44 protein-coding genes and 1 pseudogene are annotated in these 49627 nt (G+C 67.2%); 19 read left to right on the forward strand and 26 right to left on the reverse strand.

The features are described 5' to 3' along the window. The first annotated feature begins 167 nt into the window (after positions 1 to 167). Positions 168 to 1151: a tripartite tricarboxylate transporter substrate binding protein gene (locus AC1Q5S_RS18825; RefSeq protein WP_303838299.1), complete on the forward strand. Its 984-nt coding sequence runs from the start codon at positions 168 to 170 to the stop codon at positions 1149 to 1151. A 125-nt stretch (positions 1152 to 1276) separates the two neighbouring features. Here AC1Q5S_RS18825 and AC1Q5S_RS18830 read toward each other — a convergent pair whose 3' ends face one another. Continuing rightward, the gene (locus AC1Q5S_RS18830; protein WP_303838303.1) at positions 1277 to 2122 is read right to left on the reverse strand and encodes a MurR/RpiR family transcriptional regulator; all 846 of its coding nucleotides are present in this window, start codon (positions 2120 to 2122) and stop codon (positions 1277 to 1279) included. 164 nt (positions 2123 to 2286) lie between these two features. On the opposite strand from AC1Q5S_RS18830, the gene tal reads away from it, so the two are divergent. After that, the gene (tal, locus tag AC1Q5S_RS18835) at positions 2287 to 3234 is read left to right on the forward strand and encodes a transaldolase (protein ID WP_303838301.1); all 948 of its coding nucleotides are present in this window, start codon (positions 2287 to 2289) and stop codon (positions 3232 to 3234) included. Between the two features lie 99 nt (positions 3235 to 3333). Continuing rightward, a pseudogene (locus AC1Q5S_RS18840) lies at positions 3334 to 4307 on the forward strand (ketoacyl-ACP synthase III). Between the two features lie 57 nt (positions 4308 to 4364). Here the strand turns inward: AC1Q5S_RS18840 and zwf are convergent. Beyond that, positions 4365 to 5819, reverse strand: coding sequence for a glucose-6-phosphate dehydrogenase (gene zwf, locus AC1Q5S_RS18845; protein WP_422203256.1), 1455 nt, complete (start codon positions 5817 to 5819; stop codon positions 4365 to 4367). A 161-nt stretch (positions 5820 to 5980) separates the two neighbouring features. On the opposite strand from zwf, the gene pgi reads away from it, so the two are divergent. Next, entirely contained in the window at positions 5981 to 7543 is a 1563-nt protein-coding gene (gene pgi / locus AC1Q5S_RS18850; RefSeq protein ID WP_422203254.1) for a glucose-6-phosphate isomerase, read from the forward strand. Between the two features lie 12 nt (positions 7544 to 7555). On the opposite strand, the gene AC1Q5S_RS18855 is transcribed toward pgi, so the two are convergent. Next, positions 7556 to 8464, reverse strand: coding sequence for an SMP-30/gluconolactonase/LRE family protein (locus tag AC1Q5S_RS18855; RefSeq protein ID WP_422203252.1), 909 nt, complete (start codon positions 8462 to 8464; stop codon positions 7556 to 7558). A gap of 60 nt (positions 8465 to 8524) precedes the next feature. On the opposite strand from AC1Q5S_RS18855, the gene edd reads away from it, so the two are divergent. Both edd and eda read left to right on the forward strand, forming a co-directional pair. Continuing rightward, the gene (gene edd, locus AC1Q5S_RS18860; protein ID WP_422203250.1) at positions 8525 to 10294 is read left to right on the forward strand and encodes a phosphogluconate dehydratase; all 1770 of its coding nucleotides are present in this window, start codon (positions 8525 to 8527) and stop codon (positions 10292 to 10294) included. A gap of 148 nt (positions 10295 to 10442) precedes the next feature. Continuing rightward, positions 10443 to 11072 (forward strand): bifunctional 4-hydroxy-2-oxoglutarate aldolase/2-dehydro-3-deoxy-phosphogluconate aldolase, encoded by a 630-nt coding sequence (gene eda, locus AC1Q5S_RS18865; RefSeq protein ID WP_303836894.1) that lies wholly within the window; start codon positions 10443 to 10445, stop codon positions 11070 to 11072. A 44-nt stretch (positions 11073 to 11116) separates the two neighbouring features. On the opposite strand, the gene AC1Q5S_RS18870 is transcribed toward eda, so the two are convergent. From AC1Q5S_RS18870 to AC1Q5S_RS18890, 5 genes are read right to left on the reverse strand one after another with little or no spacing between them, the layout of a single operon-like run. Then, positions 11117 to 12469 carry an ATP-binding protein gene (locus AC1Q5S_RS18870; protein ID WP_422203248.1) on the reverse strand — a complete coding sequence of 451 codons (1353 nt, stop codon included), beginning with the start codon at positions 12467 to 12469 and terminating at the stop codon, positions 11117 to 11119. Then, entirely contained in the window at positions 12466 to 13131 is a 666-nt protein-coding gene (locus tag AC1Q5S_RS18875; RefSeq protein WP_092700262.1) for a response regulator, read from the reverse strand. The genes AC1Q5S_RS18870 and AC1Q5S_RS18875 overlap by 4 nt, the downstream gene beginning before the upstream one ends. A gap of 15 nt (positions 13132 to 13146) precedes the next feature. Beyond that, positions 13147 to 13914, reverse strand: a complete 768-nt coding sequence (locus AC1Q5S_RS18880; protein WP_303836890.1) for a cytochrome b/b6 domain-containing protein — start codon at positions 13912 to 13914, stop codon at positions 13147 to 13149. After that, positions 13911 to 14432 (reverse strand): diheme cytochrome c, encoded by a 522-nt coding sequence (locus tag AC1Q5S_RS18885; RefSeq protein WP_303836889.1) that lies wholly within the window; start codon positions 14430 to 14432, stop codon positions 13911 to 13913. The genes AC1Q5S_RS18880 and AC1Q5S_RS18885 overlap by 4 nt, the downstream gene beginning before the upstream one ends. Continuing rightward, positions 14429 to 14902 carry a DUF1924 domain-containing protein gene (locus AC1Q5S_RS18890; protein WP_303836887.1) on the reverse strand — a complete coding sequence of 158 codons (474 nt, stop codon included), beginning with the start codon at positions 14900 to 14902 and terminating at the stop codon, positions 14429 to 14431. The genes AC1Q5S_RS18885 and AC1Q5S_RS18890 overlap by 4 nt, the downstream gene beginning before the upstream one ends. A gap of 259 nt (positions 14903 to 15161) precedes the next feature. On the opposite strand from AC1Q5S_RS18890, the gene AC1Q5S_RS18895 reads away from it, so the two are divergent. Beyond that, the gene (locus AC1Q5S_RS18895; RefSeq protein ID WP_303836885.1) at positions 15162 to 15494 is read left to right on the forward strand and encodes a DUF805 domain-containing protein; all 333 of its coding nucleotides are present in this window, start codon (positions 15162 to 15164) and stop codon (positions 15492 to 15494) included. A gap of 83 nt (positions 15495 to 15577) precedes the next feature. On the opposite strand, the gene groL is transcribed toward AC1Q5S_RS18895, so the two are convergent. The 3 genes from groL to AC1Q5S_RS18910 form a co-directional block, all read right to left on the reverse strand. Then, positions 15578 to 17230, reverse strand: a complete 1653-nt coding sequence (gene groL / locus AC1Q5S_RS18900) for a chaperonin GroEL (RefSeq protein ID WP_303836883.1) — start codon at positions 17228 to 17230, stop codon at positions 15578 to 15580. A gap of 175 nt (positions 17231 to 17405) precedes the next feature. After that, positions 17406 to 17696, reverse strand: a complete 291-nt coding sequence (locus tag AC1Q5S_RS18905) for a co-chaperone GroES (protein ID WP_005799501.1) — start codon at positions 17694 to 17696, stop codon at positions 17406 to 17408. A 900-nt stretch (positions 17697 to 18596) separates the two neighbouring features. Beyond that, entirely contained in the window at positions 18597 to 19571 is a 975-nt protein-coding gene (locus AC1Q5S_RS18910; RefSeq protein WP_303836877.1) for a YcjF family protein, read from the reverse strand. Between the two features lie 270 nt (positions 19572 to 19841). Between AC1Q5S_RS18910 and AC1Q5S_RS18915 the strand changes: the two genes are divergently transcribed. Continuing rightward, a complete protein-coding gene (locus tag AC1Q5S_RS18915; RefSeq protein ID WP_303836875.1) occupies positions 19842 to 21350 on the forward strand; it encodes an AMP-binding protein in 1509 nt (502 codons plus the stop codon). Positions 21351 to 21417: 67 nt separating this feature from the next. Then, entirely contained in the window at positions 21418 to 22065 is a 648-nt protein-coding gene (locus AC1Q5S_RS18920; RefSeq protein WP_303836873.1) for a DsbA family oxidoreductase, read from the forward strand. 144 nt (positions 22066 to 22209) lie between these two features. On the opposite strand, the gene AC1Q5S_RS18925 is transcribed toward AC1Q5S_RS18920, so the two are convergent. From AC1Q5S_RS18925 to AC1Q5S_RS18935, 3 genes are all read right to left on the reverse strand, one after another. Then, positions 22210 to 22710, reverse strand: coding sequence for a CreA family protein (locus tag AC1Q5S_RS18925; RefSeq protein ID WP_303836871.1), 501 nt, complete (start codon positions 22708 to 22710; stop codon positions 22210 to 22212). Then, on the reverse strand, positions 22707 to 25286 hold the full coding sequence (cphA, locus tag AC1Q5S_RS18930; RefSeq protein WP_303836869.1) for a cyanophycin synthetase: 2580 nt from the start codon (positions 25284 to 25286) through the stop codon (positions 22707 to 22709). Before cphA ends, AC1Q5S_RS18925 begins: the two co-directional genes overlap by 4 nt. Before the next feature lie 79 nt (positions 25287 to 25365). Next, positions 25366 to 27576 (reverse strand): cyanophycin synthetase, encoded by a 2211-nt coding sequence (locus AC1Q5S_RS18935; protein WP_303836867.1) that lies wholly within the window; start codon positions 27574 to 27576, stop codon positions 25366 to 25368. A 190-nt stretch (positions 27577 to 27766) separates the two neighbouring features. Here AC1Q5S_RS18935 and AC1Q5S_RS18940 point away from each other — a divergent pair, with 190 nt between their 5' ends. Together AC1Q5S_RS18940 and AC1Q5S_RS18945 are read left to right on the forward strand one after the other, a co-directional pair. Beyond that, positions 27767 to 30079 carry a cyanophycin metabolism-associated ABC transporter gene (locus AC1Q5S_RS18940; RefSeq protein WP_422203239.1) on the forward strand — a complete coding sequence of 771 codons (2313 nt, stop codon included), beginning with the start codon at positions 27767 to 27769 and terminating at the stop codon, positions 30077 to 30079. A gap of 18 nt (positions 30080 to 30097) precedes the next feature. Then, positions 30098 to 30577, forward strand: coding sequence for a cyanophycin metabolism-associated DUF1854 family protein (locus tag AC1Q5S_RS18945; RefSeq protein WP_422203237.1), 480 nt, complete (start codon positions 30098 to 30100; stop codon positions 30575 to 30577). 417 nt (positions 30578 to 30994) lie between these two features. On the opposite strand, the gene AC1Q5S_RS18950 is transcribed toward AC1Q5S_RS18945, so the two are convergent. The 4 genes from AC1Q5S_RS18950 to AC1Q5S_RS18965 form a co-directional block, all read right to left on the reverse strand. Then, entirely contained in the window at positions 30995 to 31363 is a 369-nt protein-coding gene (locus tag AC1Q5S_RS18950; protein WP_422203235.1) for an EF-hand domain-containing protein, read from the reverse strand. 152 nt (positions 31364 to 31515) lie between these two features. Further along, entirely contained in the window at positions 31516 to 32433 is a 918-nt protein-coding gene (locus tag AC1Q5S_RS18955) for a 5'-nucleotidase (RefSeq protein ID WP_422203233.1), read from the reverse strand. A gap of 183 nt (positions 32434 to 32616) precedes the next feature. Further along, positions 32617 to 33849, reverse strand: a complete 1233-nt coding sequence (gene gspF, locus AC1Q5S_RS18960) for a type II secretion system inner membrane protein GspF (RefSeq protein ID WP_422203231.1) — start codon at positions 33847 to 33849, stop codon at positions 32617 to 32619. 103 nt (positions 33850 to 33952) lie between these two features. Continuing rightward, complete coding sequence (locus AC1Q5S_RS18965) at positions 33953 to 34960, reverse strand: LLM class flavin-dependent oxidoreductase (RefSeq protein ID WP_303837195.1); 1008 nt, start codon at positions 34958 to 34960, stop codon at positions 33953 to 33955. Between the two features lie 200 nt (positions 34961 to 35160). Here AC1Q5S_RS18965 and AC1Q5S_RS18970 point away from each other — a divergent pair, with 200 nt between their 5' ends. Further along, positions 35161 to 35646: a CZB domain-containing protein gene (locus AC1Q5S_RS18970; RefSeq protein WP_303837196.1), complete on the forward strand. Its 486-nt coding sequence runs from the start codon at positions 35161 to 35163 to the stop codon at positions 35644 to 35646. 77 nt (positions 35647 to 35723) lie between these two features. Here the strand turns inward: AC1Q5S_RS18970 and AC1Q5S_RS18975 are convergent, their stop codons facing one another. Together AC1Q5S_RS18975 and ruvC are read right to left on the reverse strand one after the other, a co-directional pair. Continuing rightward, positions 35724 to 36158, reverse strand: a complete 435-nt coding sequence (locus tag AC1Q5S_RS18975) for a hypothetical protein (protein WP_492239234.1) — start codon at positions 36156 to 36158, stop codon at positions 35724 to 35726. A 231-nt stretch (positions 36159 to 36389) separates the two neighbouring features. Continuing rightward, positions 36390 to 36938 carry a crossover junction endodeoxyribonuclease RuvC gene (gene ruvC / locus AC1Q5S_RS18980; RefSeq protein ID WP_092696969.1) on the reverse strand — a complete coding sequence of 183 codons (549 nt, stop codon included), beginning with the start codon at positions 36936 to 36938 and terminating at the stop codon, positions 36390 to 36392. Between the two features lie 193 nt (positions 36939 to 37131). Between ruvC and AC1Q5S_RS18985 the strand changes: the two genes are divergently transcribed. Beyond that, entirely contained in the window at positions 37132 to 37380 is a 249-nt protein-coding gene (locus AC1Q5S_RS18985; protein WP_094097305.1) for a DUF3297 family protein, read from the forward strand. A 55-nt stretch (positions 37381 to 37435) separates the two neighbouring features. Next, positions 37436 to 37906 carry a reverse transcriptase-like protein gene (locus tag AC1Q5S_RS18990; protein WP_492239235.1) on the forward strand — a complete coding sequence of 157 codons (471 nt, stop codon included), beginning with the start codon at positions 37436 to 37438 and terminating at the stop codon, positions 37904 to 37906. Positions 37907 to 37925: 19 nt separating this feature from the next. Here AC1Q5S_RS18990 and mtgA read toward each other — a convergent pair whose 3' ends face one another. From mtgA to AC1Q5S_RS19015, 5 genes are all read right to left on the reverse strand, one after another. After that, positions 37926 to 38660, reverse strand: coding sequence for a monofunctional biosynthetic peptidoglycan transglycosylase (gene mtgA, locus AC1Q5S_RS18995; protein ID WP_303837199.1), 735 nt, complete (start codon positions 38658 to 38660; stop codon positions 37926 to 37928). Positions 38661 to 38673: 13 nt separating this feature from the next. Beyond that, a complete protein-coding gene (gene aroE / locus AC1Q5S_RS19000; RefSeq protein ID WP_492239236.1) occupies positions 38674 to 39510 on the reverse strand; it encodes a shikimate dehydrogenase in 837 nt (278 codons plus the stop codon). 67 nt (positions 39511 to 39577) lie between these two features. Continuing rightward, positions 39578 to 40462 carry an energy transducer TonB gene (locus AC1Q5S_RS19005; protein WP_303837201.1) on the reverse strand — a complete coding sequence of 295 codons (885 nt, stop codon included), beginning with the start codon at positions 40460 to 40462 and terminating at the stop codon, positions 39578 to 39580. A gap of 328 nt (positions 40463 to 40790) precedes the next feature. Then, positions 40791 to 42881, reverse strand: a complete 2091-nt coding sequence (locus tag AC1Q5S_RS19010; RefSeq protein ID WP_492239237.1) for a ribonuclease catalytic domain-containing protein — start codon at positions 42879 to 42881, stop codon at positions 40791 to 40793. Between the two features lie 36 nt (positions 42882 to 42917). Further along, the gene (locus AC1Q5S_RS19015) at positions 42918 to 43679 is read right to left on the reverse strand and encodes a metallophosphoesterase (RefSeq protein ID WP_492239238.1); all 762 of its coding nucleotides are present in this window, start codon (positions 43677 to 43679) and stop codon (positions 42918 to 42920) included. A 178-nt stretch (positions 43680 to 43857) separates the two neighbouring features. Between AC1Q5S_RS19015 and AC1Q5S_RS19020 the strand changes: the two genes are divergently transcribed. From AC1Q5S_RS19020 to AC1Q5S_RS19040, 5 genes are all read left to right on the forward strand, one after another. After that, positions 43858 to 44589: an RNA polymerase sigma factor gene (locus AC1Q5S_RS19020; RefSeq protein WP_303837204.1), complete on the forward strand. Its 732-nt coding sequence runs from the start codon at positions 43858 to 43860 to the stop codon at positions 44587 to 44589. 40 nt (positions 44590 to 44629) lie between these two features. Beyond that, positions 44630 to 45223 (forward strand): ferritin-like domain-containing protein, encoded by a 594-nt coding sequence (locus tag AC1Q5S_RS19025; protein WP_303837205.1) that lies wholly within the window; start codon positions 44630 to 44632, stop codon positions 45221 to 45223. Next, positions 45220 to 45630, forward strand: coding sequence for a c-type cytochrome (locus AC1Q5S_RS19030; RefSeq protein ID WP_492239239.1), 411 nt, complete (start codon positions 45220 to 45222; stop codon positions 45628 to 45630). Before AC1Q5S_RS19025 ends, AC1Q5S_RS19030 begins: the two co-directional genes overlap by 4 nt. Before the next feature lie 102 nt (positions 45631 to 45732). Next, the gene (locus AC1Q5S_RS19035) at positions 45733 to 46992 is read left to right on the forward strand and encodes a c-type cytochrome (protein ID WP_422205700.1); all 1260 of its coding nucleotides are present in this window, start codon (positions 45733 to 45735) and stop codon (positions 46990 to 46992) included. A gap of 327 nt (positions 46993 to 47319) precedes the next feature. Continuing rightward, positions 47320 to 48915 (forward strand): Wzy polymerase domain-containing protein, encoded by a 1596-nt coding sequence (locus tag AC1Q5S_RS19040; protein WP_303837798.1) that lies wholly within the window; start codon positions 47320 to 47322, stop codon positions 48913 to 48915. 9 nt (positions 48916 to 48924) lie between these two features. Here the strand turns inward: AC1Q5S_RS19040 and AC1Q5S_RS19045 are convergent, their stop codons facing one another. Next, the gene (locus AC1Q5S_RS19045) at positions 48925 to 49509 is read right to left on the reverse strand and encodes a YqiA/YcfP family alpha/beta fold hydrolase (protein WP_303837800.1); all 585 of its coding nucleotides are present in this window, start codon (positions 49507 to 49509) and stop codon (positions 48925 to 48927) included. Positions 49510 to 49627: the final 118 nt, after the last annotated feature.

Here is a 49627-nt window from a genome sequence, read left to right on the forward strand (position 1 = left end):
GCCGATCTTCAGCGTGGCCGACTATGGGCTGGAGGCGGACCTGTTTGCGGCCGTGCCGGAACTGGTCAAGGCGCTTTGATGGGTATTTGAAGGCTATCCATGGGATGGCCGAAGTGCTTATTAAATAAGCGGCATCGCCATATTCCATGCAAAAGGAGACAACATCCATGGGCATCGACCTTTCCCGCCGCGCCCTCGTGCAGGCCGCCTCCGCCGCTTTGGCCAGCGCGGCTTTGCCATCGCTGGCGCAGTCGGCCTGGCCGAGCAAGCCGATCAGGATCATCGTGCCTTACACGGCCGGGGGCTTTACCGACCAGATGGCGCGCCTGCTGCAGGTGGGCCTGCAAAAGCAGCTGGGCCAGCCCGTGGTGATCGACAACAAGCCCGGTGCCAACAGCATCATCGGCGTCGACGCGGTGGCCAAATCGGCGCCCGACGGGCACACCTTCGGCGTGGTGATTCCGGCCTTTACGGCCAACACCACGCTTTACCCCAAGCTGCCCTACAACGCACGCAAGGATCTGGTGGGCGTATCGTTGATGGGCATTTCACCGCTGGTGGCGGCCGTGTCCCTCAATGCACCGTTCAAGAACACCAGGGAACTCATTGCCTATGCCAAGGCCAACCTCGGCAAGGTGAGCTTTGCCTCGTCGGGCAGCGGCTCGGCGGCGCACCTGACCAGCGAGCTGTTCAAGACGCTGACCAAGACCTTCATGGTGCATATCCCTTACCGTGGGGCCACGCCCGCGCTCACCGATCTGCTGGGCGGCCAGGTGCCGCTGTTCCTCGATCCCCCGCCCAACCTGATTCAGCCCGCCAAGGCCGGTCGCATCCGTCTCATTGGCGTAGCCAGTGAAAAACGCCTGCCCATCCTGCCCGATGTGCCCACCTTTGTGGAGCAGGGCATTCCAGGCATGCTGGGCAGTACCTGGGCCAGCATGATTGCACCCGCCGGCACGCCGCGCGACATCGTCAAGCGCATGTCGGAGGCGGTCAACCAGATCATCCACAGCGAAGAAACCCGCGCCAAGCTCGAAACCATGGGCACCTTTGCCGAAGGCACAACGCCCGAGGCTTGCGACGCTTTTCTGGCGTCCGAGACCACCAAATGGGGCAAGGTGATCCGCGACGCCGGCGTGACGCTGGATTAAGGGCCTGCATCAACAGCCGCCCTTGAACCCAGCGCGCCCCATACCAGTGCCACCGTGGAACCGGCTTTGCCGGGCCACGGGTGGCGTCCCCCTTTGGGGGATGACGCGAAGCGGCTCAGGGGGTTTCACGTATAGCGTTTGGCCCGCAGGTTCTCTTTCATCTGCTGCAGCACCGGTTGCAGCGAGGGGCCGATGCGCAGTGCCACGCAGGTGGCCAGCACGTCAATCACCAGCAGGTGCAGCAGCCGCGACACCATGGGGCTGTAGCGGTCATAGCCCTCGGGGTGGTCGGCGGCCAGGTGGATATTGCAGGCACTGGCCAGCGGCGAGCCGCTGGCGGTGATAGCGATGGTGGTGGCGCCGTTCTTGCGCGCAATGTCGGCGGCGTCCATCAGGTCGCGCGTGCGGCCCGAGTTGGAGATGATCACCGCGCAATCGCCCGGGCCGAGCAGGGTGGCGCTCATCACCTGGATATGGCCGTCGCTGGTGGCGATCGAGGTCACGCCCAGGCGAAAGAACTTGTGCTGCGCGTCCTGCGCCACAAAGCCGGAATTGCCCGCACCATAAAACTCGATGCGCTTGCCGGCCTTCCAGGTGCTGGTGATGGCCTCTGCGGCGCGCTCGATGGCCCCGGTGCTGGCGGCGTTGCGGTATTGCAAAAAGGCCGCCACCGCGTTGTCCACCACCTTCACCAGCACATCGCCGGTCTTGTCATCGGCGTCCACGCTGCGGTGGATGAAGGGTACGCCCTCGCTCACGCTGCCGGCGAGCTTGAGCTTGAAATCGGCCAGCCCGTCATAGCCCATGCTGCGGCAAAAGCGCACCACGGTGGGCTTGCTGACGTTGGCGCGCTCCGCCAGCTCGCGCACGGGCAGGCGGGCAAACGCGCGGGCATCGGCCAGCACCAGCCGGCCCACGCGTTGCTCGGCGGGGGCCAGGGAGGGCAGGGAGGCGGTGATGCGGTCCAGCATGTCAATTCCACGGAAAAACAGAAACGATGTCACGCCAATGTAACTTGGTTTCATGGCGACGGTGGTCTCGGAAACGGGCCGTCTACACTTGCGGATTGCCGTCGCCCTGGCAAAACATGCGTGGGCGCCGGCTTGTCCACTGCCCACTCCATGAGACTTTCGCCATGAATCAGCTTGACGCCCTCAAACAGTTCACCACCGTGGTTGCCGACACCGGCGACTTCAAGCAGCTGGCGCAGTTCCAGCCCCAGGATGCCACCACCAACCCCTCGCTGATCCTCAAGGCGGTGCAAAAGCCCGAATACGCGCCGTTGCTGCAGTCCACGGTGGCCCAGTGGAAAGATCGCCCCATGGACGAGGTGATCGACCGCTTGCTGGTGCGCTTTGGCTGCGAGATTCTGGCCACCATTCCGGGGCGCGTATCCACCGAGGTCGATGCACGCCTGAGCTTTGACACCAGCGCCACCGTGACGCGGGCCGAACGCATCATCGAGCTGTACCAGGCGCAGGGCATCCATATCGACCGGGTGCTCATCAAGGTGGCTGCCACCTGGGAGGGCATCAAGGCCGCGGAAAAGCTGGAGCAGCGCGGCATCCACACCAATCTCACGCTGCTGTTCTCGTTCTGCCAGGCCGTGGCCTGCGGGCAGGCCAAGGTGCAGCTGATCTCGCCGTTCGTGGGCCGCATCTACGACTGGTACAAGAAGCAGGCCGGCGCCAGCTGGGACGAGGCCGCGCGCAGCGGCGCCAACGACCCCGGCGTGCAGTCGGTCGCGCAGATCTACCACCATTACAAGCATTTCGGCATTGCCACCGAGGTGATGGGCGCGAGCTTTCGCAATGTCGGCCAGATCACCGCGCTGGCGGGTTGCGATCTGCTCACCATTGCCCCCGAGCTGCTGGCGCAGCTGGCGGCCTCCGATGCCCCCTTGCAACCGGCGCTCAATGCCGAAGCCGCACGCGCCATGCCGCTGCCCGCGGTCCAGTACGACGAGGCGGGTTTCCGCTTCGCGCTGAATGAAGACGCCATGGCCACTGAAAAGCTGGCCGAGGGCATCCGCAGCTTTGCGGCCGATGCCGTGAAGCTGGAGAAACTCATCCAGGCGGCCTGATCGCATGCGTTGGCTCCGGCCTCTGGCGCTCGCGCCGGCCTTGCCGGGGCTCGCACACTTGCGCACCCTGCCTGGAGTTCGGGCAACAGGAATGGATCCATGCACGCAGTTGTCATCAGCGGAACCGGCATTTACCAGCCCCCGCACACCATCACCAATGCCGAGCTGGTTGAGTCCTTCAACCGCCATGTGGACCAGAAAAACGCGCGCTTTGCCCACGATATTGCGGCCGGCGTGCGTGAGCCCTTGACCTATTCCAGCGTGGAGTTCATCGAAAAGGCCTCGGGTATCCAGCAGCGCTATGTTCTGGAAAAAACCGGCGTGCTGGACCCCGCGCGCATGTACCCGCGCTTTACCGAGCGGCCCGACGATCAGCTGTCATTGATGGCCGAGATTGCCGTGGAGGCCGCGCGCCAGGCGCTGAACGCGGCAGGAAAGACCGGCGACCAGATCGATGCCGTGCTGTGCTCGGCGGCCAACATGCAGCGCGCCTACCCCGCCATGGCCATCGAGATCCAACAGGCGCTGGGGGCTATGGTTTCGACATGAACGTGGCCTGCTCGTCGGCCACCTTTGCGATCGAGCGGGCCGACTGCGCCACCTCGGCCGACCAGTGGGAGGTGGTGGGCACCCGGCTGGCCACCCAGTTTTCCAACGCCATCCGCAACAACTTCGGTGTTCTCAACCGCAGCGAGGACAGCGATCCGAATGCGCGCGACAAGACCTTCCGCCAGGAAGGCCGCAAGGTGTTCAAGGAAGTGGTGCCGCTGGCCGCCGCCCACATCGAGGCCCATCTGGCGGCGCTGGACCAGGCGCCCACGGCGGTGCGCCGCTACTGGCTGCACCAGGCCAACCAGGGCATGAACCAGATGGTCATCAAGAAGCTGGTGGGTGCGGACGCGGGTGCCGATGTGGCGCCCCTGATCCTGGACGAGTTCGCCAACACCGCATCGGCCGGTTCCATCATCGCCTTCCACAAGCACCGGGCCGATCTGGTGGCCGGCGACCTGGGCGTGATCTGCTCCTTTGGCGCGGGCTACTCCATCGGCAGCGTGGTGGTGCGCAAGCGCTGAGCCTTTCCCTTTGCCTCCATTCCGCCGTGGCTGCGTGGGCCACCAGCGATGGGTATTTCAGACCTCCTCGCTCCAGCAAAAGCCATCGCGTGCAATCATGGCGCTGGCGGCGCTGGGTCCCCAGCTTCCTGCCGCGTAGAGGCGCGGGCCGTGCGGGTCGGTGCGCCAGTGCTCCAGAATGGGCTCGACCCAGCGCCAGGCTTCCTCTTGCTCGTCACTGCGCACAAACAGGTTCAGCCGGCCGGCGATCACGTCGAGCAGCAGGCGCTCGTAAGCGCCTACGCGTTCGGTGCCAAAGCGCTGGTCGAAGTCCAGGTTCAGGTGCACCGGCGCCAGGGCGGGTGCGTTCTGGTGCTGCGCGGCGCCCTGGGCCAGCAGGTGCAGCTCCAGGCCATCGCGGGGCTGCAGGTTGATCACCAGGCGGTTGGCTGCGCCCGCCGGCGTCTGGAAGATCGGGTGCGGCACGGGGCGGAAGTTGACCACGATGTGGGCGTTGCGGCCCGCCAGCCGTTTGCCGGTGCGGATATAAAACGGCACGCCCGCCCAGCGCCAGTTGGAGATCTCGGTGCGCAGGGCGACAAAGGTTTCTGTGGTGCTGTCCGGGGCGACGCCGTTTTCCTGCAAATACCCCGCAACCGCCTGGCCCTGGCTGGTGCCCGCCGCATATTGCCCGCGGATCACCTGCTGGCCCACGGTGTCGGGGCTCCAGGGCTTGAGCGATTGCAGCACCTTGAGTTTTTCGTCGCGGATGGCGTTGGCGCTGGCGTTGATGGGTGGCTCCATGCCAATGGCGCACAGCAGCTGCAGGGCGTGGTTTTGCACCATGTCGCGCAGGGCGCCCGTCTGGTCGTAGAAGGCGCCCCGGGTTTCCACGCCCAGTTCTTCGGCGATGGTGATCTGGATGTTGGCAATGGTTTCGCGCCGCCACAGGGGCTCGAACAGCGCATTGCCAAAGCGCATGGCAAAAAGGTTCTGTACCGACGGCTTGCCCAGGTAATGGTCGATGCGAAACACCTGGTCTTCCCGCAGCACGCGCCGCAGGGTGGCATTGATGGCGCGGTTCGATGGCAGGTCATGGCCCAGGGGTTTTTCCAGCACCACGCGGGTGGCCGGGCCGTTCAGGCCCACGGCGGCGAACTGTTCGCAGACGGTGGTGAAAAGGCTGGGCGCCGTGGCGATGTACATCACCAGCGAGTCCGCGTTGCGTGCCTGGAGCATGGCGGCCAGCCGCGCATAATCCTGCGGCTGCGACAGGTCCATGCGCAGGTGGTGCAGCAGCGCCGCGAAGCGCGCAAACTCGTCCGCCGTGGGGCGCTTGGCCAGTTCCACGCCGTCAAAGCGCGATCGGATGCGGCTGCGGTATTGTTCATCGGTCAGATCGTCACGCGCCACGCTGATAATGCGGCCACCCGCGGGCAGCGTGCCATGGCGAAAGGCCTGGAACAGCGCGGGCAGAAGCTTGCGCCAGGCGAGGTCACCCGTGCCGCCGAACAGGACGAGGTCAAAACTCATGGGATCTCCATGGATGGGGCGATGCTTGTCAGGGTTTGAATTGTAATCTGGTTACATTCATGCATGGTTTATGCTGTAACGCAGGCCTTATTTCAGTATTTCATTGCTGAATTTTCCAAAAAATTTGTAATCTAGTTACTTTTTATTCGCGCACCATCGACATGCCCATGTATCTTCGTTGCGATCAGACGCCCCAGTGGCCTGCCCTGAAGGCCCATTTTTCTGTGGAAGGTGAACGTTTGGATCTGCGGCAGGCTTTTGCCGGGGATGCGCAGCGGTTTGCATATTTCAGCCAGATGGCGCCGCACCTGTTCGCCGATCTTTCCAAAAACCGGTGGGACCCTGCCACCGAAGCGCTGCTGCTGGAGATGGCGCGCTCCTGCGGTCTGGAGCAGCACCGCGACGCCATGCTGCACGGCGAACCCATCAACACCACCGAAGGCCGCGCGGTGTTGCACACCTTGCTGCGCCGCCCCGCCGGGCAGGCATTGCCGGGGGACCTGCCTGGCGTGGCGCCTGCGCTGGCCGAGGTGCATTCCACGCTGGAGGCGATGCTGGCCTACGCCGACCGCATGCGCGCGGACGATGGCATCACCGATGTGGTGAACATCGGCATTGGCGGCTCCGACCTGGGACCGCACATGGCCGTGCTGGCGCTGGATGCCTTGCGCGCGCCGGGCAAGCGTTTTCACTTTGTGTCGAACGCCGACGGCCATGAGCTGGCGGGCGTGCTGCGGCAGCTGCGGCCGCAAAGCACCTTGTTCCTGGTGGCGTCCAAGACGTTCACCACGGCAGAGACGATGACCAATGCGCGCTCCTGCCTGGCCTGGTTTGCGCAGCAGGGCGGCACGGAGGTGGCGCGCCATTTCGTGGCGCTCACGGCCCAACCCGATGCCGCCAGGGCCCTGGGCATCACCACCACGTTCGGTTTCTGGGACTGGGTGGGCGGGCGCTATTCGCTGTGGTCTTCCATTGGCCTGCCGCTGGCCATCTCGATCGGTTCCACCGGTTTTCGGGGGCTGCTGGCGGGTGGCCATGCGATGGACGAGCACTTTCGCACGGCGCCGCTGGAGGCCAACCTGCCCGTGCGTCTGGGCATTCTGGATGTCTGGTACCGCAATTTCCATGGTTTCACCAGCCGCTGCGTCGCGCCCTACCACGCCGGGCTGCGGCGCTGGTCGGCCTATCTGCAGCAGCTGGAAATGGAAAGCAATGGCAAGCGCGTGGGCGCCAGCGGCGATACGCTCGCCTATGCCACGTCGCCCGTGCTGTGGGGCGAGCCGGGAACCAATGGGCAGCATGCGTTCTTTCAGATGCTGCACCAGGGTTCCGATGTGCTGCCGCTGGAAATCGTGGCCGTGCGCCAGCCCGCGCACCAGCTTGACGGCCACCATGGGCAGGTGCTGGCCAATGCCCTGGCGCAGGCGCAGGCGCTGATGGTGGGCAAGGCCGGCGATGATGGACACCGGCATTTCCCGGGCAACCGGCCCAGCACTTTTTTGCTGCTGGAATCGCTCACGCCCGAGTCGCTGGGGGCGCTGATTGCGTTGCAGGAGCACCGGGTGTTTGTGAGCGGAGCCCTGTGGGGCATCAACAGTTTCGACCAGTGGGGCGTGGAGCTGGGCAAGGTGCTGGCGCGCGACCTGCAGCAGCGTCTTGCCGATGGGGAGGTTGCCGGGCTGGATGCGTCCACCGCCGGCCTGCTGCAGCGCATGCGCGGCTGAGGTCGCGGGGTCTCAACCGGGGCGGAAAAAGTTGACCGGCAGGCCCGGAACGTCCACCCGCAGGCGCAGCAGGCTGCCGGCAGGAATGGCGGCTTCGCATTCGCTGGCCGGCCGGCCGGCCCGCGCCGAGGTGATGTAGAGCGTGCGCAGGTCGTCGTCGCCAAAGCACACCATGGTGGGGCATTGCACCGGCGTGGCGATGCGTTGCAGCACCTCGCCCGAAGGCGCCAGCTGCAAAATGCCGGCCCCCTCGTACATGGCCACCCAGTAGTTGCCATGCACGTCCACGCTGGCGCCGTCGGGGCGGCCGCCGTAGGGCTCGCCGGGAATCTTGCGGGGGAAGTGGACCCACGGTTGCCGATCGCCGATGCGGCCCGAGGCGGCGTCGAACGCAAAGCGGTCGATGCGGTGTTCGGGGGTGTTGCTCCAGTACATCCAGCGGTTGTCGGGGCTGAAGGCCAGGCCGTTGGCCGTGAAGTTGTCGCCGGCCATGCGATCGAGCACGCAGCGGCCCGAGGTACAGTCCAGGCGCCACAGCGCCGCACCTGCATGCGTGCGCGGGGTGATCATCGAGCCGGCCCAGAATCGCCCGGCGGTGTCGCATTGGCCATCGTTCAGGCGCAGCAGGCGGGGGTCGTGCGCGTCGGCCGGCAGGGATGCCAGACAGGCCAGCGCGCCGGTAGCGCAATCCAGATGGTAGAACCCGGTGCGTAACCCGATTACTATTTTTCCGTGCACCGACGGTGCGCAGCATCCCGGCTCGGACGGCATCTTCCATTGCCAGGTGTGGCCGCTACCGGGTTCCCAGGCATTCACTGCAAAGCCCGCGATATCGCACCAGTAAAGGCGCTTTTCCAGTGGGTGCCAGAAGGGTGATTCGCCCAGTTCCGAGGGCGGCAGCGGGAGTGCTTGCAGGGGCATTGCTTGATCTGAATTGGTTATCGAATTACATTCTAGATCGATCTTCTGAGGGAGCACCCCATGCATTCAGTGGTAGCGCGCGTGACGGACCGCATCATTCAGCGCAGCGCAGGCAGCCGCGCCGCCTACCTGGCCGTGGTGGACGCCATGATCCACCGCCAGCCCGCGCAAGACCGCATGGGCTGTGCCAACCTGGCCCATGCCTACGCGGCGCTGCCCGGTGCCGACAAGTTCCGGGTGACGGTCGAGAAGGCACCCCACATCGGCATTGTGACGGCCTACAACGACATGCTGTCGGCCCACCAGCCCTACCAGGCTTACCCCGCCATCGTGCGCGATGAAGCGGCACGCCACCAGGCCACGGTGCAGGTCGCGGGCGGCGTTCCGGCCATGTGCGACGGCATCACGCAGGGCACGCCCGGCATGGAGCTGTCGCTGTTCTCGCGCGATGCCATTGCCATGGCCACGGCGGTCGCGCTGTCCCACGATGTGTTCGACGGCGTGTTGCTGCTCGGTGTCTGCGACAAGATCGTGCCCGGCCTGCTGATCGGTGCGCTGCACTACGGCCATCTGCCCTGCGTGTTCGTGCCCGCCGGGCCCATGGGGTCGGGGCTGCCCAACAAGGACAAGGCCAAGGTGCGTGAGCAGTACGCACAGGGCCTGGTGGGGCGGGGCGAACTGCTCCAGGCCGAGTCGGCCGCCTACCACAGCCCCGGCACTTGCACCTTCTACGGCACGGCCAACAGCAACCAGATGCTGCTCGAAGCCATGGGCCTGCATGTGCCCGGCGCGGCGTTCGAGTCGCCCGGCACCGAGGTGCGCGAAGCCTTCACGCGCCAGGCCGTGCGCACCGTGCTCGACATCGGCCAGCGCGGCACGCGCTTCACGCCCATTGGCCAGCTGGTGGACGAACGCTGCATCGTCAATGCCATGGTGGCGCTGCTGGCCACGGGCGGCTCCACCAACCACCTGATCCACTGGGTGGCCATTGCGCGCAGCGCGGGCATCCTGATCGACTGGACCGATTTTGACGAGCTCTCGTCCGCCGTGCCGCTGCTGGCCCGCGTGTACCCCAACGGCGATGCCGATGTGAACCAGTTCCAGGCGGCCGGCGGCCCCCCGTGGATCCTGCGCGAGCTGCTGAGCGGCGGCTTCATGCACCCCGATGTGCTCAGCGTGAACGCCGGTGGCATTGCAGCAGGCGGCAAGAGCGCGCCCGCGGTGTCGGGCGATACGTCGGTGCTGCGGCCCGTGAGCGCGCCGTTTTCTGCGACCGGTGGCCTGCGCCTGCTGCAGGGGCGGCTGGGCCGCGCGGTGATCAAGGTCTCGGCCGTGCCTGAAGACCGCCACATCGTCGAAGCCCCGGCGCGCGTGTTCGATTCGCAAGAGGCTTTGCTGGCTGCCTTCAGCGCGGGCGCGTTGCAGCAGGACATGGTGGCCGTGGTGCGCTTCCAGGGCCCGCAGGCCAACGGCATGCCCGAGTTGCACAAGCTCACGCCGCCACTGGCCGTGCTGCAGAACCAGGGCTTCCAGGTGGCGCTGGTGACCGACGGGCGCATGAGCGGCGCCTCGGGCAAGGTGCCCGCCGCCATCCACGTCACGCCCGAAGCGCTGGCCGGCGGCCCGCTGGCCAAGGTGCATGACGGCGACATCGTGCGGGTGGATGCCGTGGCGGGCACGCTCGATGTGCGGGTGGATGAAGCCGAATGGGCCGCCCGCACGCCCGCGCCCTGCACCGCGCCTGCCGCCACGGGCTTCGGGCGCGAGCTTTTCGCCAACTTTCGCCGCCATGCGGGCGGCGCCGAACAAGGAGCCTGCACATGGTTGTAAAGGCTGTCCCCCTGAGCCGCTTCGCGTCATCCCCCCAGGGGGACGCCACCCGTGGCCTGGCAAAGCCAGTTCCACGGTGGCCCTGGCTTTGCGTCGTGACAGTTTCACCCGTCGCGCGCGGCACCCAATACCCAGGATCCCCACATTGATGAACCCGCTTGATATTGCCAGCCACGGCCCGGTCATTCCCGTCATCGTGATCGAGCGCGTGCAAGACGCGCTGCCCCTGGCCGAGGCCCTGCTGGCCGGTGGTGTGAAGGTGCTGGAGGTGACGCTGCGCACCGCAGCCGGCCTGCCGGCCATCGAAGCCATTGCCCGCCATCTGCCCGAGGCCGTGGTGGGCGTGGGCACGGTGCTCAATGCCCACGACGCCCGCCGCGCCAGCGAAGCGGGGGCCCGCTTTGCCGTGAGCCCCGGCTACACGTTGGAGGTGGGCAATACCTGCAAGGCCCTGCGCCTGCCCCTGCTGCCCGGCGTGGCCACGGCCAGCGAAGTCATGGCCGCACTGGCCGACGGGTTCTCGTTCCTCAAGCTGTTTCCGGCCGAAGCCGTGGGCGGCATCCCGCTGCTCAAGGCCTGGGCCAGCCCGTTTGGCCCGGTGGGCTTTTGCCCCACGGGCGGCATCACCTCCATCACCGCCCCCCATTACCTGGCGCTGCCCAATGTGCGCTGCGTGGGCGGCTCGTGGCTCACGCCCTTGGACGCGGTGCGCGCGGGCGACTGGGCGCGCATCACCCAGCTGGCGCGTTCCGCGCAGGGCCTGCGCGCTGCCTCCTGAGTTGCGGCGCGGTGCAGACCTGCCCGTCCGGTGCGACGGCGGTTTTACCAGTGCACCGTGACGCGCAAGCCGCCCAGCGCCGGGCTGCGGTCGGTGCTCACCTGCAAATGGTGCAGGCGCGCGATGCGCCGGACGATGGACCAGCCCAGGCCGCTGCCGCTCTGGCCGGTGCCCAGCACCCGGAAAAACCGTTCGCCCAGGCGCGCCTGTTCTTCGGGTGTGAGGCCCGGGCCGCTGTCTTCCACGCTCAGTTGCGCCTGGCCATCGGCCTGGGTGGACACCTGCAATCGCACTTCGGCGCCCTGCGGGCTGTAGCGCAAGGCGTTGTCCAGCAGGTTGCGCAGCAGCACGCGGGCCAAGGGCTCCGGCAGCGGGATGCGCACGGTGGGCACCAGGGGTTCGGGCAGCACGATGCGCTGCTGCCGGCGCTCTGCCGTGGCCTGCAGGTCGGCAGCCACTTGGCGCGCCACATCGGCCAACGGTGTGCTGCTGCCGCTGTCGGGGGCGGGCTCCGCATCGAGCCGGGCCAGCTGCAGCAGTTGCTCCACCAGCCTTGTGGCCCGGTCGCAGCCCTGCACCGTGGCCTCCAGCGCCATGGCGCGCTCCTGGGTGTCGGTGGCGCCTTGCGCCACCTGGGCCTGCATGCGGATGCCCGCAATGGGCGTGCGCAGTTCGTGCGCCGCATCGGCGGTGAATTGCTGCTCGGTGGCCAGCAGCCGGGCCATGCGCTCGAACAGGTCGTTGAGCGCCGTGACCAGGGGTAGCACCTCGGGCGGCACGCCTTCGGTGGACAGGGGGGCCAGTGACTGCGGCTGGCGCGCGGCCACGGCCTGCCCGAGCCGGCCCAGCGGCCGCACCGAGCCGCGCACCGCCCACCAGATGCCCAGCGCCAGCAGCGGCAGGGCCCAGGCCAGGGGCTTGAGGATGCTGGTCAGGCTGGCCAGCACGATCTCGCGGCGCACCGACTGCAGCTCGCCCACCAGAATGCGCACATCGCGCTCGCGCCCCTGCGTGACGAACACGCGCCAGGCCTTGCCGTCCACCTGGCTGTCGGCAAAGCCACGCTTGCGCCGCTGCGTCAGGGGTTGCTGCGGCGCACTGGCCGAGCGGGCCAGCAACTGGTCTTCGTGCCAGAGCTGGAACACCACGCGCGGCTGGTGCTTGTCGAGCTCGGGCGCTTCGTTCAGGCGGTCTTCGTCGAGTTCATCCAGGGGCTGCAGGCGCAGCAGGGCGGCGGTTTGCGCCAGATGGGCATCGAGCAGGTCGCTGACTTCCTCGTCGGTCTCGTGCCAGGCCAGCGCGGCGGCCACGCTCCAGGCCAGCAGCACCAAGGCCAGCACCGTGGTCAGCAGCCGGGTCTGCAGCGAGCGGGGTGTGCGCGGGGCGGCGGCGCTCATGCGGTTTCGCGTGCAATGCGGTAGCCCACGCCGCGCACGGTCTCGATCAGGGCCGCGCCCAGCTTGCGTCGCAGGTGGTAGATGTGCACTTCCACCGCGTTGCTGTTGATCTCGCTGCCCCACTGGTACAGGCGCTGCTCCAGCTGCTCGCGACTGAGCACGCGCCCTGCGTTCAGCAGCAGCGCGTGCAGCAGGTCGTATTCGCGGTTCGACAGCTCCACGGCTTGGCCATCCGCCATCACCTGGTGGGCGGCCGGGTCCAGCACCACGTTGCCAGCGGCCAGCCGGGTTTCGCTCTGGCCATGGGCGCGTCGCACCAGGGCGCGCAGGCGGGCGGCCAGCTCGTGCAGGTCGATGGGCTTGATGAGGTAGTCGTCAGCGCCCGCGTCCAGCCCGGCAATGCGGGCGGGCACGGCGTCGCGGGCGGTGAGCACCAGCACGGGCGTGGTGTTGCGGCGCGCGCGCACCTGGCGCAGCACGTCCATGCCGTCCTGGCGTGGCAGGCCCAGGTCGAGCACGGCCGCCTGGTAGGCGCCGGTGGCCAGCTCGCGCTCGGCCGCCACGCCATCGCGCACCCAGTCCACCTGGAAGCCGTTTTGCGCCAGGCCGGCGCGGATGCCCGAGCCCAGCAGTTCGTCGTCTTCGGCCAGCAGGATGCGCATGGAAGAGGCTTTCAGTCAGTCGTCGCCATGGTGGTGATTCTCGCTCCAGCGCGTGGCATCGGTGGCGGGCTGCTGGGGCGCCTGGTTCCACTGCCACGCCCAGAAGGTCAGCACGCAGGCCAGGACGAGCGCGGCGATTCCGCCGTGGTTGCTTTTCGCCAGATCGGGCCCGGAGCCTGGCACACGGCCCGTCAGCATGGGCAGCGCCTGGTTCTTGCGGCGCAGCACGCTCAGGAGCGCGATCAGGCCGATATGGGCCAGCACCACGAACAGCAGGGTGTTGCCGAAGAACTCGTGCACTTCCTCCAGCCATTCGCCGCCCCATTCGTCCCACACGGCATAGCCGCTGAGGGTGAGCGGTACCACCAGCGCCAGGATCAGCGCCACGGCCAGCGCCATCAGCAGGTTCTGCCCCGGGCGCCAGGTGGCCTGCAGCGCACCGGGCGAGCGCACGGCCACCAGGGACTTCAGCCACGTCGGCACGCCCTGCAGCTTGCGCCACAGCACCGACAGCTGGGCCTGGCGCGGCCCGAACAAGCCCCACAGCAGGCGTGCCACGACCAGCCCCGCCAGCGTGTAGCCCAGCGTGACGTGTACCAGGCGCCAGCGTTCGCCGTCGGCGGTGATATAGGCCGCCGTGAAGCTCAGCGCCATCAGCCAGTGCAGCATGCGCGTGGTGGCATCGACCACGCGGCGGGTGGCGGGCCGGGGCGTCTGCGTTGGGGCCGTGGAGGGCGCTGAAGCAGTGGAGGGCGATGGGGTGGAAAGGGTGTCGGATGTCATGGCAGTTCTCTCTTCGGAATGCGGACGCGGTCGTCGTCAAAGTCGCCCTGGTCGGCGCGGGTGTGGCAGGCCATGCAGTGGGCGCGACTGCCCACGGCGGTGCGCTTCCAGACGGCGGGTTTCACCTCGCGGTGCTTGCGCTCGAACCAGGCGGATTGGGTGATGCGGTCTTGCGGCGGGGCCTCGCGCGCGCGCTTGGTGGTGCCGGCATGGGCCTGCAGCCAGGTACTGATCTGGCCCACCATGGCAGGGTCGAGCGAGGCGTTGGTGCCGTAGTGCTGGTCCAGCCCCTTCATCATGCGGATCCACGCGCTGGCCGGCAGCATGCCGGGCGGGTAGGCCATGTGGCAGGCGGCGCACTCCTGCCGGTAGGCCGGCAGCATGGCGCTGGCGGGCATCTCGCGGCTGTCGGCCCAGGCAGCGGGCAGGGCGCAAGCGAGGGCCAGCAGGGTGGCTGACCGGCGAGCGGTGCGCACGAGCGGGGTGGTGCGCGCCATGGTGAAGGCGGTGCGGTTCATGGTTTGTCCTTGGCGGCCTGGGGCGGGTTGTGGGCATCGAGCTGCAGCAACCAGGCCAGCACATCGGCCTTTTCGACGGCGGTGCATTCGCGGCTCAGCACGTCCTTGCAATTGCGGCGAAACCATTTGTCCACCTTGGCGGTGTCGGTGAAGCGTTCGGGGTTGAACGCGGGCGCCAGCGGGGCGATGGTCTTGCCCGTGCTGGCGTGGCGGGTGGACGTGGTGGGCGGATTGCCGTGGCACGAGGCGCACGACCACTCGCCGCCATGGCGGCTGTTGAAGAACACGCGGCCGCGCTCGGCGCTGACGGGTTTGCCGGAGACATCGCTCCAGCGCTGCATCTGCGAGGCAGCGGTGGTGTCGGCGGCGCGGGCCGGCGCCAGGGCGAAGGCCAGCGCCAGCAGCGCGGCCATGCGCACGAGAGAGGGGGTGTGTGGGGTGTTCATGCCGCCATGGTGCAAGGCGGGCATGAAGAATGGCTTAAGGTGCCAGGGCAGGACGCACGCCAGTCCTTTTGATTTTTATTTTGATAAAAACAACCCATGGCGCTTGTTGGTCAAGCGCTGGCAGCTGTTCAATAAGTAGCGTCCTTGGGCTGAGCGATAGATGCTGTCGCAGTGCCCCGGCCGCGGAGCCTTCTGCATATCTGCTTGTCGCACGGTCCTCCTATCATGTCCTGGGGCATTCGCCAGCCGTCCGTCAACATTCCACCAAGAGAGGGGTTTCACCATGGATTTTGTTCAGGCAATCCAGTCGTGCCTGGGACAGTACGCTACTTTTTCGGGTCGTGCTTCACGGTCCGAATACTGGTGGTTTTTTCTGTTCCAGGTGATCGTGATGATCGTCGCCAGCCTGCTGGGCGACATGGTCTACGCGCTGGCCTCGCTGGCGCTGCTGTTGCCGGCATTGGCCGTGGGCACGCGCCGCCTGCACGACATTGGTCGCACCGGCTGGTGGCAGCTGCTGTTGCTGAGCGGCATCGGCTTTCTGGTGCTGCTGTACTGGTGGGTGCAGCCCGGCGAAGCATCGTCCAACACCTACGGCGAGCCCTTCGCCGCATGACATGAAAAAAGCCCGCAGACCGTAAGACCTGCGGGCTTTTTGTGGGGCTGCGCAGCCAGGGCGGCTGCGCAGGGGCCAGGTAATTACATGCCCATGCCGCCCATGCCACCCATACCGCCCATGTCGGGCATGCCGCCGCCGGCAGCGGCTTCTTCCTTCGGAGCCTCGGCCACCATGGCTTCGGTCGTCAGCAGCAGCGATGCCACGGAAGCGGCGTTCTGCAGGGCCGTGCGGGTGACCTTCGTGGGGTCCAGGATGCCCAGTTCGAGCATGTCGCCGTACGTGTCGTTCGAGGCGTTGAAACCGTAGTTGCCCTTGCCGGCCAACACAGCGTTCACCACCACCGAGGCTTCACCACCGGCGTTGTTCACGATTTCACGCAGGGGGGCTTCGATGGCCTTGAGCACCAGCTTGATACCGGCTTCCTGGTCGGCGTTGTCGCCCTTGACCGTGTCGCCCACGGCTTGCTTGGCACGCAGCAGGGCCACGCCACCACCAGCCACAACGCCTTCTTCCACCGCTGCGCGCGTTGCGTGCAGTGCGTCTTCCACGCGGGCCTTCTTTTCCTTCATTTCGACTTCGGTGGCAGCGCCCACCTTGATCACGGCCACACCGCCGGCCAGCTTGGCCACGCGTTCCTGCAGCTTTTCGCGGTCGTAGTCGGACGTGGCTTCTTCGATCTGCACGCGCACTTGCTTGACGCGGGCTTCGATGTCAGCGGCAGCACCGGCGCCGTCGATGATGATGGTGTTTTCCTTGCCCACTTCGATGCGCTTGGCCTGGCCCAGGTCGGCCAGGGTCACCTTCTCGAGGGTCAGGCCCACTTCTTCGGCGATGACCTTGCCGCCCGTCAGGATGGCGATGTCTTCCAGCATGGCCTTGCGGCGGTCGCCGAAGCCAGGAGCCTTCACAGCCACGACCTTCAGGATGCCGCGGATGGTGTTCACGACCAAGGTAGCCAGGGCTTCACCTTCGACTTCTTCGGCAATGATCAGCAGCGGACGGCCGGCCTTGGCCACTTGCTCCAGCGTGGGCAGCAGGTCGCGGATGTTGCTGATTTTCTTGTCGAACAGCAGCACGAAGGGGTTGTCCAGAATCGCGGATTGCTTTTCGGGGTTGTTGATGAAGTAGGGCGACAGGTAGCCACGGTCGAACTGCATGCCTTCCACGACGTCCAGTTCGGAGTCGAGCGACTTGCCGTCTTCCACGGTGATCACGCCTTCCTTGCCGACCTTGTCCATGGCGTCAGCGATCAGCTTGCCGATGGTTTCGTCGGAGTTGGCGGAGATCGAACCGACCTGGGCGATTTCCTTGGAGGTGGTGGTGGGCTTGGAAGCCTTCTTCAGCTCGATCACCAGGGCTGCAACAGCCTTGTCGATACCGCGCTTGAGGTCCATGGGGTTGATGCCGGCGGCCACGTACTTGAAGCCTTCGCGCACGATGGCTTGTGCCAACACGGTGGCGGTGGTGGTGCCGTCACCCGCGTTGTCGCTGGTCTTGGAGGCCACTTCCTTCACGAGCTGGGCGCCCATGTTCTGCAGCTTGTCCTTGAGTTCGATTTCCTTGGCCACGGACACACCGTCCTTGGTCACGGTGGGGGCGCCGAACGAGCGCTCCAGCACCACGTTGCGGCCCTTGGGGCCCAGGGTGACCTTGACCGCGTTGGCCAGGATGTTCACGCCTTCAACCATGCGTGCGCGGGCTTCGCCGCCGAAAACTACGTCTTTTGCTGCCATGTTTGGCTCCTAGAGAAATCTAAAAATTCGTGAAACAGATGACTGAGTCGAGAAAAGAATTGCGTAGCGAGCGGCTCACAGGCTAGGCGGACGGAGCGCAGGAACCGGAACGTACTTCCCGTACGTGAGGATTCCGAGCACCGCCCAACGACGCATGTGGGCCGCGCAGTAGCAATTACTTCTCGACAACGGCGAACAGGTCGTCTTCCTTCATCACCAGCAGCTCGTCGCCCTTGACCTTGACGGTCTGGCCCGAGTACTTGCCGAACAGAACGCGGTCACCGACCTTCACGTTCAGGGCGATCAGCTCGCCCTTGTCGTTCTTCTTGCCGGGGCCGACGGCCAGCACTTCACCTTGATCGGGCTTTTCAGCGGCGTTGTCGGGGATCACGATGCCGGAGGCGGTCGTGGTTTCGCTTTCGATACGCTTGACGATCACGCGATCGTGCAGAGGGCGAAGGTTCATTGCATTGCTCCTGTTGACTGAAATAAAAAGCCGGATGAAAAGGCGCCCGCACTGCGAACACCACCAAACTTCCTCGCGACAAGCGCCTTGTTAGCACTCGTTTGAGGCGAGTGCTAATGATAGAGGCATTTGTGGCCGTTTCAAGACGTCCCCTGGCGGATGGGGGATTTTGGGGAGGGAGAATGCAGCGGCAGGCGGTCACCTTGCAGGGTTGCACCGGCCCGGTGGGCTCTTCCTGCCGGTTCACTGTCTCTGGTGGTAACGGATTGCTATTGAAAAATAGCTGCTTGCGCAATGCCAGAAAGCGCTGAAACCCATTAATGCAGTCAACTGCAATGCGACCGTGGGGAGGACGCCGTTTCAAGTTCCCAGCCTGATCACCGCCGCTTCCCGGCGCTGGCCTGCCGCGCCAGCAGAGCGCAGGCTGCGTTCAGGGTGTGCGTGGTGGTCAGGGCGCGTGCAATCTGCTTGTGGGTATCGGCATGCAGCAGGCATTGCCATGGAGCCCGGGCACCGCGCAGCTGGGCAGAAAAAATGCCGCCACCACGCCCCATTCCACCGCCTGGGGCCATTGCAGCAGTGGGCACCCCACCCCAAACACCAGCAGCGCAAGACCCTCGGCGGTCGCCACACACCGTGACGGCAGGGGGGCGGATATTTCTGCAGGGTCCGTGGTGGCGTGCAGGCCGATTCCGGCATGTGCCGATGTGCCCGCCATGGGCCTGTGCAGCGGTGTTGCAACGGCGCAGCAGCGTCTGCCCGCCCCAGCGCGCGGCCGCCGCACCAGGGCAACCGCCGACAGGCGTATTTTCTGAATGAAAATAGCTTGAAACGCTTATAAAAAAGCGCTTCAAGCTATTAATCGGATAGCAATTTGTGGGCGATACCTTGCCCCCCGACCTACGCTCCCCGTACCAGCGCCAGGATCTGGCCGGCGTCCAGCGTTGCGGCCTTTTGCTGGATCTGTGGCAGGTATTGTGTTTGCAGCTGCTTGGCGGGGCCGAGCAGGTTCTGGAACGTGTCGCGCAGCATGGTGGTGCTCATGACCCGGCCCCCGGCGTAGTAGCGCCGGGCCACCTGCCCCAGCGCATAGGTCGTGGCAAACGAAAACGCCATACCAGTGGCGGCACCGCCCATGCGGCCGATGGTTTTGCCCGCTGCCTTGCCCAGCAGGCCTCCGAGCAATTTGCGGCCAAACTGCTCCAGGTATTGCGAGGTCAGACCCACGCCAGCGGCGGCGATGAACTCCTTGATGTGGCCCTGGTCCAGTTCCACGCCATGGGCCTTGCCGATGCCATACACCATCTTCACCTGCAGCGGGATGATGGCCATTGACGCCCAGGACTGCGGCAGCAGCTCCAGCGCGCCGTTGAGCAGGGCGTAATGGAGGATGGACTGGTCCAGGCCCGCATCGGAAGCGGCAGGGGCGGCTGCGGCCACCGCCGCCGTGGCCACCGGGGCTGCCGCAGGGATGGCCATGGGCACAGCCTTTTCTGCCGCCGCCACCAGCGCGTCGGCTTCCTGGTCAAACACGTCGGTCTGCGGTGTGCCCAGTTGCAGCAATGTTTTGAGCGTGGCCAGAAAATCGCGCTCGGCCGCTGTCTGGCGGCCATCCACATCGCACACGCACACCGCCATTTCGTAGGCGAGCTGGCGGTGCATGGGTTCGCTCAGGGCGCTGGCTGCGGCCTGCAAGCTGGTGCGCTGGAGCAGCACGTCCTGGTAGATGCGCGGCAGGTCGGCCATGCCCGCGTCGCCGGCCAGCGACTGGGCGATGCGGCGGATTTCTTCGCGCTCGGCGTCGTCCTTGTCACCGTCCGCAAATGCGGCCAGAAGGGCGATGGTGAGGATGGATTTTTGCTGGTCCAGTGTCATGCGTTGCAGCTCCCGGGGAGCGGTAAAAAGGAAGGGGGCCGAATAAACCAGGCGCAACGCAATCAAGGAAACCAAGGCAGCGCCGGATGTGTACCGTGCATATGCAGTCTAGGCAATCGCGTTTCAACGCCACAGTTTGTGGGGAATTGGCGGCGCGCCCGGCATGCCGTGGCTGCGGGTTTCCCCGCGGGGCGCGGCGTGTGTGCCGCAGGCCCTATCGCCTACAGTTGCGCAGGCTCCCCCGCATTCCTCCGTGATGAAGCGCACCCCATGAACATTGCCCATCTGCTCCACCGCAGCGCCCAGCGCTACCCCGATCAACCTGCCGTGCTGCACGGCGACCAGGTGGTGCTGCGCTATGGCGCCCTGGGTGCGCGCGCGGCGGCCCTGGCGGCCTGGCTGCGCACGCAGTGCGGTGTGGCGCCGGGTGACCGCGTGGCCATCTACGCCGCCAACTGCCCGGAGTACCTGGAGGCTCTGCATGCCATTGTGTGGGCGGGCGCGGTGTCGGTGCCGGTCAACTACAAACTGCATGCCAAGGAGCTGGCGCATGTGCTGGCCGATTCCGGTGCGCGCGTGGTGCTGGCGTCGCAGGCGCTCGCTGCCGCCGCGCGCGAAGCCGGTGCACCGGAGGCCGGCCTGCTGGTGTTGGGCTCGGATGCCTATGCCGCTGCCGTGCGGCATGCGCCCATGGAGGTCCATGACCGCGCGCCGCAGGATGTGGCCTCGCTGTTCTACACCTCGGGCACCACCGGCCGCCCCAAGGGCGTGATGCAGACGCACCGCAACCTGCTGGCCATGACGGCCTGCTATTTCACCGATGTGGACGACATCGCCCCGGGCGACGCCATGGTGTATGCCGCCCCCATGTCGCACGGCGCGGGGCTCTACAACTACGCCCAGGTGCTGCGCGGCGGGCGGCATGTCGTGCCCGTGTCGGGCGGTTTCGAGCCCGCCGAACTGGTGCAGCTGGCCGCCTCGGTGGGCCCGCTCACGCTGTTTGCCGCGCCCACCATGGTGCACCGGCTGGTCGAGCATGTGCGGGCCACGGGCGCGGAGGTGGCGGGCTTCAAGACCATCGTGTACGGCGGCGGCCCCATGTATGCCGACGACCTGCGCGCCGCGCTGGCCACCCTGGGCAACCGTTTCGTGCAGATCTACGGCCAGGGCGAAAGTCCCATGACCATCACCGCCCTCTCGCGTGCGCAGCTGGCCGACCGCCACCACCCGCGCTGGGCCGAGCGCATGGCTTCGGTGGGCGTGGCGCAGTCGCTGGTGGAGGTGCGCGTGGTCGATGCGGCCGGCCAGCCTGTGCCCGCAGGCGAGACCGGCGAGGTGGTGGTGCGCGGCGAAACCGTGATGCCCGGCTACTGGAACAACCCCGAGGCCACGGCCCAGACACTGCGCGATGGCTGGCTGTACACCGGCGACATGGGGTGCCTGGACATTGACGGTTTTCTCACGCTCAAGGACCGGTCCAAGGACGTGATCATCTCGGGCGGCTCCAACATCTACCCGCGCGAGGTCGAAGAAGTGCTGCTGCTGCACCCGCAGGTGCGCGAGGTGGCCGTGGTGGGGCAGCCGGATGCGGAGTGGGGCGAGGTGCCTGTGGCCTTTGTGGTGGGCGATGAGGGGGTGACGCCGGATGCGCTGGACGCGCTGTGCCTGGCGCACATTGCGCGCTTCAAGCGCCCTCGGCGGTACCGTTTTGTGCCCGCCTTGCCCAAGAACAGCTATGGCAAGGTGCCCAAGACGGCGTTGCGGGAGATGCTGGGTTAAAAGCCCGGCCTGCAAAGGCCAATGCGTGGGCCTACCATTGTGGCCTGCACTTTTCTGCGAGCCCGCCATGACCACCACCCTCAAGATCGATTTCGTCTCCGATGTCTCCTGCCCCTGGTGCGTCATCGGCCTCAAGGCGCTGGAGCAGGCTGCCGATCGCCTGAAGAGCGAAGTAGCTCTTGACATGCACTTTCAGCCGTTCGAGCTGAATCCTCAGATGGGCCCCGAGGGCCAGGACATCAACGAGCATCTGCAGGAGAAGTATGGCTCCACGCCTGAGCAACTTGAGCGCAACCGCGAAGCCATTGCGGCGCGTGGAGCTGAGCTGGGATTCACTTTCGGCAAGGGCAAGCGCAGCCGTGTCTACAACACTTTCGACGCGCACCGTCTGTTGCACTGGGCCGAAGAAAACAGCTTGCAGCCACAGCTTAAGCTCGCGCTGTTCAAAGCGTATTTCACCGATGGGCACGACCCTAGCAACCATGAGGTGCTGGTGCGCGTGGCCGGTGAGGTGGGCCTGAATATGGATGAAGCGCGTGAGCTATTGGCGTCTGATCGTTTTGCGGAAGAGGTGCGCGAGCGTGAGCAGTTCTACCTGCAGCATGGCATCCATTCGGTGCCGGCCATCATCGTGAACGACCGGCATCTGATTCAGGGCGGGCAGCCGGTGGAGGTGTTCGAGCAGGCGCTGCGGCAGATTGCCAGCCAGCGGTGATGTTGGCGATGATTTTGATGGCTCCTAGCGTTTGATGAATAAGCGCTGGAGGCCAATTTGATGCATAAAAAAACAAAAGAGGCCTGCTGAGCCCCTTTTGTTTTTGGTGTCGTTGCCTTGCCGCTCGCCTGTCCGCCTGTCTACCTACTTGCGCAGCGGAATCGCCGTGGCCCGGTCCACCGGCACGGCCGTGACGCTGTTCTGCGGCGAACCGTCGATCAGCTTTTCCGAATAGGTCAGGTAGACCAGCGTGTTGCGCGCCGGGTCCACCATGCGCACGATGCGCAGGCGCTTGAACAGGATGGACATGCGCTCGCTGAACACCTCTTCCTGCTTCCTGAGCGGCTGGGGGATGCTGATGGCCCCCACCTGGCGGCAGGCGATCGAGGCTTCGGCGCGGTCTTCGGCCAGGCCCAGCGTGCCCTTGACGCCCCCGATGCGGGCGCGCGAGACATAGCAGGTCACACCCTGCACGCCGGGGTCGTCGTAGGCTTCCACGATGATGTCGTGGTCGCGGCCAATCCATTGGAAGGCCGTGTCCACCGTGCCGATTTTTTCGCCCGACGCCGCCAGCGCGGCGCAGGGTATAAGGGCACTGGCCAACAGCCCTGCCGCTGCCAAGGCCCGGCAGCGGGTGGTCATCATCCAGCCACCCCGGCTTCGGCGCAGCGCCGGGCCAGGTGGGCGAGGGCCTCTTCCACCTGGTCCACCAGCACCAGGCACAGGTCGCCCGGTTGCAGGCGATCGAGGGCTGCATCGATGGCGATGAACTCGCCGCGGATTTCCTCGACATGCTGGGTGCGCACGGCGTCGGCCAGGCCTTCGCGCAGCAGGGCCATCACTTCGCCGTCGCCGCGGCCACGCTGGGCGGCGTCCTGGTAGAGGATCACGTCTTCAAAGGCGGCGCCCAGGATCACGGTCTGCTCGCGGATGTCCTCGTCGCGGCGGTCGCCGGCGCCGCTGATCACCACGCTGCGGCGCTTGGCGGGCAGGGCCTCGACGGCCTGTACCAGGGCACGCATGGCGTCGGGGTTGTGGCCGTAGTCGGCGATCACCGTGGCACCCTTGAAATCCATGACGTTGAAACGGCCCGGGGCGTTGTCGCTGTCGTTCACAAAGCCCGAGAGGCCGCGGCGGATGGTCTGCCAGGGCAGGCCGGCGCCCCAGGCGGCGGCCACCGAGGCCATGACGTTCTCGACCTGGAAGCCGATCTTGCCGTTGCGCGTGATGGGCACGTCGCGCAGGTGGATGGTTTCGCGCCACGAACCTTCAGCGGCCACGATCGAGTCGCCATCCACGTACACGGTGCGGTGGCCCTGGGCGCGGTGCGTGGCCATCACCGGGTGGTGGCGGTCTGCGGCGAAATAGATGATCTTGCCGGGGCAGGACGAGGCCATGGCGGCCACGATGGGGTCGGTGGCATTGAGCACGGCATAGCCGGTGGTGGCCACGTTCTGCACGATCACGCGCTTGAGCACCGCCAGGTCTTCCACCGTGGTGATGTAGTTCAGGCCCAGGTGGTCGCCCGCGCCGATGTTGGTGACCACGGCCACCTGGCAGCGGTCGAAACCCAGGCCTTCGCGCAGGATGCCGCCACGCGCGGTTTCGAACACGGCGGCGTCCACCTCGGGGTGCAGCAGCACGTTGCGGGCGCTCTTGGGTCCGCTGCAGTCGCCGCTGTCGATCTGGCGGCCGTTCACGTACACGCCGTCGGTGTTGGTCATGCCCACGCGCAGGCCCTGGGCGGTGAACAGGTGGGCAATCAGGCGCGCCGTGGTGGTCTTGCCGTTGGTGCCGGTCACGGCCACGGTGGGAATGCGGCCATCGTCGCCATGGGCGTAGAGGCGGTCCACCATGGCCTGGCCGACATTGCGCGGCTTGCCGTAGCTGGGGGCCAGGTGCATGCGCAGGCCGGGGGCGGCGTTCACTTCGACGAAGCCGCCGCCCTGCTCTTCGAGGGGGCGCAGCACGGTCTCGGCGACCATGTCCACACCGCAGATGTGCAGGCCCACCATCTGGGCGGCGGCCACGGCGCGCGCGGCCACGGCAGGGTGCACGTCGTCGGTGACATCGGTGGCGGTGCCGCCGGTCGACAGGTTGGCGTTGTTGCGCAGGATGACGCGCTGGCCCTTGGGCGGAACGGAGTCGGGCGTGAGGTTCTGCATGGCCAGGCGGGCCACGGCGATGTCATCGAGACGGATCTTGGTGAGCGAGGTGGCGTGGCCTTCGCCACGGCGCGGGTCCTGGTTCACGGTGTTCACCAGCTCGCGCACGGTGCGTTCGCCATCGCCCAGCACCTGCGGGGGCTCGCGCCGGGCGGCGGCCACGAGCTGGTCGCCCACCACCAGCAAGCGGAAATCGTGGCCGGGCAAAAAGCGCTCGACCATCACGGTGCCGTAGTCGGCGGCGTTGCGGTAGGCCTCTTCGAGCTGGGCCCGGTCGGTGATGTTGACCGTGACGCCCTTGCCCTGGTTGCCGTCCTGCGGTTTGACCACCACGGGCAGACCCACCTTGAGCGCGACTTCCCAGGCTTCCTCGACAGTGTCCACCGGCTGGCCCAGCGGCACCGGTACGCCGGCCGCGTGCAGCAGGCGCTTGGTGAGGTCCTTGTCCTGGCCGATGGATTCGGCCACGGCGCTGGTGGAGTCGATCTCGGCGGCCTGGATACGGCGCTGCTTCGAGCCCCAGCCAAACTGCACCAGGCTGCCGCGCGTGAGGCGCCGGTAGGGGATGCCGCGGGCCACGGCGGCATCGACGATGGCGCCGGTGCTGGGGCCCAGGCGCTCGTCTTCATCGAGCTCGCGCAGATTGGCAATGGCCGCTTCGGCATCGAATTGGCCCTGGCCCAGCGCGGCGTTGACGAGGCGCTGTGCGTCTTCAAACGCCTGCCGGCCCACGGCTTCCTCGCTGTATTCGACAACCACCTGGTACACACCGGCATCGGTGGTGGCGGTGGTGCGTGCAAAGGTCACCGGACAGCCGGCCTGGGCCTGCAGGGCCAGCGCCGCCGTCTGCAGCACATGGGCGAGCGAGACATCGCCGCTGCCGCCTTCGGGGTGCAGCATGCCGATGGCCGGAAACAGGGCCCGCAGCCGGGCTTCGAAACCGTCCATGCGGGCGATGGCGCGCTCGGATTCGGCGCAGGCCACCACGGCTTCGATGGCCATGTGGCGGCTCCAGAGGTTGGGGCCACGCAGGGCCCGGGTGCGGGATACATCCATGGAAGTGTCTTTCTGTGGTCCATCAGGGCTGGCAGGCCCCGGTCAGGTCGAGGGCGATGGAATCAACAACGGGTGGGCATCAGGTGGGCAGGGTGCTCACGGGCGGCAGCTCGGGCTCGAATGTCTTGATGCCGGCGCCGATGAGGTCGGGGGCAATGTCCAGCGCCCAGGCCGCGCCGATCGCGGCCAGCAGGGCATCGGTGTCGGGCACGATGGCGTTGCGCCCGAACGTGAGCTCGGACAGCGTGCCCAGCACATGTTCTGCACTGCCGGTGGCCAGCACCACGTGCTGGTTGCGCAGCACCACGGCGCGCCCCTGGTTGCGGGCACGGTGCTCCACGATGGCGGGCAGGCTGGCGTCCTGTGCATACAGCACCACATCGCCGTCGCACAGCGGGGCCAGGTCGGCCACCTGCGGATCGGCGGCGTTGAGCACGGCCGCGCCGCCCTCCAGCACCACGTCCACCTGCGTGCGCAGCACCTTGGTCATCTGCTCGCGGTTCTGGATGTCGAATTCGGCCAGCGTTTCTGCGCCCTCCATGTCGGTGACCACGCCCACCTGGCAGCGGTCGTAGGCCAGCCCGTCGCGCAGGATGGTGCGGGCGTCGTTCTCGATCACGGCGGCCTGCACCATCTGGTTCATGAGCAGGCGGTGGGCCGCTTCCCAGTGGGCGCAGTCGGCCGCCTCCACGCAGCGGCGGTCCAGAAAGAGGCCGTCGCGGCAGGCCAGGCCGGTGTGCCGTCCGCTCAGGTGCAGCAGCCAGGCCACCAGGCGCGCGATGGTGGCGGTGCCCCGCGTGCCGGCCACGCCCACCACCGGGATGCGTCCCGCGGTGTCGTCGTCTTCGGGTTCTTCGGCGGGGAACAGGTGCTCGACGATGGCCTGGCCCACAGGGCGGGGAGTGCCCACGGCGGGCTTGAGGTGCATGAGCAGGCCGGGGCCGGCGTTCACTTCCACAATGGCGCCGCCCTGTTCGTGCAGGGGGCGGGAGATGTCTTGCGCCACCATGTCGATGCCGGCAATGTCCAGTCCCACCACCTTGGCGGCCAACTGGGCGATGTAGGCCACTTCCGGGTGCACGTCGTCGGTGCAGTCCACGGCCACGTTGCCGTTGCGCTGGATCACGACTTGCCGTCCGGCGGCGGGCACCGCATCAGCGCTGAGGTCCTGGCGCTTGAGTTCGAGCTGCACCTTGGCGTCGGTCGCCACATCGATGATTTCGAGCGGGTATTCTTCTTCGTGGCCCCGGCGGGGGTCGGAGTTGAGCTGGCTGTCGATCAGCTCGGTCACCGTGGACCGGCCGTTGCCCGTGATGCTGACCACCTCGCCCCGCGCCGCCGCCACCAGCTTGCCGCCCACCACCAGCAGGCGGTGTTCGTCGCCGGGAATGAAGCGCTCGACCATCACGTCGCTGCCCTCGGGGTAGGCCACATGGTAGGCCGCCGCTATGTCTTCCTGCTTGCGCAGGTCCAGCGTGACGCCGCGGCCATGGTTGCCGTCGGAGGGCTTGACCACCACGGGCAGGCCGATGTCCTCGGCGGCCTCCCAGGCCTCTGCGGGGCTGTGGACCACCTGGCCGTCCGGGATGGGCACGCCGCAGGCCTTGAGCAGGCTCTTGGTGAGGTCCTTGTCGCTGGCGATGCCTTCGGCGATGGCGCTGGTGAATTCGCTCTCCGCCGTCCAGATGCGCCGCTGGCGGGCGCCGTAGCCCAGTTGCACCAGGTTGCCGTCGTTCAGGCGGATGTGGGGAATGCCGCGGTCCGTGCCTGCCGTCACGATGCAGGCAGTGCTGGGGCCCAGGTAGCGGTCATCGACCTCGGTGCGCAGCCGCGCCACGGCGGCCCGCACGTCAAAGGGTTCATCGTTGATGGCGGCCATCAGCAGGCGGTGCCCCTGGGCCAGCGCCACGCGGGCCACCTGTTCGTCCCGTGCCCGGAACACCATGCGGTAGACGCCGCGCACCGACGTGCTGCGGGTCTGGCCGAAACCCGTGGGCATGCCCGACAGGTTGAGCAGCTCGATGACCACATGCTCCAGCACATGGCCGCACCAGGTGCCCTCCTGCAGGCGTTGCAGGAAACCGCCGCGCTCGCCCACGCCGCAGTGGTGCTCCTCCAGCGCGGGCAACCAGGCCGTGAGGCGGTCATTGAGCCCGGGGAGGGTGTTGGAGGGGTGGTCTTCCAGTACACCCAGGTCCAGCCAGACCTCCAGTGCCGGCCGGTAGGTCCAGATGTTGGGGCCGCGCAGGTAGTTGATGCGCAGGAGTTGGATATCGTCGATTTTTGCCATGTTTCGGAGCGGTTCAGGGGCACCGGGCGGGCCGGACAGGGAATGCAATTGTGCGCCCGGTTGGACGCCCGTTTTGTCGATCAAGGGGAGGAGGCGGTGCAGTTTGCGCTGGCACGCCGGGATTCGGTCAAAATTCCGGCTCCTGCAACGCTTGTGGCTGTGTGTCGCCGACTGCAGAGAACCAAAACCTATGCAACATCACCATTCTGTGGACGCCTCCGGTGTCTTTTCTGGCCCCCAGGGGGCCGATTTGCGGGCCATGCTCGCTCCCCAAGAGAACGTGCTGGCCGCGTTACAGGTTGACCTGAGTGTCGAATTGCGCTTTGCCGCCGGCTGGGTGGTGGTGACTTCGGAGCGCATTCTGGCCTGCGACCCCGGCACTGCCGCCTGGCGTGCCTGGCCGCTGTCGAGCGGGTTGGCGCTGCGCATGCAGGACCACGGCGGAGTCGGCACGCTGGAGCTGCAGGCCCCGGATGCGCGGCTGGCCCTCTGGCGCTTTACCCTGGCGCACCATCCCCAGGCCCTGCGCCTGGTGCAGCGCTTCGAGCAGGCGACGGTCCGCAGCCTGGCTTCGGGTGCGGCGCAGGACGAGGCCGATGAGCCCACCTGTCCGCAGTGCCACACCCCGCTGCCTCCCGACACCGAAGAATGCCCGGCCTGCGCGCGCGCCCAGCCCCCGCAGACCTCCACCTGGGTGCTGCTGCGGCTGTGGCGCTTCGCGCGGCCCTACCGCAAGCAGCTGGCGACGGGCTTTGCGCTCACGCTGGCTTCCACGGCGGCCACGCTGGTGCCTCCCTACCTCACCATCCCGCTGATGGACGATATCCTGATCCCGTTCCAGAACGGCCAGCAGATCGAGCCCGGCCTGGTGCTGCTCTACCTGGGTGGCCTGCTGCTGTCGGCCCTGGCCGCCTGGGGGCTGTCGTGGGCGCGCACCTACATCCTGGCGCTGGTGTCCGAGCGCATCGGTGCCGACCTGCGCACCACCACCTACGAGCACCTCTTGCGCCTGTCGCTCGACTACTTTGGTGGCAAGCGCACGGGCGACCTGATGGCGCGCATTGGCTCCGAAACCGACCGCATCAACGTCTTCCTGTCGCTGCACGCGCTCGATTTCATCACCGATGTGCTGATGATCTGCATGACGGCGGCCATCCTGTTTTCCATCAACCCCTGGCTGGCGCTGGTCACGCTGGTGCCGCTGCCCTTCATCGGCTGGATGATCCACACCGTACGCGACCGCCTGCGCACGGGTTTCGAAAAAATCGACCGTGTGTGGAGCGAGGTGACCAACGTGCTGGCCGACACCATCCCCGGCATCCGCGTCGTGAAGGCCTTTGCCCAGGAAAAGCGCGAAGCCCAGCGGTTTCGCGACGCCAACCAGCACAACCTGGAGGTGAACGACAAGCTCAACAAGACCTGGAGCCTGTTCACGCCCACGGTATCGCTGCTCACCGAAATCGGCCTGCTGGTGGTCTGGGCGTTCGGCATCTGGCTGGTGTCGCGCAACCAGATCACCGTGGGTGTGCTCACGGCCTTCATCGCCTACATCGGGCGCTTTTATGGCCGGCTCGATTCCATGAGCCGTATCGTCTCGGTCACACAGAAGGCAGCTGCGGGTGCCAAGCGCATCTTTGACATCCTGGACCATGTCAGCAATGTGCCCGACCCGGTCCAGCCGGTGAAGCTGGCCCGCGTCGAAGGCGCCATCCAGATGCGCAACGTGGGCTTTCGCTACGGCAGCCGCGCCGTCATCAAGCACCTGGAGCTGGACATCCGCCCCGGCGAGATGATCGGGCTGGTGGGGCACAGCGGCTCGGGCAAGAGCACGCTGGTCAACCTGATCAACCGCTTCTACGACGTGAGCGATGGCTCCATCCAGGTCGATGGGGTGGATATCCGCCGCTTCGCCGTGGCCGATTACCGCCGCCATATCGGCCTGGTGCTGCAGGAGCCCTTCCTGTTTTTCGGCACCATTGCCGAGAACATTGCCTACGGCAAGCCCGATGCCTCGCGCGCGGAGATCGTGGCGGCCGCCCGCGCCGCCCATGCGCACGAGTTCATTCTGCGTTTGCCGCATGGCTACGACTCGCTGGTGGGCGAGCGCGGCCAGGGCCTGTCGGGCGGCGAGCGCCAGCGCATCAGCATTGCCCGCGCGTTGCTGATCGACCCGCGCATCCTGATCCTGGACGAAGCCACCTCGGCCGTCGATACCGAAACCGAGAAGGAAATCCAGAAGGCGCTCGACAACCTGGTGCAGGGCCGTACCACCATCGCCATTGCCCACCGCCTGTCCACCCTGCGCAAGGCCGACCGCCTGGTGGTCATGGACCGTGGCGAGGTGGTCGAGGTCGGGCCGCACGATGAACTCATGGAAAAGCAGGGCGCCTACTGGCGCCTGTACGAAGCTCAGGCCCGCCGCGCCGAAGAAGACGCCCAGGCCGCTGGCGTCATCATTGACAGCGGCCTGCTGCACCCGGCGCACCCCGCCGGCAATTCTTGAACCGGCCGGAAGCTGACCATGACGACATCCATTGTTCCGCTGCGACTGCACCGCAATTCCCATGGCCGCCTGGTTCTGACCCAGCCGGACGGCACCCTCCACGAGGGCGTGACGCCCGTGCGCGCGTTTCCGATCGCGGCGCCGTCCGAAGGCCTTTCGCTCGTGGGCCCGGATGGCCATGAGCTGGTCTGGCTGGACCGGTTCGATCAGCTGCCCGAGGCGGCACGCCACCTGGTCGATGAAGAACTGGCTGTGCGGGAGTTTGTACCCACTATCCACCAGATCGTTTCTGTTTCGAGTTTCTCCACGCCCAGCACCTGGACCGTCGAGACCGACAAGGGCCCGGCCCAGTTCGTGCTGAAGGCCGAAGAAGACATCCGCCGCCTGGGCGGGCGCACCCGCCTGCTGATTGCCGCGGGCGACGGCATGCAGTTTCGGGTGCCGGACACCACGGTGCTGGACCGGCATTCCCGGCGTCTGCTGGAGCGCTTTCTGTAAAAGGCCGGCGCAAGCGGGTGGGTGCGGCAGCCAGGTTGCCAGGTGAACCCCTTCTTTTACCGTCATGAATGTACGGAGAGGCTGCAAAGCCATCCCGCTCCTCATCACGGACCACTGGCGCGAGGGCGCCATCGTGCGCTAACCCGACAAACCTTCCGTCCCCGGGGGGGGGCCACCGCGACGGGATGCAGGTGCAGAAAAAGACACGGGCGAGGATCCGCCGTAGCCGCCCAAGAAACCACTATCCACGCAGTGGCTGGAGTTCATTCAGTGGGGGGCTCTTGGTCCCGAGCCGCGCTGCGGGCATGCAGTGCGCGGAAATTTTCCCATTTTGCTATGGATGAAATAGCTTCAGGCGCTTTTTGTACAAGCGCTAGATGGCGTTTCCCACGTGAAATGCCTGGTCGCCCTGTTGCCTCATGGCTTGACGGAAGGGGTGCCCGATGCCACCTCTGCCTGTGCGGCCCGCTTGCGCTTGCGTTCGGCGCGGTGTTTGGCGGCAAAAACCCGCACTTCGGCGTACGACACGAAGTTGTCGTGGTCGGTGTCGGCACCGTCAAAGGCAGCGGCCAGGCGGGGAAAAAGCACCACTTCGCTGCGGCTGAGCTTGCCGTCGCCGTTGAAGTCGAGCATCTTGAATTCCTGCATGGCCTTGATCTCGCCCTTGGTCAGCGGGGCCTGGGCCGGGGCGCTGGCAGCCGCCTGCGCGCGCGCGGCGACCCCCGGCGGGTTGGCGAGCGCCAGACTGCAGCCCAGGGCGGCCAGCAGGGCCAGTGGGATTTTCATGCGCAAAACTCCTCGGATCGAACAGGGGCGATGGTGGCATACCTGCGGCCACAAAGCCCATTTGCAACGCTGCGGGCGCAGGCTTTCACCGGGTGTTGCACTCTTTGGCGGGGCGCCCTGGTTGCATGCGGATGCCATGCATGCCGACATGCTCATCCGGCGGGCAGGGTGCCCTGGTTGGCGATACCGCTGCGCACATGGCCCGCCGGCACATGGCGGGCCGCGGAGGTGACATGGCCGGTCTGGTCGTCAAAGAAAAAGTCGGGTTCGAACTCGCGCAGGAACTCGCCCTTGGGCATGCCGCCCAGAAACATGGCTTCATCGACCGCGATTTTCCAGCTCATCAGCGTCTGGATGGCCCGTTCGTGCGCGGGCGCGCCGCGCGCCGTGACCAGGGCGGTGCGGATGCGCATGGACGGTGCGCCGCTTTGCTGCAGGCGGTGCAGGGCCGACAAAAAGGGCTTGAAGGGTCCGGGGGGCAGGGGCAACAGGGCCTTTTCGACCTCGTGGGCCTGGAAGGCGTCGAGCCCGGCGGCCTGGAAGACCCGCTCGGCCTCGTCAGAAAACAGCACGGCGTCGCCGTCAAAGGCGATGCGCACTTCGTGCGGGTGGGCAGCGCTGGCCTGGACCGACTGCGTGGCCACCTGCGCCGCCGGGAAGCCCATGGCCAGGGCCTCGTTCACGTCGGCGGCGTTGGCCGAGAGAAACAGGTGCGCGCCCAGGGGCCGCAGGTAGCGAAACGGCGCCGCCCCCTGCGTGAAGACGCCGCGCTGCACCGACGCCAGCCCGTGGGCCTTGGCCGAGCGAAACACGCGCATGCCGCTGACCGGATCGTTGCGCGACAGCACCACCACCTCCACCCGCTGCTGCGCGGGTTCGTTGAAGGCGAGCAGCTTCTTGACCAGCGAAAACGCCACGCCGGGCCGCGCCGGATCATCCAGTCGGTCGAGCTGCAGCTGCATGTAGCCTTGGGGGTGGTCGGGGTCGAAGATGCGGTTTTCTTCTTCAAAATCGAACAGGGCGCGTGACGAGATCGCCACCACCAGCTTGTCGTCCAGGGTTACCGCCATGGAATCTCCTTGAAAACCATCGATTGCGTTGCGCGCCACCCGCAGCTTTTGCAACTGGCGTGGCCCAGATCAGCGGCCGCCGCGCAAGGGCCGCCCCGCCGCACTGGCGGCGTCCCCCCTCCCGCATCGCGCAGCGAGGCGAGAGAGGGGGTGAAGGCGCGCAGCGCCTCAGGGGGGTGCACCTTATTTCACGAACTGGTTAAGCTGGATGATGGGCAGCAGCACCGCCAGCACGATCAGCATCACGATCAGGCCCATGGCCACGATGAGCAGCGGCTCCAGGATGGTGGCCAGCTGCATGGCGCGGCGCTGCACGTCGTTGGACAGCTGGGTGGCGGCGCGTTGCAGCATCACCGGCAGCTGGCCGGTCTGCTCGCCCAGGCGCGCGAACATGGCGAGCAGGCCGGGGAAGCGCTTTTTCTGCGCCAGCGCCGAGGCCAGCGGGGCGCCCTCGCGCACCAGCACCAGCGCATCGAGCGCGTCGGCGCGCAGCGCGCGGTTGTTCAGGGTTTCGGCGGCGGCCTGCAGGGCCTTGAGAATGGGCACGCCGGCGCTGGCCAGCATGGCCAGCGTGCTGGCAAAGCGCGCCGCGTTGTAGCCGCGCGCCAGCTTGCCCACCAGCGGCAAGTTCAGCCAGGCGGCATCAAACTTTTGGCGAAAATGCTCGAAAGTCAAAATCCAGCGAGCGCCTATAGCTATCAAAATGGAAGCAATCAGCATCAACCAACCGTAGCTGCGCACCATGGCACTAAGGCCCAGCATGGCCACGGTGAGAAAGGGCAGGGCGCGCTTGGTGCCGGCAAACACGCTGGCCACCTGCGGCACCACGTAGCTCACCAGGAACAGCACGATCGCGATGGCGATCAGGGTGACGATGGCCGGGTACAGCGCCGCGCCCATCAGCTTGGCCTGCAGGGCCTGGCGCTCTTCGAGGTCGTCGGCCAGGCGCTCCAGCACCAGGCCGAGGTTGCCGCTGTGCTCGCCCGCGCCGATCACGGCGCAGTAGATGTCGGAAAACTCGCGCGGATGCTGGGCCAGCGCGCGGGCAAAGGGGGCACCGGCGTTCACCTCGGCGCGCAAGGCCGCCACCAGATGGCGCTGGCGCTCGTCGTCGGCTTCCTCCGACAGGGCGGCAAGGGCGCGCTCCAGCGGCAGGCCCGAGGCCACCAGCCCCGCCAGCTGGCGTGTCCAGATGGCCAGGGCCGAAGCGCCCAGCACCGGCCGCGTGAAAAGGCGCTGCCCCAGGCCGGCGGGGGCGCCATCGCGCGACTGGCCGGTTTGCACGGGTTCCACGCTCAGGGGCACCAGCGCCTGGGCCCGCAGCAGGCTGCGGGCCGACTTGGCCGTGTCGGCTTCCATCAGGCCCTTGCGGGTCTGGCCCTGGGCGTCCAGGGCTTCAAAAGAAAAAGCGGGCATGTGGGGGGTGAACCGGAGGAGCTGTCAGGCGCAATAAGCCAGCCCGTGATGGTAGCCGCTGCCCGTGATGCTGCCTGTGACGCTGTACTGTGCAGCCGGGGCTTCAGGCCATCTCGGCGACGGCCTGCGCCGCAATGTCCAGGGAGCGCAGGCGCAGCGCCGGGTCGAACACGTCGCTGACCAGCATGAATTCGTCCGCACCCGTGGCCTGGCGCAGGTGGGCCAGGCCGGCGCGCACCGTGTCGGGCCCGCCGATCACGGCGGCGGCCAGAAAGTCACCGATGGCGGCGCGCTCTTGCGGTTGCAGGCGCGCGGCAAAGTTCTCGATGGGCGGCAGCAGGCGGCGGCGGTCGCCCGTGAGAATGCCCAGCACGCGCTGGTAGGTGCTGCTGGCCAGGAAATCGGCTTCGGCGTCGGTGGGTGCCGCGATCAGGGGCACGCCAATCACCACATAAGGCCGGGGCCACGCAGCGGACGGCCGGTACAGTTTGCGGTACAGATCGAGCGCCTGGTGCAGCAGGCGCGGCGCGAAATGCGAGGCAAAGGCATAGGGAAGGCCGCGTTCGGCCGCCAGCTGTGCCGAAAACAGGCTGGAGCCCAGCAGCCAGATGGGCACGTTGGTGCCCGCACCGGGCATGGCAATCAGGCGCTGGTCGGGTGTGGCCGGTGCCAGCAGGCGCTGCAGCTCGGCCACATCCTGCGGAAAATCATCGGCGGTTTCCACGCGGCTGCGGCGCAGGGCGCGCATGGTGGCCGGGTCGGTGCCGGGCGCGCGACCCAGGCCCAGGTCGATGCGGCCGGGGTACAGCTCGGCCAGTGTGCCAAAGGCCTCGGCCACCACCAGCGGCGCGTGGTTGGGCAGCATCACGCCGCCCGAGCCCACGCGGATGCGCTGCGTGCCCCCGGCGATATGCCCCACCAGCACGGCGGTGGCCGAGCTGGCAATGCCGGCCATGTTGTGGTGCTCGGCCAGCCAGTAGCGCGCAAAACCCAGCGCTTCGGCGTGTTGCGCGGTGCGCAGGGCGATCTGCAGCGCCTGGGCGACGGTGCCGCCTTCGCGCACGGCGACCAGGTCAAGCATGGAAAGGGCGGGGCGTTGGGCAGTAGTCATGGCCCGATTGTCGGCGCGCTGCGCCCTGGCTGCTGGCGGAGCGGCGGGATCCAGGTCTTGCGGCAAGGTCGCCGGCCGCCGACACGCCGGATCCGTCATTTTTTGGTAGCCAAAACACCGGGCTGATCACAAAATGTTTCAAATCCACTGCCGCCACACTCTGAGCGATGGGCGGTGGACACCTTGCATGAGGGGGGCGTATGGGTTTTTTCAGCCGATTTTTCCGGATGCGTGAGCAGGATGCCGCCAGCCCTGAAACCACCTGGGCCGTGGAAGACAACGGCAGCGAGCTGGTGCTGGATGAAGAGTACGCCGCCATGCTGATGACCGAGATCGACATCGACGCGGCCATTGCCAGTCACGAGCGTTGGCGCCTGCAGTTGCAGGACATGGTCAATGGTCGCTCCGAAGAAGTCATGCACCCCGACCGTATCTGCCAGGATGACCGCTGCGACCTGGGCCGCTGGCTCAACGGTGCGGGCCGTGCGCGGCTGGGGCATTACCCGGCCTTCGAGATGCTGGAGGCGCGGCACCGGTATTTTCACCAGCAGGCGGCGGCGGTGGTCACCAGCTTCCAGGCCGGCGATCAGGCCACTGCGGCCCAGCTGCTCGACAGCCGCTGCCGCCACGCATCCAACCAGGTGCTGTTGCTGCTCCAGGAGCTCAAGCGCGGGCTCGGGCGCTGAACGGGGCTGTCAATTGCTGTTGAATCAATCGCAATTGGCGCTTTGCTGGCAGGGAGTGCGGCCGATTTTGCAGGGGGTCAAACGACCTGTTCCAGCTGCCAACCGGTTTCGCGGGCAATGTCCTGCAGGTGGTGCCCCGCCACGATGTAGTGGATTTCGGTGCCGGCGGGCGCCCCCAGTGTGGGCAGCAAGGCACGCAGGGCGCAGCGGGCGGCGTGCAGGTCGCCGGCGTTGATGTCGATGCGGATATGGGCCGGCGGCCGCAGTCCGTCGGGGCGCCGTTCACCGAGCGAATCGCCCCAGCCCACCACCAGCCCCAGGTCCTGCGAGCGCAGCATCTGGTCGATGGTGTCCTCGCGGTGGTGCAAGGGGTCTGGGACATTGCGCCGGCCCACCGGAATTTTCACGAAGAGGAAGCCAGCGATCACCTCGGGCCGTGCGGGATGGCTGGGTGAAGGTGCGGGCGCCGAGGTGGGCACCGCTTGGGGCGCTGGGGCGGGTGGGTGGACCATGGGGCTGATTTTAGGGACGCGCGGGCAGCAGGGTGATTGCTCAAGGGATGACCTGCATAACTCCCTGCGGTCGGTGATAGCGCGGCATCGGGCGCTCCACTGCGTTGCTTTTCTTGCCAATAGCCGAGCTATTGGCTGCAAAAAGACGCCTTGTGGCCCATCCCCATCCGCACTACCACCGACTCGCGAGGGTCATGCAGGTCATCCCAAGGTGCGCGGCACCGGGCTGCTTCAGTAGCTGCGCCCGCCCTTGTACATCGCGTGCTGGCGCCGCTGCAGCGTGGCCGCTTCGCCCAGCCGCGCCATGGCCGCGCCGGCGTGCGCGTGCGTGATGGCCATGCCCAGCGCATCGGCGGCGTCGGTGCCGGGCAGGCCGGGCAGCTGCAGCAGGCGGCGCACCATTTCCTGCACCTGGGTCTTGGCGGCGCGGCCGTGGCCGACCACGGCCTTTTTCATCTGCAGCGCGGTGTATTCGGCCACGGGCAGGTTGCTGGCCACCAGGGCGGTAATGGCCGCACCACGGGCCTGGCCCAGCAGCAGCGTGGACTGGGGGTTGACGTTGACGAAGACGATCTCGACGGTGGCCACGTCGGGTTGGTAGCGCGCCGCCACCTCGCTGATGCCGTCGAACAGCACCTTCAGTCGGCCGGGCAGGTCGCCCAGGGCCAGCGCGGTGGTGCGGATGGTGCCGCTGGCCACATAGCCCAGCCGGTGGCCGTCCACATCGATCAGGCCGAAGCCCGTGGTCTGCAGACCGGGGTCAATTCCCAGAATTCTCATGTGCTATTGAAGGAGTGGCTGCTACCGCTTGCCAGTCGCGTGGCGGGAGTGTTTTGAGGCAGGCAAGGTGCCGCCGAAAAGAAGCGCTCCCAGCGTGGCGGGCATGGGGTGATGATACGGGCCGGGCGCAGTGCACCGAAACCAAATCCGGGACAATGCCCGCTTTTGTGCATTCAGCCTTTGCAGGATTTCCATGACCGAAGCCACTTCCGCTCCCCCGCTGCCCGACCACCTGTCCATCGACCCGCGCAGCCCCCACCATGTGGCCGCCGTGTTCGAGCACGACATCGGCATCCGCCTGAATGACAAGGACCGCTTCGATGTCGAGGAATACTGCATCAGCGAAGGCTGGGTCAAGGTGCCTGCGGGCAAGACGCTTGATCGCAAGGGCAAGCCGCTGCTGATCAAGCTCAAGGGCAAGGTGGAAGCGTTTTACCGCTGATGGCCATCCCGCGACGGCGGCCGGGCGCAATGCGGCGGCCCGTGCAACCCGCGCCATGACTGCGGCGCTGGAGCCGGCATCGGCCCGCCCCTGGGTCGTCCACTGCGACGGCAGCGCCATGCCCAACCCCGGCCGCATGGGGTTGGGCGTGGTGCTCTGCGCGCCCGACGGCGCGCGCCACACCTTTGCGCAGGCCACGCACACCACGGGTTGCAACAACGAGGCCGAGTTGCGGGCCCTGCTGCTGGCCTTGGCTGAGTTGCAGGCGCGCGGGGCCAGCGCGCTGCAGGTGCACAGCGACAGCAGCATCGTGGTGGAGCAACTCGGCGGCACGCCCGTGGTGCCGATTGCGCGGCTGCAAGACCTTTTTGACCAGGCGCGCCGCCTGCTGCAGACCTTCGGGCCGGTGCAACTGCAGTGGATTCCGCGCCACCGCAATGCCGAGGCCGACGCCCTGGCCCGCGCCGCGCTGGGATTGGCGCCCAAGCCGCCCGCCCGGCCTATCGGCCAGCGGCGCAAGAAGTAGGCGTTCGCCGGGCCACGGATCAGGGCAGCTCGGCACTGCCCATGCGTGCCAGGATGGTGCGCGTGCGCCCAGCCAGGTAGGCCGAGCCGGGGGTCTTCTCGAAGCGCTTGGGCGCGGGCAGCATGACGGCCAGGCGTGCGGCTTCCTGCGGCGACAGGCGCGCGGCCGGCTTGCGAAAGTAATGCTGAGCCGCGGCCTCGGCGCCAAACACGCCGTCGCCCCATTCCACGCTGTTGAGGTAGATCTCCAGGATGCGCTGCTTCGGTAAAATCTGCTCCAGCAGCACGGTCAGCACGAACTCCTGGCCCTTGCGCAGCAGCGTGCGCTCGCCCGAGAGCAGCAGGTTCTTGGCCAGCTGCTGGGTGATGGTGGAGCCGCCCCGTATCCTGGGCGCACGCACGGGCTTGTCGGGCGCGCGGGCCTGGGCCCGGGCGATCTGCGCCTCGGCCTGGGCGTTGCGCTCCCAGGCTTTTTCGATGGCGTTCCAGTCCACGCCGTCGTGGGTGACGAAACTGCCGTCTTCGGCCGCGATCACGGCGCGCTTGAGGTGGTCGGAAATCTGGGCGTAGGGCAGCCACTGCTGGCGCCAGCGCACATCGCCCTTGCTGGCCACCTGCGCCCAGATTTCGGAGCGCTGGAAGGTGGTGGATTCGGGGGCAACCCAGGCCATCAGCGCGATGCGCGCCACAAAAAACAGCTGCAGGCCCACCAGGGCCACCACCACCAGGCCCAGCCAGCGCAAAAGGGCTTTCATGGCTGCGGTCCGCTCACGCCGCCGCCTGCAGTTCGGCCAGCACCTGGGCCGATGGCGGGCGCACGCCGCGCCACAGGGCAAAGGCCTCGGCGGCCTGCTCCACCAGCATGCCCAGGCCGTCGCGCGGCACGGCGCCATGCTGGCGGGCCCAGTCGAGGAAACCCTGCGCCGCCGGGCCGTACATCATGTCGTAGGCCAGGCTGCCGGGGCGCAGCACATGGGTGGGCACGGGAACGGAGTCACCGCTCAGGCTGCTGGCCGTGGCATTGATGATGAGGTCGAAATCGGCCTCCAGCGCCTGTGGAGCAAGCGCCAGAAGCTCTGTTTTTTTTAGCAGTGCCAGGTCGGCATGGGCCTGCACCAGGGCCTGCGCCCGGGCCAGCGTGCGGTTGGCCACGGTGATGTGGCGCACGCCCGCCTGCAGCAGGGGACCCAGCACGCCGGCTGCTGCGCCGCCGGCGCCCACCAGCAGCACGTCGCGCCCGGCCAGCGGCAGGCCCGCGTTGCGCGTGATGTCGGCCACCAGGCCCAGGCCGTCGGTGTTGTCGGCGTGGATGGCCTGTCCGTCAAAGACCAGGGTGTTGGCGGCGCCCGCCCGCTGCACGCGTTCGCTGCGCGTGGTGGCCAGCGCGGCGGCTTCGAGCTTGAAAGGCACGGTGACATTGCAGCCGCGCCCGCCGCGGGCCATGAAGGCGCGCACGCCCTGGGCAAAGCCGTCGGTGGGCAGCAGGCAGCGTTCGTACACCAGGTGCTCGCCGGTCAGTTCGGCAAAGCGTGCGTGGATGGCGGGCGAGCGGCTGTGCGCCACCGGGTTGCCCATCACGCAATACAGATCATCGGAAGAACTCATGGAGCGCGGTGTGAAGGATGGAATGCGGGCGGGGCGCGATGGTCTCCCCGGCGCCGCGGGCCGGTACTCAGGGGCTGCGGCCTTCGGGGTCGGTTTCGAAGTTGGTGGTCAGGGTCTGGTCGCGTGTGAACTTGAAGCGCGCCACCATGGCGATCTGGTCGGCCTGGCGGCGCATCTCGGCATTGAAATGGCCGAACGGGCCGGAGGCCCGCGCGATGGCCTCGGCCTGCCGGTCCAGCGTGCGATTGCCCGAACCCTGCACCACCTCGGTGGCCAGGACGCGGCCATCGTGGTTGACGGTGATGATCATTGTCAGCTCGCCATAGAGCTTCCGGCCGCCTTGTGCGGGGAAGTTTTCGGTGCCCTTGTCTTCAACCTTGCTGCGCAGGGCCGAGTAATACACCGCGTAGGCCTCTTCGCGCGTGGCGGGGCTGATGTAGCGTTTCTTGGGGCGTGCGTTTTCTTCGTTGATGCGCTTTTCGATCTCGGCCAGCAGCTTGACGAGCTGGCGGCGCTTTTCCTCTTCGGCGCCCTGGCTGCCACTTTGGCTGGGCTTGCGCGGATCGGGCAGGGGCAGCGCGGCGATCTGTTTGCGCAGCTGGGCCAGCAGCTGGTTTTGCTGCTCTTGCAGGGCGTCCAGCCGGCGCTGCGATTCCTCGAAATCGTTGCCCACGGCCGTGAGTGCCGAATAGGGCAGGGGACTGGTGGCGCGGCCCTTGTTCGCCTCACCGCCCCCGGCCATGTTGGCCTGGGCGATGGCCTGGGCCTTGTCGGGCCGTTCGTTGGACTTGGCGTTGACCAGGATGACTTCGAGCGGCGTGTCCTGGAACACGCGATTGAAGCCCTCGGGGTCGATGAAACGCACCGACAGCAGTGCCGCGTGCAGCGCCACCGACACGCCCAGCGTGAGCTGCAGCGTGGTGAAGCGGGTGAGGAAGGAAGCGTTTTTCATCGCCGGGCCGCCCCAAGATGAAAAGCGGCCCCCTCGGGGGGCAGCGACCATACGAAGTGGGGAGCGTGGGGGTTATTTTTCATCGCCGGGCCGCCCCAAGATGAAAAGCGGCCCCCTCGGGGGGCAGCGACCATACGAAGTGGGGAGCGTGGGGGTTATTTTTCATCGCCGGGCCGCCCCAAGATGAAAAGCGGCCCCCTCGGGGGGCAGCGACCACACGAAGTGGGGAGCGTGGGGGGTATTTTTCATCGCCGGGCCGCCCCAAGATGAAAAGCGGCCCCCCCGGGGGGCAGCGACCACACGAAGTGAGGGAGCGTGGGGGCCATGTTCACGGGGCAGGATGATCGGTGCTGGCGGTGCCGTTGGTGTCGGCCTCGTTCACATCGACGGCAATGGCAATGGGGCCGGCCACGGCCGCGTCGTCATCGGTGTCGTCGGCATCTTCCACCGGGCCGTCGTCACTGGTGTCGTCGGGATCGTCCAGGCGCTCGACCACCGTGCCGTGCAGGTCGAGTGTGATCTCGTCCACCTCGCCGAGCCTGACCTTGAGGCGCGCGCCGCGCGGCAGGTTTTGGGCGCCCAGCACGGGGAAGACCAGCGGCAGCGCGTCGGCACGCACCAGGAAGCTGCCGCCCGGCCCTTCCTTGAACACGGTGGCGTTGAGCTCGGTGATGCCGTTCTGTTCCACGTATTGCAGCGTCCAGAAGCGCTCCATGCCGGCCTGGTAGCCGTTGTAGGCGCTGTAGGCTGCGTCAAAGCTGCTGATGATGGAGAACAGCTCCGCGTCCTTGGGTTTGAAGGGGGCCGCCAGGGCCGCCGTTCTTCCGTTGCGCACGCAGGCAATGATCTGCCACTGGTTCACCAGATCCACATAGCGGCGCAGCGGCGAGGTGGCCCACGAGTACGCCTTGACGCCAATGCCGGCGTGCGGCAACGCCTTGGTGCCCATGCGCACCTTCACGCCCGGTGCCATGCTGGCCTGGCTGCGGTAGATGCCGGGCACGCCGTGCTCGGCCAGCATCAGGCCCCAGGTGCTGTTGGCCACGATGGCGGCCTCGGCCACGATCAGGTCCAGCGGCGCGCCGCGCTGGCGTGTGGTGATCTGCACCTGCTCGCTGCCATCGGGCTCGGCCTTGTTGTTGCCGATCAGCTTGAAGTTGTAGTCGGGCCGGTTGAAGTTTTCGGGCTTGCCGCGCACCACTTCGCGCTGGGCCTTGAGGGTTTGGGCCAGTCGGTATAAAAACGATAGCTGATCGCGCACATCCAGCAAGCGTTGCGGTGTGTTTTCTGCATGAACTTTCGGGTCCTGCAGCCAGGCTTCGGTGACGATGTGGTCGAGCTGGTCGTGGCGCAGGTTGGCCACCACGGGCACGCGTTCGAGCTTGGTCTCGGTGCCGGTGATGGCGAGCGTGGCTTCGTCCACCGTGACATACAGCGATACCGCCGGGTTGGCGCGGCCTTCGTCCAGCGTGTAGATCTGCACCACCTCGTCGGGCAGCATGGTGATCTTGTAGCCGGGCATGTAGACGGTGGACAGGCGGGTGCGGCCCAGCTGGTCGAGCGGCGTGCCCGGCACGATGGCCAGGCCCGGCGCGGCAATGTGGATGCCCAGCACCACGGTGCCGGTGCCCAGGCCCTGCACCGACAGGGCGTCGTCGATCTCGGTGGTCTGCGAGTCGTCGATGGAATAGGCCTGCACGGGCGCCAGCGGCAGGTCGGCCGGCGGCTGCGGCGCGGTGAGCTGCGGGAAACCCGTGCCCTTGGGGAAGTTGTCGAACAGGAAGCGTTTCCAGTGGAACTGGTAGGCCGAATCGATGGCGCCGGCCTTTTGCAACAGGTCGAGCGGGGCCAGGTGCGTGGCGCGGCTGGCCTCGACCACGGCCTTGTATTCGGGCGCGTTCTTGTCGGGGCGGAACAGGATCTTGTAGAGCTGCTCGCGGATGGGCTGCGGGCACTCGCCGCGCCCCAGCGCCTCGGCCCAGTCGCTGATCTGCTGCACGATCAGCTTTTTCTTCTCGATGGCGGCCAGGGCCTGCTGCAGGATCTCGGCGGGCGCTTTCTTGAAGCGGCCCTTGCCGGCGCGGCGAAAGTAGTGCGGCGCCTCGTGCAGGGCAAACAGCGCGCCGGCCTGCTGGGCCAGCGTGGCGTTGTCCGAAAAATAGTCGCGCGCCAGGTCGGCAAAGCCGAAATCCTCCTCGGGGGCGAATTCCCAGGCCAGCGGCAGTTCGATGGTCTGGGCCATGGCCTGCGCCTGGGCCATCAGCTCGGACGGCGCGGGTTTTTCGAATTTCAACAGGAGGTTCGCGGCCTTGACCTTGACCCGCTTGCCCGAATCGAGCTCGACTTGGGCCGAGCTTTCGGCTTCGGACAGGATGCGGCCGGCCATGAATTTGCCGGCTTCTTCAAACAATGCGTGCATGGGCGGCATTCTCCCATGGGCGCTGGGGGGTGGTTTTCAGATCTCGAGCACCAGTCCGGGCGCAAACGCCTTGTTCTCCACCACCCCCTGGGGGGCATAGCCGCGCGGGTTGGCCACGACGCGCGTGGCGCCCACCTGGTAGTCGAAGCTGTCGTGCACATGGCCGTGCAGCCACAGCCGGGGCTGCCAGCGCAGGATGCGCGCCTCCAGGTCGGAGACAAAGCAGGCGTTGAGGGGCGAGCCGGCGAACTGCGGGGCGATGCTGCCGCGCGCGGGCGCAAAGTGCGTGACGACCACGGTGGGTCCGTCGAACGGCTCGGCAAAACGCTCCTCCAGCCAGGCCACCGACCGGTCGAACAGCATTTGCGAGATGGCGGGCGTGAAGGGCGCGGCAAAGTCGGGTGCCACGCGGATGCGGCTGAAGTCCCGCACCAGCTCCATGGCCTTGGCCAGCGCCGCGTCGCGCTGCTGCGGCGCGTCGAAGAGCCGGTAGTCCGACCACAGCGTGCAGCCCAGGAACCGCACACCGCCATGGCGCCATGCATCGCATTCGAGCACGCGCACGCGGCTGCCTTCGGCATGCGCGCGCAGTTGCGCCATGGTGGTGCTCAGATCGGAGCCATAGAACTCGTGGTTGCCCGCGACGAACACGGTGGGGCGGTCCAGTTGCCGCGCCCAGGCCATGGCCGCGGCGGGCCGCTGCAGGTCTCCGGCCAGCACCACCACGTCGGCGGGCGGCACACCCAGGGTCAGCGGGTGCACCGACAGGTGCAGATCGGACAGCAGGGCAATTTTCATGGCGTGCGGTGCATATCAGAAGGAGCGGTGGTCATTGTGGCCGCTGACGCCCCTGCCAGGAGGGGCGCGGGGTGGCGCCCCTGCCGGCAACAGGTGCTTGTCACTTTTTTGCGCTGGCGGGCGTCCAATGACCAGGAACGAGCAAAAACCGACAAACCCAAGAGCCAAGAGGCATGCCATGCACCTACCCCCACCGGCGCCCGTAGCGCGGGCGACCTGCGATCCATGCGCTGACGATGAACTGATCGAAGGGGCCTTGCAGGGCGAGCAGTCCGCCTTCGAGGCCATCATGCGCCGGCACAACCGCCTGTTGTTCCGCGCCGCGCGCGGGGTGGTGTCCGACGATGCCGAGGCGCAGGACGTGGTGCAGGAGACCTACCTGCGCGCGTTCACCCGGCTGCGGGATTTTCGGCGCGGCGCGGCGCTGGGCACCTGGCTGGCGCGCATCGCCATCAATATTGCGCTGGATGCACTGCGCAAGCGCGGCCGTTCGGTGCCGTCCGTGTCCATGGATGGCGTGCAGGACGAGGACCACGAAATTTCACCGGAGCACATGATGTCTTTGAGCGCCCCCCCGAGCCAATCGCCCGAGGCGGCCCTGGCACGCGGCGAGCTGCGCGGCTTGCTGCAGTCGGCCGTCGAAGGCCTGCCGCCGCTCTACCGCAGCGTCTTCATTCTGCGTGCGGTGCAGGAGATGAGCGTGGATGAGGCGGCGTTTTGCCTGCAGGTGAGCAGTGACGTGGTCAAGACCCGTTACCTGCGGGCCCGCTCGATGCTGCGCGACGCGCTGGGCGCGCAGATCGAGGCGCATGCCGAGAGTGCCTTTCCGTTTGCGGGCGCACGCTGCGACCAGGTGGTGCGCAACGTCGTTTCCGAGCTGCAGCAGCGCGGGCTGATTGCGCGGCGCTGACAGATCGTTCCTTGTTTTCACCACCCCCCAGGAGAACACCATGAAGAATATTTTGATTGACGTGCCCTCGCAGGCCCTGTTCCTTGCGCGCCGCCGTGCCATGTCCCTGTCGGGCGCCGCTGTGCTGTCGGCCGGTGCCGTGGCCCTGCTGGGCGGGCGTGACGCGCTCGCGGCGGGTGCCAAGATGAGTGCCAAGGACCTTGAGGCCGATGTGCGCATCCTCAACACCGCTCTGGGCGCCGAGCTGGAGGCCGTGGCGGCCTACCAGGTGGGCGCTGAAAGCGGCCTGCTGAGCAAGGCCGTGCTGCCGGTGGCCCTGCAGTTCCAGGGGCACCACAAGGAACATGCGCAGGCCATCGCGGCCACGGTGCAAAAGCTCGGCGGCAAACCGGTGTCGGCCAAGGACAAGTACGCGTTCCCGGTGGAAAAACTCAAGGCCGAGGCCGATGTGCTGCGCTTTGCCGCGGGCCTGGAGCGGGGCGCCATCTCCGCCTACCTGGGTGCCGTGCCCCTGTTTGCCGACCGCGCGCTGGCGCAGGTGGCCGCCAGCATCCTGGGCGACGAGGCCATGCACTGGGCGGTGCTGCGCCAGGTGCTGGGCGACAACCCCGTGCCGTCGGCCTTCATGTCATGAGACCGCGCCACGCACCGGCAGCCCTGTGGCTGGCGGCCGGCCTGCTCGCGGCGGGCGCCAGCGCGGCACCCGACCCGGCCGCCCTGCAGCGTGGCGAGCAGGTCTACGCGCGCTGCGCCGCCTGCCACGCCATCGAGGGCAACCGCACGGGGCCGCAGCATTGTGGGCTGTGGGGGCGCCGTGCGGGCACGGCGCAGGGCTACAGCACCTATTCCAAGGCGCTGCGCGACAGCGCCATCGTCTGGGACGAGCGCTCGCTCAATGTCTTTCTGAAGGACCCGATGAAGACCGTGCCCGGCACGGCCATGGGCTACGCCGGCGTGAAGGACGACGGCGAACGCGCCGATCTCATCGCCTGGCTCAAGGAGGCCACGCGCCCGGGCAAGGCGTGCCAGCTCTTGCCCTAGGCGGTTTTCCCATCGCAAGCATGTTTTGAAATGCGCCGCGCTGCCTGGCAGCGCCGCAAGGGGCAGGCTTTGCCAAAACATTGGTTGACAGGAGAAATGCACATGAAACACGCACCCATGTCCTTGCGCACCGCCCAGGCGCTGCGTGCTGCAAACCCCTTGCGCCTGCTGCGCCTGGCCGGCCCGCTGGGCCTGGTCGCGGTCGTTGCGGCCGCCTGCGGTGGCGGGTCTTCGGCGGACAGTGCCGACGCGGCCCAGGCCGCGCTGGTCGCGCAGGGCCAGCAGATCTTTCGCTTTGACACCTTTGGCGACGAGGCGCAGTGGACCGATGTGCTGAAGATGCACGAGGTCATCAGCGCTGCGGTCGACCCGGTCACGGCGCTGTCCGTGGGGCTGAAGGTCGACGCCGAGGCCTTGCCCGCCGCCGTGGTGGCCGGCATCCAGAACGGCAGCGTGGACCTCCACAGCCCGGTCACCACGGTGGCGCTGCTCAAGCTCAACGCCGTTGTCGGTGTCAAGGGTGTGGTGGAGACGGTCAACGGCGTGGACCGGCTGGTCCGGGTGGGCATCACCTGCGCGCTGTGCCACTCGACCGTCGACAACTCGTTCTCGAAGGGCATTGGCAAGCGCCGGGATGGCTGGCCCAACCGCGATCTCAACCCGGGGGCGATCATGGCCTTGTCGCCCGCACTGGACCTGGCGACGAAGGCCGCGCTCAACAGCTGGGGGCCGGGCAAGTTCGATCCGCGCCACAACGTGGACGGCCTGAGCAAGCCGGTCGTCATTCCGCCGGCCTACGGTCTGGCGGGCATCCATCGCATCACCTTCACCGGAGACGGCGAGGACATCGCCTACTGGAACCGCTATGTGGCGGTGGCCGAGATGGGCGGGCAAGGGACGGTGACCGAGCCGCGCCTGAACCTCCGCATCACCCACGGCACCGAGGACCTGGTTTCGGCCAAACTGCCCGCCCTGCAGGCGTACCAGCTGTCGCTGGGTGCGCCACCGGCCCCGGCGGGCAGCTTCGACCCGGTGGCCGCGGAGCGCGGGCGCATCGTGTTTGAAGGGGGCGGCAAGTGTGTGGCCTGCCACAGCGGAGGCAGTTTCACCGACGCCAATACCCGCTTGCACCCACCGGGTGATTCCATGGCGGAGCCCGAAACCCCGAGCTACGCCTCCCGGTCGGCGACCAAGCTGTACCGTACGTCGCCCTTGAAAGGGGTCTGGCAGCACGCCCCCTACTTCCACGACGGCTCGGCCGCCACCCTGGACGATGTGGCGCAGACCTACAACACCCGGCAGAGCCTGGGCCTCAGCGCCCAGGAGGTGGCCGACCTGGCGCAGTACCTGAAATCGCTGTAGCCGCAGGAGGCCCATGGCATGAATGCACCGGAAAGATCCGGCTGACCGATAACCAGGTCGGTGCAGGCCCGCGGGCCTGGACATTGATGCGGTGGATGGCTGTGGGCGCGATTGCAATGCGCTCGCCCTGGATCGTGCAAGAGACTGCGCCCGTCCCGGGTGCGCGCAGCCATGCTCGACCAGGGGTTGGCGGGCGCCAGCCTGTCGGCCCAGGGTCGGCAGCGCTGGTGTTGTCGATCTGCGGGTGGCACCCGCGCGTCCGGTGCAGGTACTGCCGGCCCGCCCCTATGATCCAGGGCTTTTGCATGACGACTTGGGTTCATTGAAATGCGTCTGGATGCCATTGCCGCACCGCTGGCCCTGCTGGCAGTGGCTGTGCCGTTTCTGTTCTCGTACCCGCAGCCCCCCTCCTCCAATTTCTGGCCCCTGGCGGCGGCGGGGGGGTGCGCGGCCGTGCTGGCCCTGCTGGCGCTGTGCCGGACCGGGTGGCTGCACCGTGCGCCGGATGACCGTGCTTTCCTGGCAGCGCAGCTGGCGGTGGGCCTGCTATTGGCGGCCTTGCTGGCCAGTGTGGTCGGCTTGCTGCAGTACTTTCTGGGCGACCCCGGGCTGTCGCCCTGGGTGCAGCCCTCCACGCCAGGGCAGGCCATCGGCAACCTGCGCCAGCGCAACCAGCAGGCATCGCTGATGAGCCTGGGGGTGTGGGCGCTGCTGTGGGTGGTGGCGCAGGTGCAGGCACGGCTGGTGGCTGGCCGCGCAGCGCCGGCCACGCCTGTGCAGCAAGCCTTGCTGGGCGGCGGGCGCATGTGGCCGTCGTGGCTGGTGGGCCTGCTGGTGGTTGCGGCGCTGGCGTTGCTGGCGGCGGGCAGCGCGGCCACGGCATCGCGCACCGGGGCGATGCAGTGGCTGCTGATGGTGGTACTGCTGCTGTGGTGGCGCGGCACTGGCGGGCGCCTGGCGGTGGGCCTGGCCCTGGTCGGGATGCTGCTGTATGCCCTGGCCGGCTGGATACTGCCGGTCCTGTTGCTGGACTGGACGGGGTTTGCCACCGAGGGCGTGTTCGCCCGCCTGGGGGGCGATACGCAGACCTGTGGCAGCCGGCGGGCGCTGTGGTCCAACGTGCTCTACCTGATTGCCCAGAAGCCCTGGACGGGCTGGGGCTGGGGCGAGCTGGACTACGCGCACTATATGACGCTGTTTCCGGGGGAGCGCTTTTGCACGCTGCTCGACAATGCCCACAACCTGCCTTTGCATCTGGCGGTGGAACTGGGCCTGCCGGTGGCTGCCATCGCATGCGGCGCCGTGCTGGTTGGGGTGGTGCGCGCGCGGCCTTGGGCGGAGACGGATGCGGTGCGCCAGCTGGCCTGGGGGGCGCTGGCCATCATTGGCTTGCACAGCATGGTGGAGTTCCCCCTGTGGTATGGGCCTTTTCAGCTGGTCACGGTGCTGGCGCTGGCGCTGTTGTGGCGCCGGTCGCTGCTGGGCTGGGTGCGTTCTCCGGCGCTTCGGGTCAGCGCTGCGGTGGCCCTGGTGGCCGTGTGCGGGGTGGGCGCGGCCGTGGCGTGGGATTACTACCGTGTCAGCCAGCTTTACCGCCCCATGGATTCCCGGCCGTCGGCCTACCAGGGCAACACCCTGGCCAAGGTGTCCAACACCGTGCTGTTCACCAACCAGGTGGATTTTGCGTTGCTGACCACCACCGCGCTAACCCAGGAGAATGCCCTGCAAGTGCATGCGCTGGCCACGAAGCTGCTGCATTTTTCTCCCGAGCCCCGCGTGATCGAGAAGCTGATCGACAGTGCGCTGCTGCTGGGAAGGGACGACGAGGTGGCATTCCAGCTGCGGCGTTACCGCGCAGCCTACCCCGAGGAGCATGCGCGCTGGGCGAACGCCCAGCGCCCCGCACCGCCTGTTGCGCCGTGAGCCTTCGGCTTACGCCAGTTGCAGAAACTGCGCCACGGCCGGCAGGTGGTCTGCGAAGTTGCTGAGCGCATGGTCGCCGCCTTCGAGCAGCGTCAACCGGGCGTCGGGGTAGCGTGCCACCATTTCCCGCCAGTCCAGCACCTCGTCGCCCTTGGCGATGATGGCCAGTTCGGGGCCCACGGGCAGGGGGCGGTCAGCGGCCAGCGCCCGCAGCTCGGCGATGTATTCCGGCAGGAAGAAGAAGCGTTCTGCCGGGTCATGCCATGCCGTTTGCTCGCCAATGTGGCGTGCCAGGTCCCGTGCCGGGTCCACGGCAGGGTTCAGCAGCACACTGGGGCAACCCGTGTGCCGCGCCACCCAGCTGGCATAGAAGCCTCCCAGCGAAGAGCCCACCACGGCCATCGAGGCCCGCGGCCAGGCAGCGATGCCTTGCGCCACCAGGGCCATGGCCGCGCGGGGCGAGGGTGGCAACTGGGGGCACCACCAGTGCACCGCGGGATGGTGTTGCGCCACATAAGCCGCCATCAGGCGGGCCTTTACCGATTGGGGGGAGGAGCGAAAACCGTGCAGGTACAGCAGGCGCGTGGTGGTCATGGGACCATCATACGAACGGGCGCAAAAAAACCCGGCTTGGCCCAATGCCAGTCAGTTAAGCCCTGACTGGCATTTTCTTTGTTGGGAACTTGCTGCGAGAGCGCTTGACCTCGCGGGG

It is taken from the genome of Acidovorax sp. GW835-FHT14B10 (assembly GCF_058793725.1).

What these genes read in the sequence shown, in the direction of transcription:
- AC1Q5S_RS18905 (WP_005799501.1), bottom strand. Translation starts at nt 17,696, where the DNA reads ATGAACCTTCGCCCTCTGCACGATCGCGTGATCGTCAAGCGTATCGAA.
- edd (WP_422203250.1), top strand. Translation starts at nt 8,525, where the DNA reads ATGCATTCAGTGGTAGCGCGCGTGACGGACCGCATCATTCAGCGCAGC.
- AC1Q5S_RS18935 (WP_303836867.1), bottom strand. Translation starts at nt 27,576, where the DNA reads ATGGCAAAAATCGACGATATCCAACTCCTGCGCATCAACTACCTGCGC.
- cphA (WP_303836869.1), bottom strand. Translation starts at nt 25,286, where the DNA reads ATGGATGTATCCCGCACCCGGGCCCTGCGTGGCCCCAACCTCTGGAGC.
- AC1Q5S_RS19035 (WP_422205700.1), top strand. Translation starts at nt 45,733, where the DNA reads ATGAAACACGCACCCATGTCCTTGCGCACCGCCCAGGCGCTGCGTGCT.
- AC1Q5S_RS19010 (WP_492239237.1), bottom strand. Translation starts at nt 42,881, where the DNA reads ATGCACGCATTGTTTGAAGAAGCCGGCAAATTCATGGCCGGCCGCATC.
- AC1Q5S_RS18855 (WP_422203252.1), bottom strand. Translation starts at nt 8,464, where the DNA reads ATGCCCCTGCAAGCACTCCCGCTGCCGCCCTCGGAACTGGGCGAATCA.
- pgi (WP_422203254.1), top strand. Translation starts at nt 5,981, where the DNA reads ATGCCCATGTATCTTCGTTGCGATCAGACGCCCCAGTGGCCTGCCCTG.
- AC1Q5S_RS18830 (WP_303838303.1), bottom strand. Translation starts at nt 2,122, where the DNA reads ATGCTGGACCGCATCACCGCCTCCCTGCCCTCCCTGGCCCCCGCCGAG.
- AC1Q5S_RS19020 (WP_303837204.1), top strand. Translation starts at nt 43,858, where the DNA reads ATGCACCTACCCCCACCGGCGCCCGTAGCGCGGGCGACCTGCGATCCA.
- AC1Q5S_RS18945 (WP_422203237.1), top strand. Translation starts at nt 30,098, where the DNA reads ATGACGACATCCATTGTTCCGCTGCGACTGCACCGCAATTCCCATGGC.
- eda (WP_303836894.1), top strand. Translation starts at nt 10,443, where the DNA reads ATGAACCCGCTTGATATTGCCAGCCACGGCCCGGTCATTCCCGTCATC.
- AC1Q5S_RS18825 (WP_303838299.1), top strand. Translation starts at nt 168, where the DNA reads ATGGGCATCGACCTTTCCCGCCGCGCCCTCGTGCAGGCCGCCTCCGCC.
- AC1Q5S_RS18975 (WP_492239234.1), bottom strand. Translation starts at nt 36,158, where the DNA reads ATGGTCCACCCACCCGCCCCAGCGCCCCAAGCGGTGCCCACCTCGGCG.
- AC1Q5S_RS18880 (WP_303836890.1), bottom strand. Translation starts at nt 13,914, where the DNA reads ATGACATCCGACACCCTTTCCACCCCATCGCCCTCCACTGCTTCAGCG.
- AC1Q5S_RS19005 (WP_303837201.1), bottom strand. Translation starts at nt 40,462, where the DNA reads ATGAAAAACGCTTCCTTCCTCACCCGCTTCACCACGCTGCAGCTCACG.
- AC1Q5S_RS18990 (WP_492239235.1), top strand. Translation starts at nt 37,436, where the DNA reads ATGACTGCGGCGCTGGAGCCGGCATCGGCCCGCCCCTGGGTCGTCCAC.
- AC1Q5S_RS18910 (WP_303836877.1), bottom strand. Translation starts at nt 19,571, where the DNA reads ATGACACTGGACCAGCAAAAATCCATCCTCACCATCGCCCTTCTGGCC.
- tal (WP_303838301.1), top strand. Translation starts at nt 2,287, where the DNA reads ATGAATCAGCTTGACGCCCTCAAACAGTTCACCACCGTGGTTGCCGAC.
- ruvC (WP_092696969.1), bottom strand. Translation starts at nt 36,938, where the DNA reads ATGAGAATTCTGGGAATTGACCCCGGTCTGCAGACCACGGGCTTCGGC.
- AC1Q5S_RS19025 (WP_303837205.1), top strand. Translation starts at nt 44,630, where the DNA reads ATGAAGAATATTTTGATTGACGTGCCCTCGCAGGCCCTGTTCCTTGCG.
- AC1Q5S_RS19015 (WP_492239238.1), bottom strand. Translation starts at nt 43,679, where the DNA reads ATGAAAATTGCCCTGCTGTCCGATCTGCACCTGTCGGTGCACCCGCTG.
- AC1Q5S_RS18890 (WP_303836887.1), bottom strand. Translation starts at nt 14,902, where the DNA reads ATGCCCGCCTTGCACCATGGCGGCATGAACACCCCACACACCCCCTCT.
- AC1Q5S_RS19030 (WP_492239239.1), top strand. Translation starts at nt 45,220, where the DNA reads ATGAGACCGCGCCACGCACCGGCAGCCCTGTGGCTGGCGGCCGGCCTG.
- AC1Q5S_RS18965 (WP_303837195.1), bottom strand. Translation starts at nt 34,960, where the DNA reads ATGACTACTGCCCAACGCCCCGCCCTTTCCATGCTTGACCTGGTCGCC.
- AC1Q5S_RS18985 (WP_094097305.1), top strand. Translation starts at nt 37,132, where the DNA reads ATGACCGAAGCCACTTCCGCTCCCCCGCTGCCCGACCACCTGTCCATC.
- AC1Q5S_RS18940 (WP_422203239.1), top strand. Translation starts at nt 27,767, where the DNA reads ATGCAACATCACCATTCTGTGGACGCCTCCGGTGTCTTTTCTGGCCCC.
- AC1Q5S_RS18970 (WP_303837196.1), top strand. Translation starts at nt 35,161, where the DNA reads ATGGGTTTTTTCAGCCGATTTTTCCGGATGCGTGAGCAGGATGCCGCC.
- AC1Q5S_RS18925 (WP_303836871.1), bottom strand. Translation starts at nt 22,710, where the DNA reads ATGATGACCACCCGCTGCCGGGCCTTGGCAGCGGCAGGGCTGTTGGCC.
- AC1Q5S_RS18915 (WP_303836875.1), top strand. Translation starts at nt 19,842, where the DNA reads ATGAACATTGCCCATCTGCTCCACCGCAGCGCCCAGCGCTACCCCGAT.
- AC1Q5S_RS18875 (WP_092700262.1), bottom strand. Translation starts at nt 13,131, where the DNA reads ATGCGCATCCTGCTGGCCGAAGACGACGAACTGCTGGGCTCGGGCATC.
- groL (WP_303836883.1), bottom strand. Translation starts at nt 17,230, where the DNA reads ATGGCAGCAAAAGACGTAGTTTTCGGCGGCGAAGCCCGCGCACGCATG.
- AC1Q5S_RS18895 (WP_303836885.1), top strand. Translation starts at nt 15,162, where the DNA reads ATGGATTTTGTTCAGGCAATCCAGTCGTGCCTGGGACAGTACGCTACT.
- AC1Q5S_RS18950 (WP_422203235.1), bottom strand. Translation starts at nt 31,363, where the DNA reads ATGAAAATCCCACTGGCCCTGCTGGCCGCCCTGGGCTGCAGTCTGGCG.
- aroE (WP_492239236.1), bottom strand. Translation starts at nt 39,510, where the DNA reads ATGAGTTCTTCCGATGATCTGTATTGCGTGATGGGCAACCCGGTGGCG.
- gspF (WP_422203231.1), bottom strand. Translation starts at nt 33,849, where the DNA reads ATGCCCGCTTTTTCTTTTGAAGCCCTGGACGCCCAGGGCCAGACCCGC.
- AC1Q5S_RS18870 (WP_422203248.1), bottom strand. Translation starts at nt 12,469, where the DNA reads ATGAGCGCCGCCGCCCCGCGCACACCCCGCTCGCTGCAGACCCGGCTG.
- AC1Q5S_RS18920 (WP_303836873.1), top strand. Translation starts at nt 21,418, where the DNA reads ATGACCACCACCCTCAAGATCGATTTCGTCTCCGATGTCTCCTGCCCC.
- AC1Q5S_RS18885 (WP_303836889.1), bottom strand. Translation starts at nt 14,432, where the DNA reads ATGAACCGCACCGCCTTCACCATGGCGCGCACCACCCCGCTCGTGCGC.
- AC1Q5S_RS19045 (WP_303837800.1), bottom strand. Translation starts at nt 49,509, where the DNA reads ATGACCACCACGCGCCTGCTGTACCTGCACGGTTTTCGCTCCTCCCCC.
- AC1Q5S_RS18955 (WP_422203233.1), bottom strand. Translation starts at nt 32,433, where the DNA reads ATGGCGGTAACCCTGGACGACAAGCTGGTGGTGGCGATCTCGTCACGC.
- zwf (WP_422203256.1), bottom strand. Translation starts at nt 5,819, where the DNA reads ATGAGTTTTGACCTCGTCCTGTTCGGCGGCACGGGTGACCTCGCCTGG.
- AC1Q5S_RS19040 (WP_303837798.1), top strand. Translation starts at nt 47,320, where the DNA reads ATGCGTCTGGATGCCATTGCCGCACCGCTGGCCCTGCTGGCAGTGGCT.
- mtgA (WP_303837199.1), bottom strand. Translation starts at nt 38,660, where the DNA reads ATGAAAGCCCTTTTGCGCTGGCTGGGCCTGGTGGTGGTGGCCCTGGTG.